The 57,671-nt window shown below is 43.6% G+C and carries 49 protein-coding genes and 4 pseudogenes (1 of these 53 running past the window's edge); 22 read left to right on the top strand and 31 right to left on the bottom strand.

Features of this window, described 5'->3' with window-relative positions; all coding sequences use genetic code 11:
* Positions 1-1,057, top strand: partial view of a glutamate-5-semialdehyde dehydrogenase gene (locus F6K57_RS05970; protein ID WP_075902548.1) — the 3' portion only. Its footprint begins 212 nt before the window's first position; 1,057 of the gene's 1,269 nt are visible here — the last part of the coding sequence; its start codon lies beyond the left edge, outside the window; it ends in the stop codon at positions 1,055-1,057.
* Here F6K57_RS05970 and F6K57_RS05965 read toward each other — a convergent pair.
* The 3 genes and pseudogenes from F6K57_RS05965 to F6K57_RS05955 all read right to left on the bottom strand — a co-directional run.
* Positions 1,054-1,758: pseudogene (locus tag F6K57_RS05965) on the bottom strand (CO2 hydration protein); the annotation flags it as partial. The gene F6K57_RS05970 and the pseudogene F6K57_RS05965 overlap by 4 nt on opposite strands.
* A 77-nt stretch (positions 1,759-1,835) precedes the next feature.
* A pseudogene (locus F6K57_RS05960) lies at positions 1,836-2,084 on the bottom strand (1,4-alpha-glucan branching enzyme); the annotation flags it as partial.
* A gap of 740 nt (positions 2,085-2,824) precedes the next feature.
* Positions 2,825-3,631 carry a hypothetical protein gene (locus tag F6K57_RS05955; RefSeq protein WP_293047227.1) on the bottom strand — a complete coding sequence of 269 codons (807 nt, stop codon included), beginning with the start codon at positions 3,629-3,631 and terminating at the stop codon, positions 2,825-2,827.
* A gap of 470 nt (positions 3,632-4,101) precedes the next feature.
* Here F6K57_RS05955 and F6K57_RS05950 point away from each other — a divergent pair, with 470 nt between their 5' ends.
* Together F6K57_RS05950 and F6K57_RS05945 are read left to right on the top strand one after the other, a co-directional pair.
* Complete coding sequence (locus tag F6K57_RS05950) at positions 4,102-5,736, top strand: hypothetical protein (protein WP_293065716.1); 1,635 nt, start codon at positions 4,102-4,104, stop codon at positions 5,734-5,736.
* A 170-nt stretch (positions 5,737-5,906) separates the two neighbouring features.
* The gene (locus F6K57_RS05945) at positions 5,907-8,258 is read left to right on the top strand and encodes a tetratricopeptide repeat protein (RefSeq protein WP_293039178.1); all 2,352 of its coding nucleotides are present in this window, start codon (positions 5,907-5,909) and stop codon (positions 8,256-8,258) included.
* 228 nt (positions 8,259-8,486) lie between these two features.
* Here the strand turns inward: F6K57_RS05945 and F6K57_RS05940 are convergent, their stop codons facing one another.
* On the bottom strand, positions 8,487-10,109 hold the full coding sequence (locus F6K57_RS05940) for a cation:proton antiporter (protein WP_293065733.1): 1,623 nt from the start codon (positions 10,107-10,109) through the stop codon (positions 8,487-8,489).
* A 96-nt stretch (positions 10,110-10,205) separates the two neighbouring features.
* Here F6K57_RS05940 and F6K57_RS05935 point away from each other — a divergent pair, with 96 nt between their 5' ends.
* Positions 10,206-11,447, top strand: a complete 1,242-nt coding sequence (locus tag F6K57_RS05935; protein WP_293065713.1) for a tetratricopeptide repeat protein — start codon at positions 10,206-10,208, stop codon at positions 11,445-11,447.
* A gap of 119 nt (positions 11,448-11,566) precedes the next feature.
* Here F6K57_RS05935 and F6K57_RS05930 read toward each other — a convergent pair whose 3' ends face one another.
* Entirely contained in the window at positions 11,567-12,544 is a 978-nt protein-coding gene (locus tag F6K57_RS05930) for a metal ABC transporter substrate-binding protein (RefSeq protein ID WP_293018194.1), read from the bottom strand.
* A gap of 319 nt (positions 12,545-12,863) precedes the next feature.
* On the opposite strand from F6K57_RS05930, the gene F6K57_RS05925 reads away from it, so the two are divergent.
* On the top strand, positions 12,864-13,682 hold the full coding sequence (locus F6K57_RS05925) for a metal ABC transporter ATP-binding protein (protein ID WP_293065710.1): 819 nt from the start codon (positions 12,864-12,866) through the stop codon (positions 13,680-13,682).
* 146 nt (positions 13,683-13,828) lie between these two features.
* Positions 13,829-14,716 (top strand): metal ABC transporter permease, encoded by an 888-nt coding sequence (locus F6K57_RS05920; RefSeq protein WP_293018191.1) that lies wholly within the window; start codon positions 13,829-13,831, stop codon positions 14,714-14,716.
* 270 nt (positions 14,717-14,986) lie between these two features.
* Here the strand turns inward: F6K57_RS05920 and F6K57_RS05915 are convergent, their stop codons facing one another.
* The 14 genes from F6K57_RS05915 to F6K57_RS05850 all read right to left on the bottom strand — a co-directional run bounded on the left by F6K57_RS05915 (position 14,987) and on the right by F6K57_RS05850 (position 30,377).
* Positions 14,987-15,538 carry a calcium-binding protein gene (locus F6K57_RS05915; protein ID WP_293065706.1) on the bottom strand — a complete coding sequence of 184 codons (552 nt, stop codon included), beginning with the start codon at positions 15,536-15,538 and terminating at the stop codon, positions 14,987-14,989.
* A gap of 315 nt (positions 15,539-15,853) precedes the next feature.
* Positions 15,854-17,188 carry a hypothetical protein gene (locus tag F6K57_RS05910; protein ID WP_293065703.1) on the bottom strand — a complete coding sequence of 445 codons (1,335 nt, stop codon included), beginning with the start codon at positions 17,186-17,188 and terminating at the stop codon, positions 15,854-15,856.
* 1,189 nt (positions 17,189-18,377) lie between these two features.
* Positions 18,378-19,529, bottom strand: coding sequence for an AZOBR_p60025 family cell surface glycopolymer formation protein (locus F6K57_RS05905; RefSeq protein ID WP_293065700.1), 1,152 nt, complete (start codon positions 19,527-19,529; stop codon positions 18,378-18,380).
* 392 nt (positions 19,530-19,921) lie between these two features.
* On the bottom strand, positions 19,922-20,872 hold the full coding sequence (locus F6K57_RS05900) for a F0F1 ATP synthase subunit gamma (RefSeq protein ID WP_070392134.1): 951 nt from the start codon (positions 20,870-20,872) through the stop codon (positions 19,922-19,924).
* Positions 20,873-21,209: 337 nt separating this feature from the next.
* Positions 21,210-22,727, bottom strand: coding sequence for a F0F1 ATP synthase subunit alpha (gene atpA / locus F6K57_RS05895; RefSeq protein WP_293018186.1), 1,518 nt, complete (start codon positions 22,725-22,727; stop codon positions 21,210-21,212).
* Positions 22,728-22,924: 197 nt separating this feature from the next.
* Positions 22,925-23,479 carry an ATP synthase F1 subunit delta gene (atpH, locus tag F6K57_RS05890; protein WP_293018185.1) on the bottom strand — a complete coding sequence of 185 codons (555 nt, stop codon included), beginning with the start codon at positions 23,477-23,479 and terminating at the stop codon, positions 22,925-22,927.
* A complete protein-coding gene (locus F6K57_RS05885; RefSeq protein ID WP_075898224.1) occupies positions 23,476-24,009 on the bottom strand; it encodes a F0F1 ATP synthase subunit B in 534 nt (177 codons plus the stop codon). The genes atpH and F6K57_RS05885 overlap by 4 nt, the downstream gene beginning before the upstream one ends.
* 222 nt (positions 24,010-24,231) lie before the next feature.
* Positions 24,232-24,663, bottom strand: coding sequence for a F0F1 ATP synthase subunit B' (locus tag F6K57_RS05880; protein WP_293039151.1), 432 nt, complete (start codon positions 24,661-24,663; stop codon positions 24,232-24,234).
* A 101-nt stretch (positions 24,664-24,764) separates the two neighbouring features.
* A complete protein-coding gene (gene atpE, locus F6K57_RS05875; protein WP_070392129.1) occupies positions 24,765-25,010 on the bottom strand; it encodes an ATP synthase F0 subunit C in 246 nt (81 codons plus the stop codon).
* A gap of 132 nt (positions 25,011-25,142) precedes the next feature.
* The gene (gene atpB / locus F6K57_RS05870; protein ID WP_293018183.1) at positions 25,143-25,892 is read right to left on the bottom strand and encodes a F0F1 ATP synthase subunit A; all 750 of its coding nucleotides are present in this window, start codon (positions 25,890-25,892) and stop codon (positions 25,143-25,145) included.
* A gap of 76 nt (positions 25,893-25,968) precedes the next feature.
* Positions 25,969-26,322: an ATP synthase subunit I gene (locus F6K57_RS05865; RefSeq protein WP_293018260.1), complete on the bottom strand. Its 354-nt coding sequence runs from the start codon at positions 26,320-26,322 to the stop codon at positions 25,969-25,971.
* Positions 26,323-26,468: 146 nt separating this feature from the next.
* On the bottom strand, positions 26,469-26,903 hold the full coding sequence (locus tag F6K57_RS05860) for a hypothetical protein (RefSeq protein WP_293065693.1): 435 nt from the start codon (positions 26,901-26,903) through the stop codon (positions 26,469-26,471).
* Positions 26,900-27,919 carry a hypothetical protein gene (locus F6K57_RS05855; RefSeq protein WP_293065690.1) on the bottom strand — a complete coding sequence of 340 codons (1,020 nt, stop codon included), beginning with the start codon at positions 27,917-27,919 and terminating at the stop codon, positions 26,900-26,902. The genes F6K57_RS05860 and F6K57_RS05855 overlap by 4 nt, the downstream gene beginning before the upstream one ends.
* A gap of 58 nt (positions 27,920-27,977) precedes the next feature.
* The gene (locus F6K57_RS05850; RefSeq protein ID WP_293065687.1) at positions 27,978-30,377 is read right to left on the bottom strand and encodes a hypothetical protein; all 2,400 of its coding nucleotides are present in this window, start codon (positions 30,375-30,377) and stop codon (positions 27,978-27,980) included.
* 159 nt (positions 30,378-30,536) lie between these two features.
* On the opposite strand from F6K57_RS05850, the gene F6K57_RS05845 reads away from it, so the two are divergent.
* On the top strand, positions 30,537-30,791 hold the full coding sequence (locus tag F6K57_RS05845) for a hypothetical protein (RefSeq protein WP_293039139.1): 255 nt from the start codon (positions 30,537-30,539) through the stop codon (positions 30,789-30,791).
* A gap of 168 nt (positions 30,792-30,959) precedes the next feature.
* Here the strand turns inward: F6K57_RS05845 and F6K57_RS05840 are convergent, their stop codons facing one another.
* Positions 30,960-32,660: an MFS transporter gene (locus tag F6K57_RS05840; RefSeq protein WP_293065683.1), complete on the bottom strand. Its 1,701-nt coding sequence runs from the start codon at positions 32,658-32,660 to the stop codon at positions 30,960-30,962.
* A gap of 219 nt (positions 32,661-32,879) precedes the next feature.
* Between F6K57_RS05840 and F6K57_RS05835 the strand changes: the two genes are divergently transcribed.
* From F6K57_RS05835 to F6K57_RS05815, 5 genes are all read left to right on the top strand, one after another.
* A complete protein-coding gene (locus F6K57_RS05835; RefSeq protein ID WP_293065680.1) occupies positions 32,880-33,401 on the top strand; it encodes a phosphoribosyltransferase family protein in 522 nt (173 codons plus the stop codon).
* A gap of 129 nt (positions 33,402-33,530) precedes the next feature.
* Entirely contained in the window at positions 33,531-33,761 is a 231-nt protein-coding gene (locus F6K57_RS05830; RefSeq protein WP_293048004.1) for a hypothetical protein, read from the top strand.
* 90 nt (positions 33,762-33,851) lie between these two features.
* Positions 33,852-34,661: a hypothetical protein gene (locus F6K57_RS05825; RefSeq protein WP_293065677.1), complete on the top strand. Its 810-nt coding sequence runs from the start codon at positions 33,852-33,854 to the stop codon at positions 34,659-34,661.
* 83 nt (positions 34,662-34,744) lie between these two features.
* A complete protein-coding gene (locus tag F6K57_RS05820; RefSeq protein ID WP_293065674.1) occupies positions 34,745-36,556 on the top strand; it encodes a hypothetical protein in 1,812 nt (603 codons plus the stop codon).
* Between the two features lie 266 nt (positions 36,557-36,822).
* On the top strand, positions 36,823-38,325 hold the full coding sequence (locus F6K57_RS05815; protein ID WP_293065672.1) for a DUF1802 family protein: 1,503 nt from the start codon (positions 36,823-36,825) through the stop codon (positions 38,323-38,325).
* On the opposite strand, the gene F6K57_RS05810 is transcribed toward F6K57_RS05815, so the two are convergent.
* Positions 38,326-38,565, bottom strand: coding sequence for a hypothetical protein (locus F6K57_RS05810; protein WP_293065669.1), 240 nt, complete (start codon positions 38,563-38,565; stop codon positions 38,326-38,328). It abuts the gene before it with no gap.
* 117 nt (positions 38,566-38,682) lie between these two features.
* On the opposite strand from F6K57_RS05810, the pseudogene F6K57_RS05805 reads away from it, so the two are divergent.
* The 7 genes and pseudogenes from F6K57_RS05805 to F6K57_RS05775 all read left to right on the top strand — a co-directional run.
* Positions 38,683-38,823: pseudogene (locus tag F6K57_RS05805) on the top strand (element excision factor XisH family protein); the annotation flags it as partial.
* Between the two features lie 192 nt (positions 38,824-39,015).
* Entirely contained in the window at positions 39,016-40,227 is a 1,212-nt protein-coding gene (locus F6K57_RS05800; RefSeq protein WP_293065728.1) for a transposase, read from the top strand.
* 21 nt (positions 40,228-40,248) lie between these two features.
* Positions 40,249-40,549, top strand: a pseudogene (locus F6K57_RS05795) (XisI protein).
* 722 nt (positions 40,550-41,271) lie between these two features.
* A complete protein-coding gene (locus tag F6K57_RS05790) occupies positions 41,272-42,759 on the top strand; it encodes a hypothetical protein (RefSeq protein WP_293018168.1) in 1,488 nt (495 codons plus the stop codon).
* A 282-nt stretch (positions 42,760-43,041) separates the two neighbouring features.
* Positions 43,042-43,287, top strand: a complete 246-nt coding sequence (gene psaC, locus F6K57_RS05785) for a photosystem I iron-sulfur center protein PsaC (protein ID WP_015145320.1) — start codon at positions 43,042-43,044, stop codon at positions 43,285-43,287.
* Positions 43,288-43,426: 139 nt separating this feature from the next.
* Positions 43,427-45,343, top strand: coding sequence for a glutamine--fructose-6-phosphate transaminase (isomerizing) (gene glmS, locus F6K57_RS05780; RefSeq protein ID WP_293018167.1), 1,917 nt, complete (start codon positions 43,427-43,429; stop codon positions 45,341-45,343).
* A gap of 161 nt (positions 45,344-45,504) precedes the next feature.
* Positions 45,505-46,146, top strand: coding sequence for a Uma2 family endonuclease (locus F6K57_RS05775; RefSeq protein WP_293065667.1), 642 nt, complete (start codon positions 45,505-45,507; stop codon positions 46,144-46,146).
* A 78-nt stretch (positions 46,147-46,224) separates the two neighbouring features.
* On the opposite strand, the gene F6K57_RS05770 is transcribed toward F6K57_RS05775, so the two are convergent.
* The 3 genes from F6K57_RS05770 to F6K57_RS05760 all read right to left on the bottom strand — a co-directional run bounded on the left by F6K57_RS05770 (position 46,225) and on the right by F6K57_RS05760 (position 50,101).
* On the bottom strand, positions 46,225-46,860 hold the full coding sequence (locus F6K57_RS05770) for a pentapeptide repeat-containing protein (RefSeq protein WP_293065725.1): 636 nt from the start codon (positions 46,858-46,860) through the stop codon (positions 46,225-46,227).
* Between the two features lie 234 nt (positions 46,861-47,094).
* Positions 47,095-48,447 carry a DICT sensory domain-containing protein gene (locus F6K57_RS05765; protein ID WP_293065664.1) on the bottom strand — a complete coding sequence of 451 codons (1,353 nt, stop codon included), beginning with the start codon at positions 48,445-48,447 and terminating at the stop codon, positions 47,095-47,097.
* 70 nt (positions 48,448-48,517) lie between these two features.
* The gene (locus F6K57_RS05760) at positions 48,518-50,101 is read right to left on the bottom strand and encodes a photosystem II high light acclimation radical SAM protein (protein WP_293065661.1); all 1,584 of its coding nucleotides are present in this window, start codon (positions 50,099-50,101) and stop codon (positions 48,518-48,520) included.
* A gap of 583 nt (positions 50,102-50,684) precedes the next feature.
* Between F6K57_RS05760 and F6K57_RS05755 the strand changes: the two genes are divergently transcribed.
* The gene (locus F6K57_RS05755; RefSeq protein WP_293039462.1) at positions 50,685-51,071 is read left to right on the top strand and encodes a DUF1830 domain-containing protein; all 387 of its coding nucleotides are present in this window, start codon (positions 50,685-50,687) and stop codon (positions 51,069-51,071) included.
* 50 nt (positions 51,072-51,121) lie between these two features.
* On the opposite strand, the gene F6K57_RS05750 is transcribed toward F6K57_RS05755, so the two are convergent.
* Positions 51,122-51,352 (bottom strand): hypothetical protein, encoded by a 231-nt coding sequence (locus F6K57_RS05750; RefSeq protein WP_293065658.1) that lies wholly within the window; start codon positions 51,350-51,352, stop codon positions 51,122-51,124.
* Positions 51,353-51,550: 198 nt separating this feature from the next.
* Here F6K57_RS05750 and F6K57_RS05745 point away from each other — a divergent pair, with 198 nt between their 5' ends.
* Entirely contained in the window at positions 51,551-51,991 is a 441-nt protein-coding gene (locus F6K57_RS05745) for a DUF4079 domain-containing protein (protein ID WP_293018160.1), read from the top strand.
* Between the two features lie 167 nt (positions 51,992-52,158).
* On the opposite strand, the gene gcvT is transcribed toward F6K57_RS05745, so the two are convergent.
* The gene (gene gcvT, locus F6K57_RS05740; protein WP_293065655.1) at positions 52,159-53,316 is read right to left on the bottom strand and encodes a glycine cleavage system aminomethyltransferase GcvT; all 1,158 of its coding nucleotides are present in this window, start codon (positions 53,314-53,316) and stop codon (positions 52,159-52,161) included.
* 310 nt (positions 53,317-53,626) lie between these two features.
* On the opposite strand from gcvT, the gene F6K57_RS05735 reads away from it, so the two are divergent.
* Complete coding sequence (locus F6K57_RS05735; protein ID WP_071103539.1) at positions 53,627-53,878, top strand: hypothetical protein; 252 nt, start codon at positions 53,627-53,629, stop codon at positions 53,876-53,878.
* Positions 53,879-54,183: 305 nt separating this feature from the next.
* On the opposite strand, the gene F6K57_RS05730 is transcribed toward F6K57_RS05735, so the two are convergent.
* The 5 genes from F6K57_RS05730 to F6K57_RS05710 all read right to left on the bottom strand — a co-directional run.
* Positions 54,184-54,951, bottom strand: a complete 768-nt coding sequence (locus tag F6K57_RS05730; RefSeq protein WP_293065652.1) for an SDR family NAD(P)-dependent oxidoreductase — start codon at positions 54,949-54,951, stop codon at positions 54,184-54,186.
* Complete coding sequence (locus tag F6K57_RS05725) at positions 54,942-55,070, bottom strand: hypothetical protein (protein ID WP_293065649.1); 129 nt, start codon at positions 55,068-55,070, stop codon at positions 54,942-54,944. The genes F6K57_RS05730 and F6K57_RS05725 overlap by 10 nt, the downstream gene beginning before the upstream one ends.
* A gap of 57 nt (positions 55,071-55,127) precedes the next feature.
* The gene (locus tag F6K57_RS05720) at positions 55,128-55,742 is read right to left on the bottom strand and encodes a hypothetical protein (RefSeq protein WP_293065646.1); all 615 of its coding nucleotides are present in this window, start codon (positions 55,740-55,742) and stop codon (positions 55,128-55,130) included.
* A gap of 126 nt (positions 55,743-55,868) precedes the next feature.
* On the bottom strand, positions 55,869-56,627 hold the full coding sequence (locus tag F6K57_RS05715; RefSeq protein ID WP_293065643.1) for a nucleotidyltransferase domain-containing protein: 759 nt from the start codon (positions 56,625-56,627) through the stop codon (positions 55,869-55,871).
* A 284-nt stretch (positions 56,628-56,911) separates the two neighbouring features.
* On the bottom strand, positions 56,912-57,671 hold a 760-nt coding region (locus tag F6K57_RS05710), incomplete at its 5' end, for a nucleotidyltransferase domain-containing protein (RefSeq protein WP_293065640.1).

Raw genomic sequence — 57,671 nt, 5'->3', positions numbered from 1 at the left:
AATTTTGGACTGGCTGAAGCTAACACCAGAAAGGCTACAGATGGCGATCGCAATCCTGGAAAGGATTGGAAAGTCATCTGATCCAATCCGGCGGGTGATGAACGCCTCTTACCAAACTGACCAATCTCAGACCTACTGTCAGCTAATGCCGTTGGGAGTGATTGCTCTAATTTATGAGGCATTTCCTGAACTAGGTGCAATTGCCGCAGGCTTTTGTGTCAAAACTGGTAACTCCCTGATTCTCAAAGGCAGTAGCGAAGCCAGTCAGTCTAACCAGGTGATTGCTCAAGCGTTGCAAAATGCTTTGGATGAGGTCGGTTTGCCAACGGGATGTTTGGAACTATTGCCCTCTGGACAGGGAGCTTCGATTCGGGATTTGGTCACTCAAAATCCATATCTGAATTTGGTAATTCCCCACGGACGACCAACCCTACTCAAGCAGGTGATCCAACAATCAACGGCACCGGTTTTGCAATCGGCCATGGGTAACTGCTACCTTTACTGGTCTGCTAATGGTGACGTTGATCTGGTTAGATATATAGTTTTAGATAGCCACGCCAGTCAGCCGGATCCGGTCAATGCTATTGAAAAGATTCTGATTAATCAGAATCAGAAAACCTCTGCCTTAGTTACCCTGTTGAATAACCTGAAGGAAAACGGTTTTGAACTCAGAGGTGATGCCAATCTAGTGGCTAAGTTTCCTGAACAATTGACTTTGGCAGCAGAATCCGAGTGGGGTCAAGCCTACTTGACCAAAACTATTGCGTTGAAAGTGGTAGATTCTATAGAGTCAGGGATTGCTTGGATTAATCAATATAGTAGCGGTCATGCTGACTGCCTGGTGACAGATTCTTATCAGGAAAGCCGTCAGTTTGCCTTAGGTGTAGATAGTGCATCGGTTTACATTAATTCCTCACCAAGATTTTCACGGAATCCGCAACCAGGAGACTCCGTGTTTCTAGGTATGTCTAACCAAAAAGGACATTATCGCGGCATGATTAGCCTGGAGACTCTCACTACCCTTAAACACGTGGTTCAGGGCAATGGACAGTTTTAGGCGTTGGTCATTTGACCATTGGCTGCTCTCAAGCGGGAGGGGATCAATCGATCCATCCAGTATTCCAAATACGCTCGATTTTCGTCAAGTTCACCAGGATCTGTGGTATCCATGGGATGAGGGGCTAGCCCCAAAATCGCAGCTGTAGTAACACAAAACATAGATTTCTGGAAAGTTTGGCATATTCTGACCCGCAAGTCAATTTCACCCCGATGCGATCGCATATAAAAATCGCTGAGATACTTGGGTAGATAATGCCTCATATCCTGCATCAGCAATGTCGGTGGAATTCCAGCACCACCAATCGGCAATGGGTCAGCATACAATGCGCCATAGGTAAATCGGGTTTGATCTGGGGAAATCTGGTAGGCTTGGGCATTCAGAGATACTGTGCCCAGAAAGGGTGTTCCCCGGAAAAAAATTGCCTCTACATAGGGTACTCCTGTATCAGACAAGAAAGTCAAACCAACTGATTCGGGAATAATCTCATACCTTTTATCACCAATCTGAGGGGCATAGGTAATGGGTTTGTTTGCTGCTGCGACTAACCCTGCTTTAATATGGTCTACCACTTGGGGAATCGACTTAATTTCCCCTTCGTCATAGCCCTGAGATAGGGACATGAATATATCACTCATCACCCGCCAGAATTGCCCTAATCCACTGGTATAGGCAAGCATTCGCACTTGTTCGGGCANAAAGCTAACTCCGAGCCATTTACAGGAGTAGTTTTGACATACTCTCAAGACAAAGAGATCGCCAGAGATGTCGTGTTATCATTATTTTGGTGGAACTGACGGAACCAAGGATCCATGCTGAAATAGTCCAGCATATCGTGCATCCAGCCCATGTTCCACTTTAAGTTAAAGCCTAAACCTCCCACATAGGTCGGCCAGGAGACCATTGGCCAAGAGGTAGACTCTTCAGCCACACAGAGAGTACCGGGAAAATAGCTGAAAATCAGGTGGTTGACTTGCCGCAGGAAATCCGCAGCTTCAATGTTTTCCCGTCCGCCATATTCATTCGCGTTGATGCAGTGGCTTCGATGCTTTATCTCGACTATTGCCGCAAAGATGGAGAATGGGTCGCGAACGAATATGAAAGGGACTGATTCCATCTGTTTGTAGTGTCCTTCATTCCAGAAGAGTTGTCTAGTCCTATCACTGACTATGTTAAATACCTATTTTGTCAAGTACAATTTATACAAAATAGCTGCAATTACCCTGCTTCTTACCCTTTGATGATTACGAAGTTATCTGCCATGGGCTAGATGTTGAAACTAATCAAGAATGTTACCACGTTCGTGCCTTTAACACTATTGGTAATAAGACAGAATTAGCCCTAATGGGCGAAACAGTTTTTCACTGTCCTAGGTCAACCAAACCTAAGGATATGGATAAAACATTAGCTGCCTTTAAAGGGATGGGTGGACGTATAAGCTCTCCTTTGATGAGCAGGATTTGCTTGATGTGTTAGCTCCAGACAATCCTCATGCACGTCTAGCTTGCCAGTGTGTTGTGATGGGGGATATTAGTATCACTACTCTCAAGGGGTGAGCGGATGAACAGTTGAGGGGATGAACGGGTCAGGAAAATTCCCTTTCCACACTATTTTTTGTCTAAGCACAAGAACGGAGGGATGGAGTGATCACTCCATCACTCCATCCCTCCATCACTCCTTAAACTAGATCAGGACTTACGCACAGACTCCATGGGTAGGGTGGGCAAAACATTGCCCACCCTACTCCATCACTCCTTAAACTAGATATCATTGTAAAAACTCAGGAGTTGAAAGGGGAGCATCGATTCGACGTTGATTAGGCTTGTCAAGCTTATAAATAATCGGTGGTTCTGGTAGCAGCAGATACCGCTTGCCCCAGCCATGATTAATATCCTCAGGTCTAGGTTCAGGTGGTTTGGTCTGACCGGTGGGTAAGGCAACGGACAGAACTTGACGTGCCTGGACATACCGTTGACCATCAGATGTATTGTTGATCAGGCTGCTTGCTAGGGTTATTCGCTGCTTCTTTAACTCCTCTTCTAGTTCCCAGAGGGACTCTTTGGGGGTGAGGGTGGCTAGGAAGGTTACTTCCTCTGCTGGTTTTAGTGATAAGCCAAGTTTGGACTGATCCATTTGCCAGACTTCTTGAAACTGACCGTCTGGTGCAATTTGCCATAGTTTCAAGTCGGTCTGCCATCTTCCCTTCTTTACATCGACATTTTGATAAGCCAGAATTGAATAGATAAAATTTGCGTCTCTGTTGAAAGAGAGCTGTTGATTAGGGTGCAAATAGCGAATCGCTGCTACCGTGATGGGAATTTCCTCCGGAAGATTCGTGGTTCCTGCTACGGTGTAGATCCCTGGACGGTCTGATTTGGTCACCGTAAGCTGAAAAATTGCTTCGGGAGGTTGACGGAGTAATCGATTAGTTAATTGCCGTCCTGGTAATGGAATCTGGGTGCATCCAGTACTTAATAGTAAGAGTATAAAGATGCTAAATACCCTTTTCAACAAATGGGTCAGATTTTGTTTGACTATTTTTTTTGCCCAAATAAAAATAAAGGTTTTGTGCATAGCCGATACTTGCATAAAAATGTCATTAAATAAAATTTTAACAGGTTAAATTTTATTTTAATCAAATAAAACTGATTAAGGTTTACTCTGGTTAATTTTTATTTATTGATTTAATTTTTTTATGTTATGGTTTCAGGCGGCTATTTCAACCATATCTATTATTTATATGATGAATAATTGGGCGTTAACTATCTCCTAATAAGCAATTATTTATTTTTTTTGTTGTATGAATTTGAGAGTGATATCAAGTCTATTAGCCTTGGTATAATAACATGGATTAATTACCAAACCTTGTGATATAAAATTCACCCTAATACTTTGAACAAAGTAATCAAGCTTCGTAATTATATAACCTACATAATTATCTATACCGAAAAAAAAACGGATAATATTTTATCTGCTGGTAAAACAACGTTTATTCCCTATAAATGTGAACTAAGCACAGTTATATTTAATTGATTGTGGTGCTCATGATAGACATAAATCAAATCCCTATTGCTATTGATCCTAATCAACCAAGTATGAGCGCCTTAAAGCGTTCGGTTGGGCTAAGTTACTTCTTATTATCCATTGCCTCGACTTCCCCCTTAGCCAAATGGGGTTTTATAGCCCCGATCACCCTATCACTTTTGTTAGGTGTTGCTAGTCTGAAAACAGAACCAGCCTATGCTCATTTTTCGGGGCTATGTCTTAGTCTTCCGGATCAAATTGTTTCGGAAAAACCTCTTAGCCCTAAGAGCGAAACCTCGAAACCATCACAGAATAATGTCTGGAGCAACACAGACCAAGACCGGCTGGACAGGTTCAACTCTACAAATTTGTCTGAAAAGGCCCAGGAGGACTGGGCTGTTAAGGATTCATGCACGAGGATGAGGGCTAGGTTTCAAGCAAACCCGAACAGCCAATACTACTCGGTTAGTAGCGGACAAGAATTTGGTTGTGGCTACACAAACGAAAGCTGCCTGAGGGACTTTGATAGGACTGTAGGTTTATCCAAGCAATATGACCCTAAGAACTTCCACCCCAGTGAAGATGATTGGGTATCGATTGAGCCTAAGAAGCTGGCACAAACCAACTTTGAGGAAGCACCAGAGCGTCAATTAATTCCAGAGATTGACCCTAAGGATGATAACCCGTTAGCTCCGACCCTAAACGTACAAGGTGCCTTGGTGAATCAGGAAGACACATCAGCGAGACTACGGCTGCAAGGAACTTATCCCCTTTCTCCCCATGCTTTGTTTGGTGCCACAGTTGACCTCACCACTGGGGAGGGCTTTTCCGACACCGAGGAAACGGGATTAAGTCTCAATGAACTTTACTTTACCACTTCTGTGCCTAGCTATTCTAATCTGCGCTTTGTGGTTGGTCTAATGGATTTGACATCTTATTTTGACCGCAATAGCTTTGCTAAAGATAGTACGACCCATTTCTTTAACCCGGTGTTTCAGACGAATCCTGCTCTGGCAGCAGCAGGTATAGCGTCTCGTCCGGGGGTACTGCTCAACTGGAATCTAACCGACAACCTGGAAGTAAGAGCTGCGGGCTTTTCTTCAGACCGAGACCTGGATGATTTTGCGTTTGATGGGTTTTCTTCAGAGCTAGCTTTCCGGGTAGGTACAGCAATCATTCGGGGGACTTACCTATCGGCTCGGGATGCTCAGAAAGATGGATTCCAGGAAATTTTTTCTTTGAACCGAGGGGATAACGAGTTTGGTCCGAAGTCCTCTGACCGCGAACAAGCTTACGGTATTAACGGAGAACTATATATTCCTGCCCTCAAGATGGGACTGTTTGGGCGCTATGGTTGGTACGAAAATCTTGATTTAGATAAAAGCGGGGATACCTACAGTGTGGGTCTGAACTTCTTAGATTTGTTTATGGATGATGACCGACTAGGGCTTGGCTATGGTCGGCAATTGTCTAATGATGACTTGCGCCGGGACCAAGGTAATAAAGTACCAGATGTTTGGGAATTGTTCTATGACGTGCGTGTTTCACCTAATGTGCGTGCAGGTGTGACTTTGCAAGGACGAGATGAGTTTTCAGATACAATTCTTGGTGTTCGAGTCAGGGCTGATTTTGATGTGAGTGATCTGTGGGATTGAGTGCTGAGTGCTCAGTAATCAGTCCTGAGTAATGAGTAATAGGTTTTTCAAGCTACTCGCTAATAGAATTGCTGACATAGATAGAACATAAACACTGATTCATCCTTGATAGTTCATCCTTGATAGTTTATCCTTCATGCTTGATAGTTTATCCTTCATGCTTTTGACCAATGAATAACGATTCTCTTGGCAAAAAAAATTTATACTGGCAGCGTTGGTGGGTCTTTTTGATGGTTTTTGGGTTAGCAGGAGTATTAATCTTCAGCCCAGTTGAATCGGTGGTACCAGCGCTCCAAGCACAAGTTACTTCTGCTGTACGCCGAGGTTACGATCTGTTAAAGAAAGGATGGGTAGATAATGCGATCGCAACCTTTGAACAAGCTCTAAAAGGCTCTCCCCAATCGAAGGAAGGGAGGTTAGGTCTAGCGATAGCGTATCAGCGAGCAGGGCGAGATGCCGATGCTTGGGCTGCTTATCAACAAGTCCTAGCCATCGACCCAAACAATAAAGAGGCTCTGGAAGCGGTAGGAGAATTGGGAGGTTATCGTGCTGAATGGCAGGCGGATGGGATTGAAGCCCTAACCACTTTATTAAACCTAACTCCTAATGATACTGGTGTTCGTGCTCAGCGGGCTTTACTGCTGGGCTACCAAGGTCGTTTTCCGGAAGCCCTAGCTGATTATGAAATTGTGCTGGAGAGCAATCCTACACCAGAAATCATTGTTGGTGCTGCTCAAATCTATACCTACAGTGGTGACTATCAGCAAGGGCTAGAGCTATTTGATCGTTACCAAGCTAACGGTCAGCCGATTCCGGGAAATGCAGCGGGAGCCTATGCTCTGGCTCTACGGGAAACTGGGAATCCTGCTCAGGCGGTACAGGTATTGGAAGCTCAGCTCAATCAATTTTCCCAATTCTATGGCAATGATAGCTATCTACGGGCTGATTTAGCTCAAGCTTATCAAGCTTCTGGGCAACTGACAGAAGCTTTGTCTGTCTTAGAACCGTTGCGAGGGAGGGATGAGGCGGCTTTACCCTTAGCCCGGGCCCTTTCAGAAATTGGTCGTCGTGAGAGTCGCTCTGACCTAACCGAAGACGCGGTTACTCTCTACCGTCAGGTACTGGCCTCAAAACCAAAGCCATCTGTTGCTTTAGTCAGGGAAGTGGCTGATGTGATGAGTGAGGTACCAAGCCAGTGGGCCTCAGCTCTACAGCTTTATCAGCAGTTGACCGAGGAGCAGTCGAATAACCAAAGCTTGTTGGTGAAGTCGAATAACCAAAGCTTGTTGGTGAAGCAGATTATTCTAGAAGGTAAATTGGGACAGTTATCCGGAACTCAACGGCGACAGCGGTTGCTTGAGATAACCCAAACTCTACCGAGTGAACCAGCTCAGCAGCGAGATTTAGCCCAAGCTTTGTTGCGTCTAGACCCTCCTGAGCCAGAACTGCTGAGTGTTTACCAAGATTTGCTGGCTACAGGGGTAGATGTACCGTTTTTGCATTTCCGTGTTGCTCAGATTTTGATAAAGCAGAATCGACTAGCCCAGGCAACAAGTGCGATTGATAGTTACAGGGCAACGTCTACTGGTGGATCGGACCAGAGTACGGAATTATTGCTAGCAGAGATTGACCGTCGCCAGGGAAATCTTAATGCTAGTATCCAGCGGTATCAGAGAATTATTCAGAGTAATCCAAATAATAATTTGTTCAATGGTGCTTTGCGGGGGTTAGCGGGAATCTATATTGCCCAAGGTGATCCACAGAAAGCTCTGGTTATCTATGACCAGCTGGTATCTCGCGATCCCAATGATTTATTAGCCCAGCTGGGGCGTACTAGTGTGGCATATCAAACTAAAGGTATTGACCAAGAGGAAGCGGAAGGGGTACTCAATCAATGGCTACAGACTCAGCCTTCTATTGATCCACCGCCGGAATTGTTGAGTTTGGTGGGTGCTTTGCCTGCTGACCCAGCACGAGAAACCCTGTACATTACTCTACTAGAGGTCTCACCAGATAATGCTCCTGTACAATTGCGACGACTACAGGTTTTAGCACAGCGAGAGCCTAAGTTAGCTAAAGCTGAAATAGCTGAGTGGATTGCGGATAATCCTGATAATATTGATGCCTATTTTGTGCAGGGAGAATTGGCTATGGGATTGAAGGATTTGCGATTAGCTAGCAACGCTTACGAAGAAATTTTAGAACGGGAGTCTGATAACATTGGTGCCTTACTAGCTTTGGCAGGGATTAGCTTTACTCAACAGCACTATGCTAAGGCAACGGGGTTTTATAAACAGATACTAGAACTGGAGCCAAAGAATTTATCGGCTCGCCAAAATTTGGCTGAATTAAGTGTTGCCCAAGATTTTCCGTTTACAGCCCTCCAACGGTTTGAAGGACTCAACTCGGAAGAGCAAGAGTCTACAGGGACAGCTAATCCTAAGCTCGATAATCGCATCCTGCGGCTGGAGGTAGATATTCTGAAACGGCGAGGTTTTCAGCCTTATTGGGAGCGGTACTAATGTAAGTATTCAGCAGTCAGCCGTCAGCGCTCAGCTTATTTTATTCAAAATCACCGATTGCGCTACGCGCATTAGCTGATAGCTGATAGCTTAAGTACTAATACCCTGTTAATTTAGTTTTTAGGGTTAGGGCAAGATGTTAGATTTTAGGTGTTAGCTTTTAGGTGTTAGGTTTTAGTCCTTATTAAAGCCTAGCACCTGATAGCATTTCGATCACTACAATAGTTGTTATTTGCTAGGATAATTGACTTTGTTTATTTCTACTTCTTCAACCAAAATTACTGGAATTGGACTGGTTTCTAACACTGCCTGAGATACGGAACCGATCCGAACTTGCTGCCAGGGTTGATGTCCCCGTTTTCCGAGCACAATATCTGTTACTTGATGCTCTTGGGCTATGCGAACAATTTCTTCGGGAATCGAACCGGTTACGGTAATAAACTGATGCCGAATATCTAAGAGCAAGCGTTTGGTTTGGTTCTTTAATTGCTTGACTTCTAACTGATTTGATGTGGTGATCACATGTAAAACAATAACTTCCCCATTACTTCGTCTTGCTAAATCTGCTACTTTAGTTAATACGTGGGTGGCTAAACTGGAGGTATCGACAGCGGCTAGTAGCAGAGTATGAGAGGCAACGGTTACTTTGGTGGGGTCTACAGGGTCTTGGGATAAGAGTTTAGGGGCAAAGGTGGGAATTGCCCAAGCCCCTAGGGGTGCGGTAATCAAAATTGAGAGGGCTGCGATCGCTAAAATTGTCTGACCTCCTTCTAGCCCTTGACTCAAGGGAATACCACCAATGGCTGCTTGTACTGTGGCTTTTGCGGAGTTTCCGGGCAACAAAAACAGTTTCTCTCGCCAAGTCCAATTACTGCCCAATGTGGAGAGATACCACCCGACCATCCGACCGATACATAACCCAATGGCTAGGATTAAAATGCCAGGTAACAGGGTTGTTTCTAATACCCGCAGTTGAATACTGGCTCCCATCAAGACAAATAGAATAATCTCTGCTACCACCCACAGATGGTTAAATTCTACTCGCAAGCGTCGTGCTAAGGGAGGGTCTAATTGTATTAGGAAAAATCCCATTGCCATGGTAGCTAAATAGCCAGAAAAGTATGGCATACTTTTAGCTAACACTACCAACAATAAGGCAAGTGCTGCGGTAATTAAGGTATCTTGGACGATAGTTTCGGTCCACTTTTGTTTGGTTATTATAAAAATAATTAACTGAGCAGCGATATATCCAATTAAGACACCAAGGGCGACCTGGATTAGAACTTGCAGGGGCAGGAACTGGAGAGCATTACTGTTGATGGTTCCTTGTGCCAAGAAATTCACCATCAAACTGAAGAGTAGCAATACTAAAACATCGGATAAGGCACTCCCAGTTAGAATCACATCTGGTATCCCTTTAGCTACGCCCCAGCCTAAACTTTTGAGTCGCAGCATTCCTGGCACAATCACGGCGGGGGATTCTGCTCCGACTACACAGCCTAGGAGTAATCCAGTGGGAAAATCGAAATTAAACAGTATCATGGCAGCAACAGCTACTGCGATCGCTTCGGTGATGGCGGGCAAAAAGCCTAACCTTACCGCAACAGTTCCTTGCTCCATGAGTTTCTCAATATCCAATCCTAGTCCTGCCCGCATTAAAATGACCATAACTGCGAAGGTGCGTAGGTCATCAGCAATAACTAGGACTTGTAGTGCGATCGCATCCCCCACTTCTGGTCCGATCAGGATACCCACCACAATCATACCAATCAAAGGAGGTGCTCCCAACCGACGGGCAAGTTGACCCCCAAAAAAGCCCATCAATAAGATCCAAATTGTACTGCCTAACATCCGAAATGTTCGCGCTCGTATATAAAATGTAATTACTTGTCGCTCAATTATGAAAACACAGTTGATTCGGATTGGCAATACTTGATATCAGTTGTTATGAAAATCCAGCCTAACCTTGCTATTACTTTGGCTACTTTACTGCTATCAGTTGAGGGGGCAATTGCTCAACCTAATTCATCATTTCCTAACGCTACACCACCGACTCCACTACTGTCGAACCAACAACGGGAGGAAGTGGAAAGGTTAATTAATGATCATCTAGAGAAAAGTTACACAATTCGCAATCAGATCCAATCGGAAGTTCATCGAACCTTTGACTGGACGATTAACCTGCTTAACCTTTTAATTACAGTACTAATCGCCATTCCTATTGTTACTAGTCTGGCAGTGCTATTGCTACGTCGTAGCATCATCAACCAATTAGTGTCTGAGACGCAAAAGCAATTCCAAGAAGAAGCTGAACAAAAAATAAAAGAGCAAATTGATGCTGAAGTCACTACGGAATTAAAACGACAAGTTGAAGCTTTTAAGCAGGAGCTGGAAACCCTTAAATCTGATTTTGTTTCTCAACTCCAGCATCTAGTTGTGGCTGCTCAACATGAGAAAGAGCAGATTTTTAACGAAATTTCTCGAATTACTCCCTCCATTATCCAAGAAGAATTTGTTGCTCCAGAAGTCCAACAAAAACTAGAAGAGCTAACTAAACAGCTGGAGTCCTTAAAGTCTGCTAATCCCCAGCTCTACTTAACAGTTGATGACTATATCAATCAAGGGCACGCTCTCTGGATTGAAAATCGCTATGAAGATGCGATCGCATCCTATGAAAAAGCGCTTCAGCTCCAGCCAGATTCCGATGTGGCTTGGTCAGGAAAAGGCCAAGCCCTGCAGAGATTAAAGCGATATGAAGAATCCCTCGCTGCCCATGCCGAGGCGATTAAAATTAATCCGAACAACTTTAGGAGTTGGTTTGGACAAGGTTATACTCTCAGATACATGGAACACTATGAAAAAGCACTGATTTCCTATGATCAGGTTATTCAGCTCAACTCAGATTTTCATCATGCTTGGAACCATAGAGCCTATGCCTTGATCAAACTTGGTCGCTATCAAGAAGCCTGGGACAGTTTGGAAAGAGTACGGCAGGTAAAATCAAATTCATCTAATCTTTACTACAACGAAGCTTGTTATTATGCCTTAAACGGTGAGATTGACTCAGCAATTGCCAGTTTAGAACAAGCGATGAGTTTGAATGATAGACTTAAGTCTATCATTAATATTGATGCGGATTTTGACATGATTAAAGACGAGCAACGGTTCCAAGACCTAATTAATCCATAGATCTGACCATGGTATTTATATCTTCGTCTACCTTTGCTAGAATCTAGAGAGCAGGGAGCTAAATTATTAAAAACTAAAACAAGTTTATGGAAAGTAGTAAACTGCATTAGTCAACTACATTAGTCAACTGGATTAAACGTTTGATAGTTCCCTCCTAATGCTTCCACAACTGTGTGAGTATTAGTGATTAACATTTTGATGTAAGTATCAGCTTCACTACCTGGTACACCTAAGGAATCAGAGTATAATTCTTGTGGGGCTAACTTCACCCCAGCTTCCTGGGCCACAGTGTTGATCAAAGCTGGGTTGATCGTGGTTTCAGCAAAAATCGCCGGAACCCCAATTTTTTTGATAGCGTCTGCCAAACCCTTGACAGTCTGAGCACTGGGTTGTTCCTCAGTACTCATGCCAATTAAGCTTCCAGCTACTGGTATCCCATAGGCACTAGCATAATATTGAAAAGCATCATGAGTTGTGACTAGGTAGCGGTGCTTCTGAGGAATAGTTTGAATCTGCTGGAGAATCCAAGCATCAAGCTTTTTTAATTCAGCAGTTAGCTGTGCTGCATTCTTGGTAAATTCTTCCTTGTCCTCTGGTGAGAGTTCAATCAACTGATCCCGAATGGCATTCACCATTGCGATCGCATTTTTAGCATCTCCCCAAACATGAGGATCCGGTTCCTTCTTTCCTTCGTATTCAAAATCCAAGGGTGACACCACTTCCCCAACCGCAAAGCTCTTGATGTTAACCCCAGCAGACTTAATCAGCTTAATTAGTGCTGGTTCCAGATTGTAGCCATTGTATAAAATCAGATTAGCTTGTTCCAACGCAATAGTATCTGCTGGGACTGGCTCATAGACATGGGGATCTGCTCCGGGTTTTAGGATACCCGTCAGTTCAATTTCATCTCCTCCTACTTGTTTCGTCCAGTCGGTAATGATAGTGCTAGTGGTCACTACATTGGGCTTATCATCGCCATCAATACCACTCTGGTTTGTTCCGGTGGTATCACACCCACTGATCCAGACTCCTAAAATGATTACTACTGTCAGCCACCATTGGCGCTTTCTACTGTGAGACTGAATAATTACTCTCAACCGCTTCGCTCCAATTCAAAATTATCAATTCAAAATTCAAAAATACCCCACGAAGGAATTCAGGGGATTGAAACAGCGATCCAGCCCGGTCATGGGGGGAACCCCCATGAGCAACTGGCGTTCCACGGGGCTTTCAAGGTGCGGACCCAGGTGACCCACACAGACCCATGCACCATGAGCAACTGGCCTGGAAACCGCCTCATGAAGGCGCTACATGGCTAACAAAGTGGGTTTGCAGCATAAATCCTATCATATTCTTTTCATTTTTCATGATAAACTATTTTCATATTTGTATCATTTTTTGTTTCCGGAACCCTCTATGCCACATGCTGCCTCGGTTGATCACCTTGCTTCTCCCAAGAGGAAACACCAAGCTGGATATAGCAATCTGTCCCAGACAGGAACCATTACCCTAAGGCAACTGGGTGTACACTACCGCTTAGTAGAAGCACTCAGGGATATCAACTGTGAGATCAAACCAGGACGATTAACCGGAATTATTGGTCCGAATGGTGCAGGGAAAAGTACTTTGATGAAAGCCATGCTGGGGTTAGTTCCCACTGCCACGGGCTTTGCTATGTATCAGGGAAAACCGTTGATAGAAAAGTTAGAAAATGTGGCTTATATGCCACAGCGGACGCAAATTGACTGGACTTATCCCGCCACTGTCTGGGATGTTGTGCTAATGGGTAGAGTCCGGAAAACAGGATGGTTTCGTCGCTTTTCCACGGTATCCCGGCGGATCGCAGCGGATGCCATTGAACAAGTTGGCATGAGTGATTACCGCAATCGTCCGATTGGACAGCTATCGGGAGGACAGCAGCAGCGCGTCTTTCTGGCTAAAGCATTAGCTGAACAAGCAGATATATTCTGTTTTGATGAACCGATGGCTGGTATTGACAAAAAAACTGAAGCTGTAATTTTTACTATCCTCCATCAACTCGCCGATGCCGGAAAAATTGTGCTAGTAGTTCACCATGATTTGGGAGAAGCGATGACTAATTTTGATGATTTGATTTTGTTGAATCGGGAGTTAATTGCTAGTGGCTCTAGGCAAGAGGTATTGAGTGCAGCTAATATGCAACAGGCTTATGGTGGTCAAGTCGTTTTTTGGTTAGATCCAGTTGCTGTAAAGTGAAAGAAGGCAAAAGCCATGCATGCTAAAGCTGATTTATGATAGCACAAAAAAATATTACTATTGCTCTTTTATACTGTTCCCTGTTCCCTGTTCCCTGTTCCCTTTTACCATCAATCTTATGTTAAGATATCACCTAAAAATGCTATATGTTAGAGGTTTTAATTGAGCCGTTGCACTATGGGTTTATGCAGCGATCGCTAATTACTGCGGTATTAGTGGGCATCGTTTGTGCGGCAGTTGGTAGCTACCTCATGGTACAGCGACTGGCGTTACTCGGAGATGCTATCAGTCATTCTGTACTACCGGGATTAGCGATCGCATTTATGATCGGTGCTGACATTTTTGTGGGAGCCTTTATTGCTGGGGTGGTTAGCACTGTCGTGATTACTTGGATCCGGACGCGATCGCAAATTAAAGAAGATGCCGCCATGGGGATTGTGTTTTCCGCTTTCTTTGCCCTAGGCATCACCTTAATTACCGTGATTCAGAAAGATAACAAAATTGACCTTAATCACTTCCTATTCGGTAATATTCTGAGTGTCACCAATGAAGAAGTTATCAATACAGCCATTATCACCGCGATTGTACTATCAATTATTCTCCTGCTGTACAAAGAATTAATGTATTATACCTTTGATCCCTTAGGGGCAAAAGCAGCAGGTTTACCAACCAACTTGCTAAACTTTGGTCTGATGATTTTGATTGCCTTGACCATTGTCGCTAGCCTCAAAGGAGTTGGAGTGATCTTGGTGCTAGCGATGTTAATCACACCAGGAGCAACAGCTTACTTATTAGTCCATCGGTTACACCAGATGATGATTTTGGGTTCAGCCCTTGGGGTAGTAGCTAGTATTACTGGTATGTACCTGAGTTATTTTTTTAATCTGCCTTCTGGACCAGCAATTGTTTTAGTAGCTTTTGGTTTATTTATGCTGGCATTTTTATTTAGTCCCAGTCAGGGAGTTTTAACTCATCCAAATACTCAGTTAGGACAATCACAAATTTGGCAGGAAATTAAGAGGTTGTGGCGTTGATATATGGTATGGGATTGTGGTTCGCGCACGGCCAAAAAGGAAGGCAGTTATGGTGAAGGAAGGGAGTAAGATTTAATCGGAGATGGTTTTTTCTTACTAATTATCTGGACATAATATCATTCATTGGTGAAAATCGCAACAAGGGAAAGAAGAGGAATATCACCTAATTATACTTCGGTGATCTTCCTCTCCTCATCTAACAATAATTCTGCAAAAAAATGATTTTATGCTCCGGCAAGCTTTGCTCTACCGCAGGCTTACAGAAAAACCCTAGTAGACAAACACCTCATTGAAATTGTCGTAGAGAGTACTAGCTTGAGTCGAACTCACCACAGCCAGGAGGTCTCCGCCGCTAAAGATTTCAGCACCATCCTGACCATCAACGATGCTCAGATGATAAGGATTGGCAACATCAAAGGTAGTTAGACCAAGCTGGAAGTTGTTGACGGTATCAAATCCATCCCCGGTGTTGAGGACAATTCGATCCTCACCACCCCCTAGCCACAGGGTGTCGTAACCACTGCCACTATTAATGTAATCATCGCCAGAGCCAGAATAGATGATGTCATCACCAGAACCACCAAAGAGTTGATTATCACCCTCACTGCCGAAGATGGTATCGTTACCGCTACCACCGTAAATCCAATCCTGCTGTGAACTACCGTAGATCAGATCATTACCACTAGCGCCGACAAGGGTATCAATTCCCTCAGCACCAGAGATCGTGTCATTGCCATCGAAACCGTTAATATAATCGTTTTCGACAGTGCCGGACAGGTTATCATTGCCTGCTGTTCCCGTGATAATATTGATAGAATTCATTGATGTTTCCTCCTTAATAAGGAATCCTCAGTTGCTATGTAACCCACACCTCGGTTGTATCTGAAGTTACATCTGAGGTGGTGTATGAGGCTGTATCTAAAAACTGCTGTGTTTTTCAGCCTCCAATAGTTAATCAAACTAAATTTGCCTTTTTTCTACAAAAGGTCCGATTTTTGTAATATTTTTTAACAAAAGCCCTGGGCAGACCAACCCTGATCAAAAATGCGCCTGAGTTCACTCAGACGCACTATGCTAATTAAAAAATGATTTTATACTCGGGTAAGCTTTGCTCCACCGCAGGCTTGCAGAAAAACCCTAGACAAACACCTGATCGAGATTGTCGTTGAGAGTGCTAGCTTGAGTCGAACTCACCACAGCCAAGAGGTTTCCGCCGCTCGAGATTTCGGCACCATTATTACCATCAACGATGCTCAGCTGATTAGGATTGGCAACATCAAAGGTAGTTAGACCAAGCTGGAAGTTATTGATAGTATCAAAGCCATTGCCGGTTTCGAGGACAATTAGATCATCACCACCCCCTAGGAAAAGGGTGTCGTTACCAGTACCACTATTAATGAAATCATTGCCAGAGCCAGAATAGATGATGTCATCACCAGAACCACCAAAGATTTCATTATTACCCTCACTGGCGAAAATGGTATCGTTACCGCTACCACCGCGAATCACATCCAGCTGTGAACCACCGTAGATCAGGTCATTACCATCACCGCCGAGAAGGGTATTAATTCCCTCACTACCAAAGATTGTGTCATTGCCAGCCAAACCCTCAATCTGATCGTTTTCGACAGTGCCGAACAGGGTATCATCGTTTGATGTTCCTGAAATCAGAGTGTCATCAATATCTAAGTTGATGTTGAGATCAATCAAGCCTGTGCTGGACGAAAAGCCATCAACAGCAATTTGGTAGGTTGTACCAGCGGTAACGGTAAATACAACTTGGCTTTGCAAACCAGAGGTATCATCATTACTGGCAATCTCTGTTAAGCTGTTAACTGCTGAACCAGTGTAGACTGCTAGGCTAGTGTCGTAGTTACTCCCAAAAGTATCAATGGTCACGATACCATCAGCGGCAGCTGTCCAAGACCACCAACCAGAATTTAACGGGCTGCTAATGCCTGCATGATCCGGCTCACCTGGCTCCCCAGTGAAACCCAGACTATTGCCTGTAGTACTAACTGATGTACGGTTTAACGATATCCGGTCGGCAAAGTTATCATTAGAAACGATTGATGCTCCCTCATCTAAGTTGATGTTGAGATCAATCAAGCCTGTGTTGGACGAAAAGCCATCAACAGCAATTTGGTAGGTTGTACCAGCGGTAACGGTAAATTGAACTGCGCTTTGAAAACTCATGCCATTATCATCATTACTGGCAATTTCAGTTAAGCTGTTAACTGCTGAACCGGTATAGACTGCTAGGCTAGTGTCGTAGTCACTCCCAAAAGTATCAATGGTCGCGATACCATCAGCGGCAGCTGTCCAAGACCACCAAGCAGAATTTAACGGGCTGCTAACTTCTGCATGATCCGGCTCACCTGGCTCCCCAGTGAAACTCACGTTAGTGCCTGTGGTACTAACTGGTGTACCGTTTAAGGATATCCGGTCGGCAAAGTTATCATTAGAAACCATTGATGTTCCCTCCTTAATTAATTAATTAATCGTAAGTTGCTATGTAATGCACACCTGGGTAGTATCTGAGGTTGTATCTGAAAACTACAGTGGTTTTCAGCCTCTAATGGTTAATCAAGTTAAATTTTCCCTTTTTCTGAAAAAAGGTAAGCATTCAGCTCAGGCCAGGGCTGATATATAGTCAGCGTAGATGCGCCTAGGGCGTTAGCTGATGGCTGAATGTTTGAATTTGAATGTTTGAATTTATAGATTCATAATAAGCGAAAAAATTGCTATTGATTATAAAATCAGCATAATTCTACGTATCGATTAGTTAAAGATGTTGTGAAATAAATTTACTTCACTTAGAGAATTTATAAAAAGCTTTAATTGGATGATAATTCATGTCCTTTAAAGCATTTAAAGCGTTTGGCAATTCGGTCAGGTACAAATTCTTGGGTTTTAGGGAGCAGGGAGCAGGTAAGAGTTCAGAGGGCAAAAGGAAAAAATCCTGTGTACCTGAGGTGAGACCCGTGGCGAATTTAATTATTAATGCTTCGAGCACATATGAGAGTTATTCAAAATGCTGTGGTTGCTGGTTTTTAGGAATCATAAATTAAGACTTATAATTTATGATTAACTACAACTAAATAATTACAAATTACTAATTTTATGAGATATCAAATGTGGGCTATTATCCTTCGATAAATCCTTGCAGCTCTTATTCCAAATCCTGTCCAGAAACTATCTGGTAATCTCAATGGTCTTTTGTAATCTGTCCACAGTGATCACATTGACAGTGGTTATGAAAGCAAAATCTATCCCTTTTGCCTCTTGCCTCTTGCCTTTTGCCTTGTCAACAGCCACGGTTTATGAGACTTATGCAAGAGGTCTAATATATAATTAGAGCGCGATCAAAGAAGCTATATAAGTAAGTTGTTTTTCTTTGTTAGAGTTTTATTTAAACAATTTACGTCAGCTGTCAGCCCTCAGCTTAACATAAACCTGTTTAGGGATAATTTAATGTTGAGAGATTAATGAAAAAAGCATATGCGATACCCGAACGCTACTTGATGTGCCGTAAGCTGTCACTCCTCAGCAGACTTAACTCAGATTCAACTAATGCTTACCTATTTTATTAAAAACCTATTCGCGTAGCGTGGGCATAGCGCATTAGCTGATAGCTGATAGCTTACAAATTTCCGCTGTTTCACGAATGGGCAAGTAAATAGGTGATGCTTGCCAAGCTGGCACCAGCCATGACGATATTTTTTAAATAGCTTAAATAGCGTTTTGAGTAACTGCTGCTGAGTAATAATAAGAAATAGATATCTAGGTATACACGAGAATAATCTAAATAATACCCTAAGATAGTCATGCTAGTCATTGAAAATAGCACAGCATAAATAATGGCACTGATTAGGATAACTTTGTTTTGCCGCAGGGACTGACTGGCTAGCAGTATAGTAACTACAAAAGCTGCTATTAATAAGGCAAATGAGTAAGCTTCAAACAGGTTTTTTACCCCTAGTCCTCCTGTGAGACTATTAATCAGCTTTTGACCTATGCCAAATAGGGGGTAGCCAAAATTTTCACTACCTTCTAGATTCTCTTGAGCCTCTAGATGATAGAAAACATAGATAGCCCACCCAGCTACTGGTATCCAAGCCCATAATAGATGTTGCAGCTGCCGACCTTTGCGTTCCCATATACTGGTTAATAAAATTGCCAACCACATTAATAGCATTGTCTCCCGCGTCAGACAAGCAGCTGCGATCGCTATTGCTGTGTAAATCGGTTTTTCATTGCGATAAAAATAGATAGCTGTTACCAGCAGCAAGCTACTGATTAAATCAGCTGTTGAAAGAGATAAAACCATCCAAACTCCTGGTATAGAAAGAACCAGGAGTGATTGCCAAGTTCTACCACTATATCGTTTGAGATATAAACTACTCACAAATACTATCAGAATAATAGCTAGACAGTTAATTCCAACCATTGCGTAGGGAATTAGCTGGGGATTCCCAAAACCTAATAAATAACCTAGCAGTGGATACAGAATTCTTCTGTAGCGATATTGCGGAGGAGTAATAGCTTCTATTGTCCCTGAGTTTTCTAACCATGGATCGAGGGCAATACTCAGAAACTGTTGACCATCATATCCCTGCTCTCCCTGATAAATCAATACTTGATCACTATTGAGATAAGGAGAAATAGGAAATAGTGACCCAATTCTGAAAAAGCCAGTAATGTTCCCTTCAAATTTTACAAAATAAAAGAAACTTACTATAACTAATACTAAAATAGCAGCCAATATTGTATGCCTAATCTCAATAGGCTGCCGATTCCATAATTGTTTCATGACCTAATATCATTTTCGGTTGAACACTTATAATTAGTAGATAATAGGGAACAGGTAACAGGCAACAGGGAACAGGTAACAGGCGATGATAAGGGAGATTACCTACAAGAAGGAAGCTCAGTTTTTTGATAACTGATTATATAGCTTTTCTTGCATTTATGAGGTACGCTTCTCAACCTCAAAGTCCCCCTTTTTAAGGGGGATTTAGGGGGATCGCTTTGTACCTCATAGCTATAATAATTGCTATAGTAATATGATATAACCCGATATTCCCTTTCTTAACAAACACTATAATTGCTGATAAAATTAGCAAAAATTAAAAATGCGCCTGGTTAATTCCAGACGCAGGTAATCTTTGCAGCTGATGATAAAAAAAATTAAATGAAATGAAATTAACCGAGTGCTTCAGCACCACCCACAACTTCCAGAATTTCCTGGGTAATTGCGGCTTGCCGTGCCTTGTTGTAGGTTAGGGTTAGTTTACCAGTCAGTTCCGAAGCATTATCACTAGCATTACTCATTGCTGTCATCCGACAAGCCAGTTCACTAGCTGCTGACTCTTGTAATGCCCGTAGTAACTGGTTATTTAGATATAAAGGCAACAGGGCATCCAGAATTTGGACAGGGTCTTGTTCAAAGATCATGTCACGGGGGAAAGTCTCGGTACTTGTCCTTGTGACTACCTCCCGCTCCACCTTGAACTCACCACCTTTAGTTGTCAATCTGAAGATCTCATCATCCTGTGATTCTAGTCCCTTAGCTGTTAGGGGTAGCAGGGTTTGAACCGCAGGTCGAGAACTAATCAATGAGACGAATTTGGTGTATATCAACTCCACCCGGTCTACGGTTTCAGACAGAAACAGGGAGAGGAGTTGGTCAGCAATCATAGATGCTTCTGATGCGGTGGGAATCTGTTCTAAACCGGTGTACTTGGCATCAATTGGCTGGTCGCGGCGCTCGAAGTACTGAATAGCTTTTCGTCCAACTAGCACGTATTTGTAGCCAACCCCTTTCTCCTGTAGTTCCTTTGCACGGTTTTCGGCACGCTTGATAACGTTAGTATTGTAACCGCCACATAGTCCTCGATCCCCTGAAACGACGAGCAAGCCTACATTCTTGATTTCCCGTTCTTTTAGTAGGGGCAGATTGGCATCTTCAAACTGCATCCGGTTTTGCAAACCGTAGAGAACTTGTGTTAAGCGGTCAGCAAAGGGACGGGTGGCAGTTACCTGTTGTTGAGCACGACGTACCTTAGCCGCAGCCACAAGGCGCATCGCTTCGGTGATTTTCCGGGTATTTTTGACTGACTTAATGCGATCGCGAATATCTTTTAGATTAGGCATAATCTGTTCAAGGATGAAGGATGAAGGGTTAAATTTGTCTCGGGTTGAAGGTTGTTTGTCAGAATGCAGAATGCGCGAATGTAGAATTAAGAATTAAGAATTAAGAATTCTACATTCTGCATTCGCGCATTCTTAATTCAAAAAGGTTGTTCGCCAAAGGCGTTCGGTGAAGGGTAGGTTGAAGGTTTAAGGTTTAAGGTTGACTGTTTTTTATAGAACCTGCAACCTACTAACCTGCAACCTACTAACCTGCAACCTGCAACCTACTAACCTGCAACCTACTAACCTGCAACCTGCAACGGAAACTAACCTGCAACCGAAACTAATCTTTAACCTGTTAAGCGGAGACTAGGAAGGTCTGTTTGTATTCTGCGATCGCTTCCTTTAGAATGCTTTCGGCTTCATCAGTGAGCTTCTTCTCCTTTTTGATGATCTCAACGTACTCTGGCTTGCTGGTTTTCAAGTACTCCCGCAGTCCCTGAGTAAAAGTTGTCACCTTATCAGTAGGCACATCATCTAGATAGCCATTGAGTCCAGCGTAAACGATTGCCACTTGCTCAAACACAGCTAGGGGGGAATTCTGAGGTTGCTTCAACACTTCCCGTAAACGCTGACCCCGAGCCAACTGAGCTTGGGTAGCGGCATCCAAGTCGGAGGCAAACTGAGCAAAAGCTTGCAAGTCGTCAAACTGGGCTAGTTCTAGCTTCAACTTACCAGCCACTTTCTTCATGGCCTTGGTTTGGGCCGCAGAACCTACCCGTGACACTGAGATACCAGGGTTAATCGCTGGTCTGACACCAGAGTTAAATAGGTCAGAGGAGAGGAAGATTTGACCATCAGTAATAGAAATTACATTAGTCGGGATGTAAGCTGATACGTCACCAGCCTGAGTTTCAATAATAGGCAGTGCGGTCATACTACCACCACCTAGTTCATCATTCAGTTTTGCTGCCCGTTCCAACAACCGGGAGTGGACGTAGAACACATCTCCTGGATAAGCTTCCCGTCCTGGTGGACGGCGCAGCAGTAGGGACATCTGGCGATAGGCTTGAGCTTGCTTAGACAAGTCATCATAAATCACTAGGGTTGCCTTACCGTTGTACATAAAGTACTCGGCAATCGAGGCACCAGTGTAGGGAGCCAAGAACTGTAGAGTAGCTGGGTCATTGGCGTTCGCTGCCACGACCACAGTGTAGTCTAATGCTCCTTTTTCCTGGAGGGTATTCACCACTTGGGCTACAGTAGATGCCTTCTGACCAATAGCAACATAGACACAAATTACATCTTCCTGTTTCTGGTTGATGATTGTGTCTACAGCAATAGCAGTTTTCCCGGTTTGTCGGTCACCGATAATCAACTCCCGCTGACCGCGTCCAACGGGAATCATAGCGTCAATAGCGGTGATTCCCGTTTGCATGGGTTCACAAACTGAACGCCGCGCAATAATCCCTGGGGCCATGGATTCAACCAGACGGGATTCAGTGCTTTGAATGTCCCCCTTACCATCAATGGGACGACCCAAGCCATCAACTACCCGACCAATCAGTGCCTCTCCGACGGGTACCTGAGCAATTTTACCAGTAGCAGTAACCGAGCTACCTTCCTGGATATTTAAACCATCCCCCATCAGCACTGCACCCACATTGTCCTGTTCTAAGTTCTGGGCAATGCCAACGGTGCCATCTTCAAACTCCAGCAGTTCCCCAGCCATGCACTTTTCCAAGCCATAAATCCGGGCAATACCATCACCAACTTGCAAAACCGTTCCAACGTTGGAAACGGCAAAACCTTGGTTATATCCTTGAATTTGCTGCCGAATAATGCTGCTAATTTCGTCTGGTCTAATGCTAATCATGATGTGTTTTTATCGTTAACTAACTAATTGTTTACTGTTAACTATTAACTGTTGACTGTTGACTGTTGACTGTTCAAGGTTATGTCCCAAGGGGTTAATCTTTAACCAACTAACCTACCCTAAAAGGTAAGCCTTAGGGAACCAACTAACTTACCCTACACCGACTCGTCTTGGGCGAACAACGAACGTGACGTACTTCAACTCGTCAGAGCCATACCGATGCGACGGAGTTGTCCTTTTAGACTGGCATCAAATATCTCAGACCCGACTTTAATGATCACACCACCAATTACATCCGGGTCAATTTTTGTATCCAGTTCTACCTGATTGGCTCCCGTGAGGGACTTAACTTTCTCACGAACTGATTCTTGCTGAGCTTCAGAAAGTTCTATTGCTGAACTCACCTCAGCCAAAACAGTTTGATCTAACTCTCTGAGAAGTTCTTGGTACTTCAGGCAAATGCCTTCCAAAAACGCAATGCGCCCACGGTCTACTAGAATCCTCAAAAAATTCATGGTGTAGGGGTGAAGTTGGTCCCCAGCAATTTGTTGCAAGACCCCGATTTTATCCTCAGCTCTGACCACAGGAGAGCCTAAAAACTCCTGCAATTGTGGCGATTCTTTCAAAAGACTCAGCAGAGTATCTACATCCTCACTCAGTTTGCCTTTGAGTTCGTTATCGGACTTAGCCAAATCGAGCAACGCTTCTGCATAAGGTTCGAGTACTTGGCCACTCAAAAAACCACCTTTCATGAGCCACCTCCCAACAGAGCGATGTTGCGGTCAATTAATTGTTGTTGAGCGGAATTATCTAATGTCTCTCTTAGTTGGGAATCAACCTTAGCCATTGCCATGGTAGCAACTCGCTGGCGTAGTTCGGCCATGGCTCGTTCCCTCTCCGAGTTCAAATCCTGAACTGCTGATTCTTTCATCCGTTCAATCTCTTGAGCCGAAGCGGCCAAAATTGCCTCTTTAGCTGCTTTAGCATTAACTTCTGCTGCAGCACGAATGTTTTCTGCCTCGACTTGGGCTTGAGCTAACTTCTGCTGTTGATCTGCTAAGGCTTCGGCTCCTTGTCTTTGACGAGCTTCTACTTCTTTAATCGCCTGTTCAATTTTTGAGCGTCGCTCACTCAAAATGTTTCCCACTAATTTGCTTCCGAAGTAGTAGAGTACTCCCAACAAAATACTCAGGTTGATTAGGTTGGTTTCAAGAATATTAAAGTTTAATCCAAAACCACCTTCTCCATGAGCTTCTGTTGCCAATAATACTAAATTCCCCATCATATCCGTTTACAATTGTTTTGAACGCATAATCTTGCTAAGCTATGACCTGTCCACCTACTCTCAAGATAATTATCTCAAGACAATTATTTCAAGACAATTATCTCAAGACAATTATCTCAAGATAATTAATAGTTTGAAATAGTTTGACAGTACTCCCACATCGCCAATCTCTTAGGAGTTTTAGTAAATATATGGGTCAGGCGGTCAAGACGCCACCATTTATCTTACTAACGCTGGCCCTAACAATTTTTCTAAGATTTGGCGAGATAGATCATCCACCTGTTGTTCGAGGGAAGCCATTGCTTGCTGTTTCTGTTGATCAATTTCTTCTTGAGCTTTTGCTCGTTCAGCCTGAGCTTCTTGTTGGGCTTCAGCGATCGCTTGAGCTGCCATTTTTCTGGCATCTTCTTGAGCAGAAGCGATCACAGCTTGAGACTGCTTCCGGGCTTGACCCAACTGTTCTTCATACTCTTTAGCCATTTCTTCGGCTTTAGACAAGCGTTTTTTGGCATCAGATTCCTGATTCCGGATGTATTCGTCACGCTCATCCAGCGTTTTTGTCAGTGGCTTATAGAATATGGTATTTAATACAACTGTCAAAACCAGAAACTGCAATGCCATCAGAGGCAGAGTAGCATCAAAATCAAACATTTTTTACAAATCCCAAATCGGAATAAAACCGAACAATTCACCTTATCAGACCTACCATGTAGAGACGTTGCCTGCAACGTCTCTACATAAAGTATCAGGTTCTAAGAAAATGGGTTAGCAAACAGCAGTACCAGAGAAATTACCAGACCATAGATAGTCAGGGATTCCATGAATGCCAAGGTTAACAGGAGAGTACCGCGAATTTTTCCTTCAGCTTCCGGCTGACGAGCAATACCTTCTACAGCTTGACCAGCAGCATTTCCTTGACCGATACCAGGGCCGATAGCAGCTAAACCGACAGCGAGAGCAGCAGCGACAACTGAAGCAGCAGCAATGATTGGATCCATGATGATTTTTCTTATCCGTGAGTAAAGAACAAAATAGAGAGCTACTAGTCAGAAGGATTCTCCGAAGGAGTGATCAATTCCAACTATTCCTAATTTAAGGCTACCGTGCCATTCCCATCATAAGGTTATCCCTTAATGTTCTTCGCCTTCGACTTCTATTGCCTCGTGAATGTAGGCAGCTGCCAAGGTAGCGAAGACCAGGGCTTGAATTGCACTGGTAAATAGACCTAGCGCCATAATTGGCAACGGGATAAACAGAGGCACTAGCAGCACCAACACGGCTACTACCAGTTCATCTGCCAGAATATTGCCAAATAAACGGAAGCTTAGGGAGAGGGGTTTGGTGAAGTCTTCTAAAATCTTGATCGGCAAGAGGATTGGTATTGGCTGAATATAGCCAGCGAAGTAACCTAAACCCTTCTTGCTCAAACCAGCGTAAAAATACGCCAACGATGTTAGTAAGGCTAAAGCAACGGTGGTATTGATGTCATTGGTAGGAGCCGCCAGCTCACCGGATGGGAGCTCGATAATACTCCAAGGAATGAGGGCTCCTGACCAGTTTGACACGAAGATAAACAAAAACAGTGTACCGATAAAAGGTACCCAAGGGCGATATTCTTTTTCCCCCAGCTGGTTTTTCGCTAAATCCCTCAAAAATTCTAGGGCGTACTCCATCAAATTTTGGATACCGCCAGGAACCATTTGGACATTTCGAGTTGCCGCAAGGGAAGCTACTACCAGAATAGCAATCACTACCCAGGAGGTGAGAAAAACCTGACCGTGTAATGTTAAATTGCCAATCCGCCAATAAAAGTGTTCACCAACTTCTAAGGAAGCAAGGGGTAAAGAATTCAGAACGTTTAAAGAATTTATCATTTCCATTCTGGAGATTTACCCAGATTTCTGTCAAGGGTGAAACGTCTGTTTATCCTACCAAGAAATCCGACTTAAATAAATCTTACTTAGAGGTAGGATTTAGTAGGCTTTGCAGGATATAGACGATAATTGCGGCTTTGTACGTCAGAAACCCTAAAAATATAGGAAGTATTTGTAATTTTTGCCATTGACTGGCTACTACAATTATCCCAATAAAAACCGCAAACCGAGCCATGCTCGGACGCCTATTTTGTTGGCTTAGCCGCTCTACGTCTTTAGCCAACATTCTCAAGTAAACCATACCAGTACACGCCCCGATCAAATAATTTAAGGCAATGTTGAGGGAGTAAACCAGCCACACACAGATGAAAATAATCCCTGTCGCGACTAGGGTGACCAACAACAGAGTTTGTTTGAGTTGGTAATACTCCTGCATTGACGAACTCGTTGAAGGGGACAAGTAACTTGTTTGCGTGTTTTCCTCCATGGTCAATGGTTTCTCAAGAGGGTCATCTGACAAGTTCACCGGTAGCAGCAAATGCTAGTCCAGTCATCTGGCTTGTTTTCACAAACCAGAGGTAATCATATCATGGGAAAGGTCACAATACTTAACAAATCTGGTAGAAAAATAACTAATTCCTCGGAAGTGCGGTATAAGTAAGGGTTTCGGCTGACAGGGTGATGATAAATGGGGCAAGGGATGGGTGCATGTAACCCATAGGTAGCGACTACACAAACTAAGCTTGCAGACTTAGGCTCACCACATCGATGATTTTCTCTGAGTCCTTGAGGTGCGCACTTGGTGTGTATAGCTCCACCCTTGAGGGGGCAGGGGGCTAGTGCTAGACGGTGATTGACTGACTTTACTCCTAAAACCCTTGATTTTAGATAGGCAGCGGTGGAGCGGTAGCTAAACCCAACATTGGCAATGGTTTTGTTGGGTTTCGCTATTGAGATCCTGATGCGTTCGCGTAGCGGCTCGTACCGAGCATCACGTTTAACGGAAGGATATCTCATTTGGCATCCTTCTTAAGAAGTATCTCGCAACTAGCGAGAGGCAACAAAGGTACAACCCAACAAAAATATTGGTTAAATATTACTGAATTGAATTCAATAAATACCGACATGGTCAGCAAAGCACTAGTATAGATGCCAATTTGTCGCTTCATGGCACTCAGAAATACTAGACTCATTACCAACACCATTGGCAACTTAGCTTTGATACCAATGAAATCAGGATTTGATAATGTAATTAACCCATCTAAGGAAGGAGCATTAACATGTCCGTCTGGATTTCTAGTGGCTGAAAATAGAATCGATTTAAAGAACCCTTCTGCATTCCATAAAATAAATGGTAGTGACGTTATCCCAGGGATAACAAGTATTAATAACAAAGCGATAAAGGTATCCTTGACAGGATTCTCCTCTGATGATTGCCAAGCCCAAATCAGATAAAGTGGTAGTAAAAAGATAGCAATTTGTTTAATCGCTAAAGACAAGCTAAACATCAAGAAAGCTGTGGACTTGTGTTTCGGCAGTAACATCAGGGAAAGAATCAGAAAAAATATGGCTAGGAAATCTAAGTTAGCGTCGATACTCACATAAAGCGTCCATCGGTTCAGTAACCATAATAAAGCAGCAAACCAGCCAAAAATAAATAGGTTATGGTTATACAAATGATATAAAATTAAACCAGCAATCCCGATATTAACCATTAAAAATATCGGTCGCCATAGGGAAATCCAGTCTGAATAGTCTTGGAATCCTAATAATTGAGTTAATGCTGAAAGCCAATAAAAAAGGGGGAAATACGTAGCATACTTCTGATTTTCTCTCATATTTCCCGATAAGACTCTAGCGTAGGGATTTTCCCCCGATAAAATTCGCTTCCCTTCTACCCAGCTATAGTAAATATCGTGTCCCTCAGTGTTATAGTTCCAAACTTGCAAAAGTTTGACATTAATGACAACACCGACAACAGCGATTAAAATTAGACAGATAATTACTAAACTCTTTCTTTTACTCATCATCATTTTAATTCTTGATTATTCGTTAATTAACAATTAACGAATAACCTTCAATGATAAGTATTCAATGGAATTTGAGCTCACGGTTTATTTTCTCAGGACGCCCCATCCCAGCTGTGATGGCATAACTTTGAGCCAACAACTGTAACCAAAGCCGTGGAGAACGCTTTTCAAGCCAGGGCTGTAACCGTCGAACTAGACTGGGAAACCAACCTTTGAGCAACCCGCTGACCAAGGCATTGCTAGTAAAACTTAAGTAACTGCCTACCCAAAGCAAGAAATCCTTAGCACCAGCCATTTCCAAAATCCAGGGGATGAGGGCAGGGTTTCGCCGAGCTGCTTTGAGTGCCAGTCGATTAAAGGTTAACCAACTGAAACGGTCTTTAATAAACGTATCTGGTACCTCCGGTGGTTCATCTGCCAACAACCCAAAAAAGGTATTGAGCATGGCGTTAATCCGTTGGGGTGGTAGATGACGACCTGTTGGTACCATCATCCCCTGGGAAAAGAGCCAGGTCACAGCAATATTACTTTGATAGGCACGAATTTGATTTAAATCCTTAACACTCAAAAGATTGTGCCGCAAGGCAGTGTCCAAGAGATCGGTTAAGCGATAGAGGTTACGCACTAAGGAACCGAAGCCAGTGAACACCAAGGGGGACTGAAGGGAAGCAGCATCACCAATGGCAACCAGTCGGTCAAAGGCCACAATGCGATCGCGACTTCCCACCGTAAAATGTCCGGGAATATACCCAAAGGTTGGCTTCTTCCACACCAACTTTTCTATATCACATCTGCGGTATTCCGGTAAGATAGTAAAGAAATCTTCATACATTTCTAATAAAGAGCCGGGATTCTCAGGATGTATCTGATGGTAATGGAACAAATAAATTGTCAATTCCTCACCTGCACCAGGGAACAACTCCCAAATCAGCTGACGTCCCCGTGAAATATCCCCATGACTATTGAGAACATCACCATAATCGGGATCCCACACCTGAGGCTCTAATCCCTCAATCACAGCCCCCACGGTGGGACAGACACTATTAAACGCCCTACCCCCATTGAGCTGCCAAGCAATTGGTGAAGCCGTTCCCATGGCATCCACCAACAGACGACCACTCACTTGTCGGTTAGATTTAGTCGGTAAGTGTTGCAAGTCCACCACAACTTCCTCTGGGGTGATAGTTGCTTGGATAAACTCTGTCTCATCCCAGATTTCTCCCCCAGCACTCTTTAGCTTTTTCCCACACAGTTGCAAAAACTTAGCAGAATCAATGGCGATATTGAGCACCCTTGGGGTGTGCAAGATGGCTGCTTTCAAGTGGGGTGGGTTGTTGCTATCAAAGAACTTATTGAATCCATCAACGTATTCCCTAGCAATGATCCCTTCAAACTCAGTTGGGGTAAATAAACCCAAATCAATCAGGCTTTGAAACTCATCCCGTGAAATATTCCATTCCCGGTTCATCCGCCCAAAGGTTAACCGCTCAATCAGCAATACCCGATAACCCCGCTGCGCCATTGTTGCAGCATGGATCACTCCCAAGGCACCACCGATGTAGATTACGTCGTACTTAGAGGTTGAAGGTTGAAGGTTAGATGCTTGAAGGTTAGTTGGTTGAAGGTTAGATGGTTGAAGGTTAGATGGTTGAAGGTTAGATGGTTGAAGGTTAGTTGGTTCAAGGTTAGATGGTTGAAGGTTAGATGGTTGAAGGTTAGATGGTTGTTCGCGTAGCGTGGCCTTTTGGCCAAGGTTGTTTTGGGAACCTTCAACCTGCAACTGGCCAACCTTCAACTGTTGGGAACCTTCAACCTGCAACTGGCCAACCTTCAACTGTTGGGAACCTTCAACCTGCAACTGGCCAACCTTCAACTGTTGGGAACCTTCAACCTGCAACTGGCCAACCTTCAACTGTTGGGAACTTTCAACCTTCAACCCCTTAAACACTACCTGCTTGGGCTGCTGGGGGTTACGAACCCCCTCACGCCAGCGCTTTTCCCACCAATAAACTCGATTAAGGTCATATTCTCCTCTAGGCATTTTCCGGAAAAAGTGCACAGTCTGAGGATAATAGGGTGCTAATGCTTCAAAGATGGATTGCTCAGATAACTCTACATCCGGTGGTTCTGGATAGTGGTAGGGGAATTGGTCCCGAAGACTTTGGGTCAGCTGTCTTAGAATTAGGTTTTCGCCGCTCAGGGGCTTTTCGGACCAACGAAAGGCTTTGAGGTAGGTGGTTCGCTGCACGGACCACACAAAAATCGAGATTTCTGGAATCAAAGAAACTACAACTGTAGTCTTGTGATTAGAATTCTCATCAGGAGTAGTCTCCCATTGCAGACGGATACCATCCGGCGTGATTATCTTATCCCCGAGCTTAGGCTGCCATTCCTGTTGCAACCAGTGGCAGACACTCTTTGTGTCTGGTGTAGGGATTTCTACGTACAGAATCTCTTTCATAGGGGTTATGTGATCATAAATGTCATTAAGAGGAGAGACGGAGGTAATCAGTGCTGAAAATACGCTAAGCTTCCAAGTATCGACTTGTTTAATATTCGTAAAAATACTTTACATTGATTTCAGTTTAGTTATAGTCAAGGGTGCCCTTGTTTGTTAGGTATGAATTATCCCATTCCAGCCAGTCCACAAGAAATAGTCGCCCTACGTCAACAACCGGTTGATGAAGAACTGGTGGTAGTGGCGATTGCTGGTGTCATTCACATTGCCCGTCAAGAGGGACAGTCCCTTGACGATTTAACTGCCGAAGTCTTAGCAGAAGACGATTGGCTTGATCACTCACAAAGAGTATTACTCAATGACCTCGTTGTCCAAGCCTGGGAGAGTCTGCCTGAATTGGAATGGCAGGCGTCTTAAACTCAAGCCAAGATGGTGATCGTAATTGCTACGACTCAAGCTATAACGCATCTACCTTTTTGATCATTGATTGCCATTGATTGGCAAATTAACCCCAGGCTGACCCATTCCTATTTTTAGAAAACTACTCCTGAGTCAAACTAGATCTTCAACAGAACCGATCAATTCCTATTCCCCTTGCCTAGTAGCTTGATCACGCTCTCGTAGCTGCAAGAGAATTTGGGCATGAAATTCCTTGGTGATGGGATAGAAGTAAGCGAGTGCTATACCACCAATCAAGAATAGGGTTGGCAATGGTCCAATAGCGATACGGATGGCTAGCAGTGCGGAATCGGGTTGGGTGGGGACTGGTTGCCCAGCAGTAGATGAGATGAATCCTGACCACTCTAGGACAATACCGACTAAAAACAGTCCTAGGGCTAAACCAAGTTTTTGCAGCAAAACCATGAAGCCATAAAATACCCCTTCCCGACGCTGACCTGTGGTCAATTCATCGAGTTCAATCACATCGGGCACCATGGACCAGGGGATCAGATAAGCCACAGAAACGCCAAAACCAGCCATAACAGCTAAACAGTACATTAAGGCCACTTGACCAGGTTGTAGCAAAAATAGACCAACTTGAGCGATAACCCAGATACTAGTGCCCATAAAGTAAGCGGTTTTTTTGCCCAATCGCTCACTGACCATCTTCCAGAAAAACAGCATTAATAAGGCAGTACCTTGAACCGCAAGGGCGACTAAGGGAAAGGTAGACTCGGGCAATCCCATCCAATTGACTACGAAGTAAAGCAGGATAGAACCGATTAACTGGACACCTAACCAGGAACACAGATAAATGCCAATCACATAGAGAAAAGGCTGGTTACTGAATACAATCCGCAGTTGCTCAAAAAAAGATAAGGAGGCTGAAGTGTCAGCTTCAGAGCGCTCTGTGAAAGCAGAGCTATCTTTCAGGTGGGGTTCTGGGGTAGAAAATATCAGAGTTATACCAAAGACGGTAATTAGTAAACCAAGAAGACTGAGAAAGATACCAGTGATATCAGGGTTGCTAGTGGCACCCAATAATTGGGCAGTCACTGGGATAATCCGGGCAATGCCATAGAAAAATGATAGGGGTCCAATTAGGGTGAGCAGAGTTCCTACAGTCTTTTTCTGCTGAGTTCCCAATATAGGCTGTGCACCTCGTTCTTGGATGCGCAGCACACACCACAATATCGGCACCACCGCCAGCAAGGTGGTGACTAACCCTAGCACTAGATATTGCTGACCACTATCACCGGCATAGGCACTAAAAATTAATCCGCCTAGAACTAAGGTTAGGATGCTGCCACCGATGGAAAAGGTAAAGCGAAAGCTGTTGAGGCTAGTGCGTTCGTTGTAGTCTTGGGTGAGTTCTGGAGTTAGGGCGGTGTAGGGTAGGTTAACTGCAGTGTAGGCAATGTTGAACAGAATAGCAATCAGAAGGTAGTAGCTAAACAGCAACCAGTTATTGATAGTATTGTTATGACTGAAGTGGGGGACAATCCACTGTAAGAAAAACAGAACACCAAACGGAATTGCCCCAAAGAGCATCCAGGGAATGCGACGCCCCCAACTAGAACGAGTGCGATCGCTCATAATCCCAACCATGGGATCATTGATGGCATCGGAAACTTTGCCAATCATCAGAATGCTCCCTGCCAAACCCGCTGGTAAACCAGCCACATTGGTTAAAAATGGCAGGAGGTAAAAGACTAAGAGATTGGCGGTCATGGCTGGACCCATATCTCCAGCACCATAAGCTAGTTTGGTGGTAAAGTTAAGCTTTTCGAGTCCACCGGAGACTTGGGCAGGATTACTGGCATCAGAACTAGAAACATCACTCATAACCGATAAGATAATTTAGCTAGGCAATGTGGTGATCGGGATTTTTTTAGCAAAACGAATCACTCATAAGCCATTTCTAACATTAGACTTCTTGTATAAGTAGGGAAATTCCGAACTTGGGAAATTCGGAACAACCGCTGGTAATGGTCGAATAGTTTTCGACTTTTGCTAATGGTCGATTCCCTGAACAATACCTAACCAATATCAATTGCGCGAACTATGTCAGAACTTTATGTCTCCTGGTCAGAGTACTATGAAAAAATCGAACGGCTAGCTGTCAAACTCTATCAAGCCGATTGGGATTTCAACCAGATTGTCTGTATTGCTAAGGGAGGATTACGGGTTGGTGATATCCTCTGCCGCATTTACAATCAGCCCTTAGGGATTCTGTCTGCTGCTTCCTATACCGGAGCAGACAATCGGATCCGAGGACCGATTACGTTTTCGAGCCACCTGGCAATGACAACGGCAAAATTAGGTAATCGGATCCTGTTGGTGGATGATTTAGTGGATTCTGGTATTAGTCTACGAGAGGGGATTAAATGGCTTTATAGTCATTATGGTACAGAAATTGAGGAGATTCGTACTGCTGTGATCTGGTATAAAGGCTGTTCTGGGATTGCTCCTGATTACTATGTGGATTATTTGCCAGATAATCCTTGGATTCATCAGCCTTTTGAACCTTATGAGTCCATGAGTCCAGCTGATTTGGCTCAAACCTATTTAGTTAGAGAAGTGTGATCCGATCAGCACAGAGGGAGCAGAGGAACCAGAGGGGGCACAGAAATAATAGTTGAAAGTAACCTAGGACTGAACAGAAGTGATATAATATCGAGACTCGACTACCTTGCTCTACTCAAGCTAGCAGAATTGGAGATTTTCCCAGTAAATGCGATCGCTTTCTGGGGGGAAAGACTGGATAGTTTTGAAATTCTGATCCTAGAGGCAAGTGAGTACGATTTCGCTTTTCGCAGCACCCCAAGGGGCAATCCCATGGGGAATTGTGATTGCGGAAGTGTGATTGACTTAGCTATGACTCATAGCCCTCAAAATGCAATTTTAGGGCTATACAAAGGCAGAGGCTTAATTTGGCTTGCCTAAGGCTAGGCTAGCCATAAAAATTTATGGCTTCTGACTCAATCGTGCCGAATTGGCATCAGACTATTGGGTAGGCTATCACTGGATAGAGAGGTGACAAGCCATAATCTGATCTACGTAAATACTGGAAAAAAATACCTAGAACAAATGGAAATGTCAACAGTAGAACAAACAGAACAAACGGAAATGTCCACAAACCCTGAACCCGAAAATAAGAAAGAAAATAAGAAAGGGTTACGAGGAACCCCAGCTCAAGCTACAACTCGCCTGCTGCTACACTTGTGGGATCTAGGGGGATCAAAGCAGGAAGTGAAAAGAAAAGACTTAAGTGACACAGTGAAACTGAATAATGAGAGGTCTGGTGATTATACTGACATCTTTAAAACATTGGAAACAGATGGGACGATCAAGAAAACAAAAAAAGCCCGAATCGAGTATGTGTTTTTGACAGAGCAAGGCTTGGAAGTGCTAGACGCTGGCATCAAAAGCGCTGATTTTGAGTTTGATGGTAGTCTGGTCAGAGCCAAGGATGTCAAGGCTGTTCTAAATTGGATTAGAGAGAGAAGCTCAGTGGCTAAGGTCGTTGAGGCAGGCGCTGATGCTGGGAAAACTGGGGAAAATGCGATCGCTTCTTATGAAACCTTTGAGTCGGTGGTCTTGGAGGTGTATGACAAGCTAAATCAGGACTATAACCTTGATGATCTCGTACCGATTTATCGGATTAGACGGGAAATTGGAGATAGTGTCAGTCGTTCCCAGTTTAATGAGTGGTTGTTGGAAATGCAAGCTAACGAGATTTTACAACTCCAAGGTGGTAGCTTACCGGATAGCGATCCATCCAAAATTGAAGATTCCATCACCACAGAACTAAGTGGATTACGCTGCTATGCTAAGCGGCTATAATCCTAGGCTGCCCTGGTTATTGTAATAAATCTCTGTTGACTGTTTGTAGCGTTTCCTCACACCAAAATGACTAACAGTTGCTCATGAATAACAGTTCATCTCCCCTTGAACAACTCCAAAATATCATCAAAAAACAAAACCCTTTTAACAAAGAGCTAGTTGTCAAGAAGCAAAATGTATGGCAAAAAGCATTTCCTGACGTTCCTTCTATCAATGCTCATGCCTCCGACGCTGTTTTTAAGGCAGTTGAACAAGTGCGTACCGGGGAGCGTCACGTTATTGGCATTACCATCAAGGCGGAAAAAGGGTTAGGCAAAACTCATTTGCTCAGTAGGGTTCGCCATCAAATTCTTCAAGCTGAAGGCGGTGCTTGGTTTGTATACATGACTGATTACAATGACCTTAATCGGATCAAGCCGGAATTTTTGAAGACCCTGGCATTAAGTCTTAAGGAGGTTGGTAGCCAGGGGGTGACTCAGTGGCAAGAGTTAGGAACTGCTTTAGCCAATGAGGCGATGCAAAAAAATTACACATCTCAGCAGTTAGTCAATGTATTTCACAATGCCTTGGCTAAAAATCCTAAGCTAATTGATCAACTGACTGATAAAGTTCTTGAAATCAAGACCGACATCGACAATCCGGATCTGATCAGAGCGATTTTATGGACATTATCAAAGCAGCATGCTCCTTATGCTATTAAATGGCTGTCTGGGAAAAGTTTATCTCAGAAAAAAGCTGACGAGATGGATTTACCCAACGATTCGGAAGATGACAAAGACGCTTTTGATATAACTTGTCAAATTTTAGCTCTAATTAGTGATTACAATCCCTTGGTGGTATGTTTTGATCAATTAGATGGTATAGAATGTAATGATATAGGGTTTACCAGAGCACAAGTTATTGCTAGCTTAGCAACAGATTTATACAGTAGCCTTAAACGGGGTGTGCTTCTGACTGCTATGTATCCTGACACTTGGACACATCAAATCAGAGCATTACCTTTGGATGAGGCAGTTGTTGACAGAATAGGCGAGCGAGTAGTTGAGTTGAATTATCTCAACTCTGAGCAGATCATTGATTTAGTTTCCCTATGGTTAAAAGGGTTTTATGCTGAAAATAAACTGACTCCTCCTCAGCGGGTTTATCCCTTTACCGAAGAAACACTGAAAGAATTGGGGAAACAACGACCAACAGCAAGAAGGGTTCTGCAATGGTGTCAAACTAACTGGGGATTACCTAATGGTCAGCAAGTTTCATCCCATAGACCTCCTATAAATCCCGTTAGCTCTGCTTATAATAACGAGATCAAAAATATTGACAATATTGACAATGAAGAGTACATGGAGGATGACTCTCAACTAACTAACGCTATTAAGTTTGCTCTCAAGCAACTCATAGGACAGATAGTGGAAGGAGTCACAATCGAAAAAATTGAAGCTCCCGTTAAACCAAAAAATAAATACCTCGGCGTCAAGATAGTTGGTAAACAAGAAGGTAATACGGTCAAAATCGGACTAGCAGTGATCCAAGCATCTTTTGGAAACAGGGTAACGACTGGGTTATCTCATCTTGGGAATTATAAAAAATATGATCTGACCCGTGGTTGTTTAGTCCGCTCTAAACCGATAAGTCCAAATGCCAAGAAGGCTCAAGAGTCTTTGAATAACCTTAAGGCTCAAGGAGGAAAATCCGTAGCGTTGAAAACAGAGGAGGTTAAGCCTTTAATTGCGATTCGCGCTGTTTATGACAGTCGTGAAGACTATGAGTTGAGTGAAGAGCAGATTAAAGATTTTATCTCTAACACAAAGCTAGCTATAGATAACCGATTACTGCGAGAAATTTTGAGTGCTCCATCGGGACAAATTACTGAAGAGGCAGTGGATGAAGAGGCGTAAAGTTAAAGGATGATTAACTCAATGGATCTATATAGCAAAGGGAATAGGTAAAAGCGGATATGGAAATAGGGAGTAGGGAGTAGGGAAAAGGGAGTAGGGAGTAGGGAAAAGAAAACAAAATTATCACAGTTCCTACACAGATTCTTATAGATGGTTTAGTTTTAACTGCTAGAGTTAACAAGACTTACAAAGTTGACGATGCCAGGCAGGAATGAGATTGATTGATAGGAAGTGATATAGATATCTACTATTGAGTCAGTAAGATAATGAGTCAGCAAGATTTAATTCCAAGAGCTCTCCTTTTACCAGCACCAGATATCGAAGCCTTAATCCAAGGGCGAATGATTGCTGCTATCCCTCAGCTATTTATCAATCCAGGGCGGAAATTTGCCCTATATCCGTCTACACTATCAAGTAGTACACTATCAAGTAATAATCATACATCAAGTAATCCCCTGTCTCTTGAGCACTATTATCGCCCTAGTTTTAGAGAAATAGCCCAAAAAAGTCTAACGGCACTGAATTCTGAGACAGTTTTGATTAAGGCTTGGGCTAGGTGTGAACTTTGCCAACACCTGAATAAAACTGAATCCTTGGAGAGCTTATCACCGTTAACGGTATGGACAGCAGCAGGATTACAAGCAAGACTTGAGAAAAAACAGGGTATTTTCCTGGCTTACTTGCGGGTCTATCAGTTGCCTAAAGTGCTTGAAGTAGCTATAAATAATACTAGTCAGCCCCTTGGGAAGTTTGTTAGTTTAGGTGATAATATTAGGGTTAGTGACGATTGGCCAGTATTAAGCGATCGCATTTTCAGCCAACGGCGACACCAGCTAGAAAATCGACTCCCGCCACTGTATCCGGAATTGGAAGAATTACAGAGTCAAATCGCTAACCTGGCGATTACTAACCCAGCGGCTGAAGCCCTTGACGAAGAGATCAAAAAATTTATAGGCTGGAGTAGCAACAAGCAGTTAACGTCATCTAATCCAGATTTAGCTTGGATAAATACCATAGCAGCATTGGGAAATCGCAGCAAAGAGTTGGATCAAGGTAAAACTAATTATCAAGCTGGAACAGATTTTGAAAATATTGTTCGTGATAGCCTTAAGTTTCTGGGATTTACCATCGACCATGCTCACAAAGGTGGTGCTGGTGGTTTAGATTTATTCTGCTCAAAACCTTATCCTTTGGTGGGTGAGTGCAAGGCTGGGAAAAAAATTCCTAACGATACGGCAGTACAACTGTTGAATTTAGGAACGTTACGTTTAAACAATCAAGAACTACTTAAGAAAACTGCTAAGTTAATTATTGGCCCTGGTGAGCCGACTAAACAACTTATGGATGCAGCTATTGTACATGGTATGGCAATTATTAATCCTGACACTCTTCAGAAGCTGGTGAAACTCCAAAGCCAGTATCCCAATTCCGTTGATTTAATTATACTAAAGAATTACTTGATAGCTGGTCAAGCTGATCAGGAAGTTGAAAAATATATTAATCATATTTCTGAAAAACTGAAATTGCGATCGCATATTGTCCAGCTGGTGAAAAAGCTAATTGACGATAGAGATAATCACACGGTGGGAGTAGAGATGATCTATGGAGCCTATAACTTCTCCAATCCACCCCAGTCCTTGACTCAGCCAGAACTACACGAAATATTGATTGAGCTTTCTTCTCCCTTAACTGGCTACTTGGGGCGAATCAAGGAAACGGATAGTAAAAGTGATTGCTTTTATTTCCTGCGGGACTTGCCCATGGATTAACTAGCAGAGGTACATTTTTAGGGAGCAGGGAGCAGGGAGCAGGGAATAGGGAACAGGGAATAGGGAACAGGCAAGAGGCAAGAGGCAAGAGGCAATAGGCAATAGGCAATAGGCAATAGGCAATAGGCAATAGGCAATAGGCAATAGGCAATAGGCAATAGGCAATAGGCAATAGGCAATAGGCAATAGGCAATAGGCAATAGGCAATAGGCAATAGGTGAAAAATCCTGTGTATCTCATTAGGATATAAAGCAATATCGTAAAAATCTAGCGGTTTGTGTAACGTTTTATTTCAAGATTCAAAGTTTATGCTTGTTACCAATTCCTAAAGCGTGATCAAGTTACGATCGATATCGAAGATTATATCTAGGGATTCGCAATGCAGTTTACTTAGATTTTTTTCAAGATAAAATTGCTCGAATTGCTATTGATAGCAATCAGTTAAATTTGCTAGTTTTTGATGCCAACGGGGAGGAAATCTTGGAATGGATAGATTAGATGAGTATTCCAGATTAATTCGAGAAATTCTAGAGCGTTACGGAAACGCTCCAGGCTGAAAGCCTCGTGTTTTAAAACCGGGGATGAAAGCCAGGCAGCGACTTTAGTCGCCGTGAAAATATATCAGGCAAGACTTGACGGTTTACGCCAACTTTGTTATTATAAAATTGTCTAAATTGATGTCGATTTATGATGATTATTCTAGAGTTAAAAGCCTACGGTAAGCCCATTCAGTATCAAGCTATAGACGAGGCAATTCGGACAGTTAAATTTATCCGAAATAGCTGCCTTCGTTTATGGATAGACAACAAAGGTACAGGGAAGTACGACCTTAGTAAGTATTCTCAAATACTGGCAAAGGAATTCCCTTTTGCTAATGAATTGAACTCTACCGCTCGACAGGCTGCTGCCGAGAGAGCATGGTCATCAATTTCTCGCTTTTTTGAAAACTGTAAGAAAAAAGTTCCAGGGAAGAAAGGTTTTCCCCGTTTTCAAAAACACTGTAGATCGGTTGAATACAAACAGTCAGGTTGGAAGTTGTCCCCTGACAAAAAATCAATCACCTTTAGTGACAAGAAAGGAATCGGTAGACTAAAGCTCAAAGGTACCTGGGACTTGTGGCGCTTTGACAAAAAACAAATAAAACGGGTTCGCATAGTCAAAAGAGCTGATGGGTACTATGTCCAATTCTGTGTTTCAGTAAACATAAAAGAAGAATTGGAACCATCTAGAACAACTATCGGATTAGATGTTGGGTTAAAAGACTTCTACACTGATTCTGATGGTCACTCTGAACCTAATCCCCGCTTTTATAGAAAAGGAGAAAAGCGTCTAAAATTTTATCAACGCCGGGTTTCCCGGAAAAAGAAAGGCTCATCCAACCGTAAGAAAGCCGTCAATAGATTAGGTAGGCATCACCTTAAAGTAAGTAGGCAACGTAAAGAACATGCCAAGAGACTGGCGCGTTGCGTAATCCGGTCTAACGACCTGGTCGCCTATGAAGATTTAAGAGTGAAAAACCTGGTTAAAAATCACTGTCTAGCTAAATCTATTAACGATGCAGGTTGGTATCAATTTAGAAAATGGTTGGAGCACTTTGGCCAAAAATTCGGTAGGGTCACCGTTGCGGTAAATCCTGCTTATACAAGCCAAAACTGCTCAGAGTGCGGCGAAATAGTCAAGAAGTCATTATCGACTAGAACTCACGTGTGCGAATGTGGGTGTGAACTTGATAGAGACCATAACGCTGCAATCAACATCCTAAAAAGAGCCTTGGGTACGGTGGGGCACACCGGAACCTGGATCCATTATCCCAACGCTTCAGGAGAATCGACCTCTACTCTTTCTGGTTCCGGCCTGATTGAGCAAGTTGGCTCGTTGAATGAAGAATCCCCGCGTCTTTAGACCGGGGAGTGTCAAGCTCGGATTAGTTACAGTCACGGCGATATCCAAAGTTATGCCATTGCCGATTCTCTAAACAATCACTTTATGCTGATCGCGTAGCGTGGCCTTTAGGCCAATGGTTGTTGGCTGGGATGGCAAACGTCGAGTCCACGGCTGCATTACCCATGTTCAGATTATTGATGGAAAAATCTGGATTCAACGGGATGGTATCGAAGATGGCATCACAGAAGAACTGGTCGCCGCAGGGGTTCCCAAATCAGATATTGTGCTAGGGTTTCACCCACCAGACGTTCGTCCCCATACTGGTTATGCGTTCGCGTAGCGGCTCGTACCGAGCATCGCGTAGCGTGACCATTCGCGTAGCGTGGCCTTTAGGCCAAGGTCAATCGCGTAGCGTGGCCAGAGGCCAATCGCTTTTTTCACTGGTTATCAGCCACGGGTTATTTCGGACTCTCATATCAATCCCCCTTCGTCTCATTTCAAGCCAAACTTTGCCCTCTCTGTAATCCCTTGCCCTGTCTTTAAAACAGATGAAGGGATTGAAATTTTACTAGTTGACAATTGAATAAATAAAATGCTATTATCAAAGATAAATGACTTAATTTAAGATCTATACTCTTGGAAAATAGCTAATGAAAAATACTGCTAGTTTTTCATAGTAAAACGGTATATAGTAATCAGATTTATCAAAAACTGAAATTGCGATTGGTCTACAGCCACGCTACGGGAACGCATTAGCTCATTGCTCAATGATAGTACATTTGTATTAAAGTGTTGCTCCCTAGCTCCTGTTTTCTAATCAGCATCCATTTTTTGTCTCAAAATTTTTAGCCAGTCAATTTTTATGCATTACTCTTGGGTTAGTAAGTAGTAAGGTAATCTCAACCATCTGCGCCCAAACTTAAGTCAATGCCAAGCCATCGGCACTTTCGAGAGTCTGCATCTTGACCCAAAGTTGCCCCTCAAGACTAAAATCATCTTGAGCGATTGACTTTTTGGCTCCTTGCCCCAATGGTGAAATTGTGAACCCCTTGATGAAGAGCAATGAGTGAATCTGAAAACCCCAATAACCTTCCCCTTCCTGAGTCTACTACCGAAATGGATAACCAGGATACTAAGAAGCCAGATCAGCAGCAGACCGACCATAACCCAAAAATGCTCAGCTTCGCACCAGTACCTGATGATTTCACCATAGTATCTGATGATATAGATAATCTTATTGAACAGTCAATACTAGAACAGACTATAGAATCTCTCCTTACCACCATGGCATCATCAGTTACAGAAGCCGATAATGATGGCACTGATGATACTGATAACACTGATATTGACACTGAGATAGCTGATGTTTCTGAGGAACAGTTAGCCAAGGATGGTGAATGGTTTGCCTTAGCCCAAAAACTGCGCTTGGACAATCATCGCTTACAGCAGCAAGTGACCCAGCTGCAGCAAGCACTCCAGGAAAAACAGCAGGAGTTAAACGGACAAGCTAAGCAATTGCGAGAGTACGACAAACTCCTGTCCACAAAAGATCTGGAACTCAATACAGTTCAAGACCAATTAACCCGTTTGTTCCACACTCTAGAATCATCCCATCAATCCGGTCAACGCCAGCAAATTTTGGTTGAAACCTTATCAGAACAGTTACAAAGCTCTCAGGATCAAGTTGCCAGACTCGAACAGGACTATTCCCAAACCCAGCAGCGCTACAACGAACAATCTCATCAGCTGGTGCAATTGAAAGATACCTGTCGAGAACTTAGAACCCGTCTATACCGACAACAACAGCAAACCTTGCAATTTAAGGTAGCCTTAGAAAAGTGTCTGGAAATGCCTGCCTCTGAGAATTCTGTACTACAACAGCAAGAGAGTCGGAGCATCATTGCTCAGCAATCTCTGCTACAAAAAGCCCAGGCGATTAGACCCTGGTCTGCTGACCCAGAGTTATTTGCAGAAGAATTTATTTTCAGCAGTACTGGTAATTCTTCTGTCCAGTCTCAATCTACCACAGAAGCGTTATCGGTTGACAGCAGCCAACCTAACCAAACTGATCCTATATCCCCAGCAGATGCCTCGGGTCCAGGGCAAACTCAGGTAATCTCCCCTGAAAATGTGACAGCCAAAGAGATAGAAGTAGCACAACAGTTAATTGAGCAAATGTCTGCCCTGGCAGAGGAATTTGGGTTGTCGGAGTTGCCATCAGAGTCGGCTAATGCCAAAGTCGATGGCAGATCAGAACTAGAAACGACTAACTCAGATGAATCTGACCAAACCGTTGAATTGACTAGTGACCTTGAGCAAACCAGTAGGTCAGACCATACTCAGACCTTGGAGCCTGAAGCAAATCCATCGAGTCAGGAATTGCCAGAAGATATCATAGAGGCTGAGTCACAGTCAAATCAGACCAATGACGTATTTCCGTCTCAGGGTAAGTCGCCATCACCAGTACTCTATCCCCTACGTCCCTCCAAAGGGCGCAAATCCTTAGCGTCTATTGAATTACCAAGGTTTCCCCGTTATCGCTCTTCTTGAGGTTGACCCATAGATTAGGCTCGATCACACAATAGTTTCTGATACTGATATATTAAAGAATTTAAAGTTCTGTAACCTCTGGCGCAAGACTATCAAAACCCTGCGGTAAACTAGCCCTTGATCCTTAAAATTCCCTGTCGTTTGCCTGAAACGCCAACAAGCACGAACCTAGGCAAAGATAATCCTGGTGGAATCATCGGGAATATCCCCAATTTTCCCAAGGAGACAGGTCAGCGGTTTTTCCGCAATGTCCGATAAAAAAATGTAGGAGTTCTTAAATCAATGTCTCATAGCGTTAAAATTTACGATACCTGTATTGGTTGCACCCAATGTGTTCGGGCTTGCCCTCTAGATGTATTGGAGATGGTTCCCTGGGATGGCTGTAAAGCTGGTCAGATTGCCTCTTCTCCTCGTACAGAAGACTGTATTGGTTGCAAGCGGTGCGAAACTGCTTGTCCTACTGACTTCTTGAGCATCCGGGTTTACCTGGGAGCTGAAACAACTCGTAGCATGGGCTTGGCTTACTAACCATTAACCTAGCAATCTATCTGATGTTGACGGTTGACTGTTGATGGTCAACCGTTGACGGTTAACCGTCAACACAGGACACTCCACTGTTAGCACGGCTATAGTTTGAGTATTATGGTTACTTACTAAACTCAACACTATGTGTGGAATAGTCGGCTATATCGGTCCGCAAATCGCTACAGAAATTTTAATGGCAGGATTAGAGAAACTCGAATATCGAGGCTATGATTCTGCTGGGATTGCTACAGTCTCGGAAGGGGACGTTCATTGTGTACGTGCTAAGGGAAAATTGCACAATTTGCGGGAAAAACTGGTACAAATCGAAAACCAGGCGCGGATTGGCATTGGACACACGCGCTGGGCAACCCATGGTAAACCGGAAGAGTATAATGCTCACCCCCACATGGATATGGCAATGCGGGTGGCAGTGGTACAAAATGGCATTGTTGAAAACTACCGGGAATTGCGGGAAGAATTGATCCAGCAGGGACATGAATTCCGCTCCGATACCGATACAGAAGTTATTCCCCATCTAATTGCTGAGTGTTTACACCAAAATTCGGCTTCTTCCTCTTCCTTCTTCTCTCCTTTCCTAGAAGCAGTGCGGCAAACCGTGAATCGATTAGAGGGAGCTTTTGCCCTAGCTATCCTTTGTGCTGACTATCCTGATGAATTGATTGGAGTGCGGCAACAGGCTCCTCTGATTATTGGGTTTGGTCAAGGGGAATTTTTCTTTGGCTCGGATACCCCAGCATTGTTACCCCATACCAGGGCAGTATTGAACTTAGACAATGGGGAAATCGCACGGTTAACTCCCCTAGGGGCAGAAGTTTACGACTTTGAGGGTCGTCGGTTGAATAAGTTCCCCCGTACCCTCAGTTGGAATCCCTTTCAAGTGGAAAAGCAAGGATTCCGACACTTTATGCTTAAGGAAATTTATGAGCAACCAGGGGTAGTGCGCAACTGTTTCGAGCGGTATCTCAATAGTAATTGGCATGCTAATCCTACACAGACAGAGGCAGACCTGGCTAATTCCCCAGTTCAGTTAGGCATACCAGAGTCACTGTACGAGGATGTAGAACAGATTCAGATTCTGGCGTGCGGAACCAGTTGGCACGCTAGTTTGGTGGGTAAATATTTGTTGGAGCAGTTGGCAGGAATTCCTACCATGGTGCAGTATGCATCTGAGTTTCGTTATGCACCAGGTCCGTTAACTAAGAATACCCTAACTATTGGGGTAACTCAGTCTGGGGAAACTGCTGATACCTTAGCAGCACTGGAGATGGAAAAACACCGTCGCAGTGGATTAGACCCTCTGTATCAGCCCCGACTGCTGGGAATTACGAATCGACCAGAAAGTTCTTTGGCTCAGTTGGTGCCTGATGTGATTGATACCCAGGCAGGGATTGAAATTGGGGTGGCGGCTACTAAAACCTTTGTGACCCAGTTAGTGGCCTTTTATTGTCTAGCGCTAGATTTAGCAGATCGACGTAATACTCTCGCCCCTGAAAAAATTCAAGCAATTATGGCAGGCTTGCGGCAATTGCCTAATCAGATTGAGCAGGTGCTGGAAAGTCAAGAAAAGTATATTGAAGAATTAGCCCATGACTTTGCGGAAACCCAAGACTTTATCTTTGTAGGACGGGGGATTAATTTTCCGATTGCTTTAGAAGGGGCGCTGAAACTTAAGGAAATTAGCTATATTCATGCTGAAGGCTACCCAGCTGGGGAAATGAAGCATGGTCCGATTGCTCTGCTGGATGCTAAGGTGCCTGTGGTTGCGATCGCAATGCCTGGTACTGTCTATGAGAAGGTAATTTCTAATGCTCAGGAAGCTAAGGCTCGGGATGCTCGGTTGATTGGGGTGACACCGAGCAATGGCAAAGAGGCGATGGATATCTTTGATGATTTGTTGCCTGTACCAGAGGTGGAGGAGTTGCTTTCACCAATTCTGGCGGTGATTCCGTTGCAGTTGTTAGCCTATCACATTGCGGCAAGGCGAGGGTTGGATGTGGATCAGCCCAGGAATTTGGCGAAGTCGGTGACTGTGGAATAGATTTCTTTGTTGACTGCTGAACGGTGTTGCTTAAACCCAGGGACTAGTTAGGATTTGTAAATGCGATCGCATTTTGTGTAGGCATTTTGCGATCGCACTCCGCCCCTCAAATTAATCCAATTAGGACTTACCCATCACGTCGGTACAGTTGAGGAAAAACCATGACCGTTACCATACCCATCAAAGCTATCCAACTCACACCCGGTAGTGCCATTACTATAGATAACCTTAAATGGCAAGACTTTGAAACAATTCTTGACGAACTTGGGGAAAAGCGACGAGTGCGGCTGACCTACTATCAAGGAAATTTAGAAATCATGTCCCCCCTTGCTATTCACGAAAGACCCCACCGGATTATTGCCGATATTGTTAAAGGCATATTAAACCTACAGGGGCGCGACTGGGAAGATTTTGGTTCAACTACCTTTAAACGTCCTGAAATTGCTGGTGTTGAACCGGATACCTGTCTTTATATTCAGAATGCTCCTCAAATGCGAGGCTGTACTCACATTGACTTGGACATTTATCCACCCCCAGACTTAGCTATTGAATCTGATGTTACTTCAAAAACAACTCTTGAGGTTTATGCAGCCATTGGTGTTCCTGAAGTATGGATTTATAGCAAACAACAACTTAAAATTTACATCATCAAAGATGGAAATTATCAAGAAACGTCGCTCAGTCCAACCTTTCCCAATTTATCCTTAACTACACAGATTCCTCAACTCGTAGAACAGGCAATTAATCAAGGAACAAGCAGAATGTTACGGGAATTAAAAAGTCAATTTTTTCAATCGAAATAAGTCTTACTTATTGCTAAGCAATTCCATCACACACCTCCCCAGCTGCCATCCTTTCTATCCGTTACCCACTATTGTCAATTATTCCTCAGGCACACAGGTCCCCACTAAACAAGCTCGATCCAAATTAACACCACTTAAAGAAGCCCCATCCATCTCAGCACAAAGCAAGTTCGCCCCACTGAGATTACTACCAGATAGATTAGCTCCACGGAGATCGGCCTCTTCCAGATTTGCTTCACTTAAGGTTGCCCCTTGTAAATCCGCCTGAGACAAATCAGCTCCCTTCAAATTGGCACCATTAAGATTAGCTCCTCGCAAATCTGCCCCTCGCAAATCCACCCCTTGCAAATTCACCCCCATCAAATTGGCACCACTTAAAAAAGCACCGGTAAAGCAAGCCTGACTCAACTTAGCCCCCATCAAATTAGCGCCGCGCAGATTACCACCCCGCAAGTCCGCACCACTCAAATCCGCCTGCATCAAATTAGCACCAAGCAAATTTGCCCGTAAGTCAGCAGATTCCAGTTTGGCACCGATTAAGTTAGCACCATCGAGACGAGCACCATTTAAATTAGAGCCAGAAAAATTTACCCCCACAAGTGTTGCACCAGCAAGATTAATTTTTTCCAATTGGCTACCGGAAAGATCCTCATCTTCCAAATCTGCTCCTGGCAGTTGCTTTACTTTCCCCGCCCGAATTGCTTCAATTTCCATCAACCAGATAACCTTGAACTGTTCATCCTTCAACCTACCCTACACCAGACCCCTGGGCAAGAACAATCTTGAACTGTTCAACCTTGGCCAAAAGGCCACGCAATCGCGTTCAACCTACCCTACGGGAACGCCAAAGGCGAACAACCTTGATAACCTTCAACCTTGATAACCTTCAACCTTGATAACCTTCAACCTTGATAACCTTCAACCTTGATAACCTTCAACCTTCAACCTTCATCCTTCAACCGTTACTTTTTCCTCAGATAAGGAATCAAGCAACCACATCCCTGAAGCAATTTTAGGCTGATTAGCCTGCAAACTCATACCCTGCTGCATTCCCATCACTATCAGTCCCAGGGTTTCCACCAGTTTAGGGTCAAAGGCTTCCCCTGACAATGCCTGACAGTTTCTTAGAGCTTGAGACAGAGCATCCTCCTCAGATTTATAGGTATTGAGTTGCTGCTGAAAATAAGCCATCAGCCTCAAAATCCTCGATTCCAAGGGAATGTTATCGTAAGCTAAGCCATCCGGTTGTCCTGAACCATCCCAGGATTCGGTTTGGTGGGTAATAATGTTAGCGACAGCCTGCAATCGAGGCATAATCCGTAACACCGATCCCCTCGGAAGAGATTCCTGCTTCTCGATCACCTCTTTCTGAGCAGCTGACTTAGGGGGTAGTTCTATCTTGACCCCCTGCAAGGGAGATAGACGGTGCAAGAGTGCTGCCAGACTTAAACGTTTCAGTTGCCATGCTGGTAAATCCAGCAACTGGCCTATAGTCTCAGACAAGCTTTTTACCTCAGCGCCAGCGTTGGGATTGACAGCATCCGCTTGGTCAATTAGCTGAGCCATACGCAAGAAAGCTTGCATTTCATTAGAAACGAGGTTATCGTCTAACACCTGAACATGGCTCGGGGAGGTATGGGACGGTAACTCTTGTTGACCTTTCTGAAGATAGTTCACGACCCGATTCACCACTGCCCCAATATAGTCTCGTGGCCTGGTGCTGTCGATCATCTGTTGAAGTTGTGCAGTTAAGCTGGCTTGCAAGTCTGGGTTATAGTTACCAATATGAGCGATCGCAAACTCCACTGTCTCCCTGACCAAGTCTGGCTCAAATGTCCAGAATCCGTAGAATTTGCGCTCTCGGTCTTGCTCTGGCAGTCCTTGAGTGCCATAATCCGACTCAGATAATTCTTGACATAACACCATTGCTGTGTATGTCTCAGAAATAATAATCAAGTGCCACTCTTGAGCTACAGGATCGGAGGACTCTAAACTAACTAGGGCAACATTCGACCGCTGGCTGGTGGGATGTTCAGCAAAGCCAGCATCCGGTGCGGCTAGAATTACCACCTGAGATGATTTCAGTGCTATATCGCCATAGCGTTCAGCTTCCTCAAGATACCATTGGCCCCGCTGGAAGGCGGTAATCATTAGTGGAGGACTGTCAGACTCTAGGATAAAGTCTTCTAGGGCATGGCACAGCGACACTAAGGTATTTTTGTAATAAACTCCAAAGCTTAGAGGTTTTTTGGTGCCGCGATAGGCTTGTTCTAGTTTTTGTAAAATTGAACCTGAGCGCATGGTTACTTAAAAATTGTTAATTAAATTTTGTTATTTAAACTTGTTAATTTAATTTTGCCATTATCCCTTTCTAGTTATTTAAACTTACTAGTTTTTTTTCTTGGTGTTTATTTGGTAATATTGGGGCAGTGAGGGCTGCTTCTAATGGAGCCACTCCTAGTCTTTCTTCAAGGATTTTCATCACTTCACGCCCAAAATCATTAGAATTTTGCCGCCAAGCTTCCAGACAAACTTCACCAAAGAAAGACCCTAGGGGTTCGGGATTCCATAGGAGTTTCTTTGCTGTCCAGGGCATCAAACTCATGGGATCATAGTCCCGGTTGAGGATAGTTTTGTCAAAGGCGTACTGTTCTAAATGGGTATGGGGTTGTAGACCAATGAAGAAGATGGCTGGTTCTACTTTATCCCTACCAAATATTTGCTCTAGTTCCCGGTGATAGGCAATAGTCTGACGAATGGTGTCAAAGGTTTCATCGATCACATTGAAAGAATAGTTGACGGAAACTAGGTCATTGAAGCCAGCTGCTTTTAAATCACGACAGTTTTGCAGTACGGTGCGTAGGTTATAGCCCATGCGCATTTTCCGCACCAGTTCCTGAGAACCACTGGTAATCCCGATTTCAAAGTAATTCATCCCGGTTTTTACCATCAGGTCGCATAATTCTGGGGTAAGATTGTCTGCCCGAATGTATGCTGCCCAGTTAATGTCACTCATACCAGAATCAAGGATTTTTTGCAACAGTTCAACCGCATCACCAATGAATTTTTTGGCAGGAATGAACTGAGCATCAGTGAACCAGAACTTGCGGATGCCTCGGTCATAGAGTTGCCGCATTTCTGCTACCACTTCATCTGCCGGGTTAATCCGTACCTGTTTGCCTTCTACAACGGTATAGATACAGTAGCAGCAGTTATGGGGACACCCACGCTTGGTTTGAACTCCAATGTAAAAGTCGTTCTGTTGGAAGTAATAATCAAAGCTCGGCCAGATGCTTTGAATATAGTCGTAGTTGCAAGCAATTTTTTCAATGGCAGTGGGAGACTCATGGATCATGCGATCGCGTGGCTTAGCTTGCCCTACCACATAACAGCGCTGATCATCGAAGTCCTGACCCCGGAGAAGTTTCGTGAGTAAGGTTTCCCCTTCTCCAACGGAAACGATGGTTCCAGTTGGCAGTTTATTTTCCAACTGCTCATAGAATACACTAACTGCTCCACCCCCCACAATCAGGCGAGCGTCTGGGTTATATCGTTTAGCTCGTTTGAGTCCTTGTTTGATTAACCCCAAGTTCCCCCACAGTTCGCCATAGTAAGAGGCAGCTAAACGCAGACCCCCCAGCGCTCCCCGTAATTTCACCAAGGGATTGCCAGCATAGTAAAACTCAAAGGCATTTTGGAGCGGGTTACCACCCCTACCACCCACTGGAGCATAGATTTGAATGTCGCGCCAGGAAAATACCAACAGGGTTGGTTTAAACTGGTCTATCTCAGTATCCAAGGCGCTGCCAAAGTCTAGGGGAGGTACAGTTCCCAAGTCAAAAATGCGCTGTTCTACATCCGGGAACTGTTTATGAACATGGTCAGCTAAATAAACCACCCCGATCGGAAAGATTGGATTACACGGAAGGCGAACATATAGTATTTTCTGTTCCATTGGTAACTGTTTATAGTAATGATTTTTTGTTATTATAAGTTTTTTTTATCAGGAAGGTTAGTTTGGGTTATTCTTGACCAATTCCGTTCGCGTAGCGTGGCCCAAAGGCCAATTAAGCTCAAGATTTCAAGGCAGATCTATACCTAGAGTTATAGCTAGAGTTATAGACAGATTTATCTACCGCCGTTTTCTCTACTTTGAGACTACGGCGGGCAGAACTTACCAAGGGTGGGCAACAATTATGAAATTGGTGTTTACATATCTTAACTTTACCAAAATTAGGGACTTACCTCAAGCGTATGGTAGTTTTGTCTATAGGGATCAAAAATCAGCATAAAGTCATCTAATAGAGTAAAGTCATATAATAGGGTTTCTAGAGTGAGCATTACACCTGAATGATGCTGAATATCGCTAAAACCAGCAAATAATCCTAAATAATCCCAATAATCAGCATATTAACGGTGTTTTGTTGGTGATCGGCTGAGGTAAACTCCAATAATTAGTAGCCATGTTTACAGCTCGCCGGGATCATCAATGCTACCTTGGTGTTTGTAATAAATTAACCTTTAGAGAATTAATAGATATGACACAAGTTTTTGATCCTATTCCTTCAGATAGCCAAGATTCCCTTCTGTGCTGCTATGTGAACGCTACTAGCCAGATCCAGATTGCTAGAATAACTAATATACCTAACTGGTACTTTGAAAGAGTTGTTTTCCCAGGGCAGCGCTTAGTTTTTGAAGCACCGCCACAGGCTCTTCTAGAAATACATACGGGGATGATGGCAAGTTCTATTCTCTCAGATACCATCCCTTGTTACCGCTTATTGGTTAGCCAAAGTGGTAATGCTTATGGCTATGCTGTTTCCGCCCAATCAGCCAAACCTGCTGATATCAAACCACATCCAGAAACAGTTGATAGTCCAAGAGTGTTAGCTGAAAAATTGCCTAGGCTGGTTAGCGCGGTCTAGTTACTATAATCTATACTTTGGGGTTGCTTACAACAGGAGCAACCCCTTTTTCATTGGTTGAAGGTTGAAGGTTGTTTGGTTGAAGGTGGTTTGGTTGAAGGTGGTTTGGTTGAAGGTTGTCTAGTTGAAGGTTGAAGGTTGAAGGTTAAAAGTTGAAAGTTGTTCGCGTAGCGTGGCCTTTTGGCCAAGGTTGTTCGCGTAGCGTGGCCTTTTGGCCAAGGTTGTTCGCGTAGCGTGGCCTTTTGGCCAAGGTTGTTCGCGTAGCGTGGCCTTTTGGCCAAGGTTGTTCTTACCCAGGCGTCCCTTGTCAGGTAGGTTGAAAGTTCAAGCTAAATAGGCTATAGTGCTAGACTTGTAACTTGTCACTTGGTCTGTAACCATAGCAAGGGTAATTCAAAAGTGAACAAGAACAGATCTTGAGATTCTGTTCCATCACCCCATCACCCCATCACCCCATCACCCCATCACCCCATCACCCTGTGAATCTCCCTTCTTTTCTCTGGCTCTGGAAAATTGCTGCTTGGTCAATGGGTTTATCCCTCTTTGCCTATGTACTCCTGGCAATCACCGGCAGCATTGCGTTTTATCAACGTCACTCCGGACGCCCACGACCGACTTGGTTACGCCCTTTGCACTACATCATTGGCTGGATCATGGTCGCTCTAGTCTTAGTTCTGCTGGGGATTGGTTTAGTAGGTACCATCGGCCATTACGGTCATCTAGGTCATTCAGCCCACTTAATAGCTGGATGGTCTGTGGTAGCACTGGTGTTGCTCTCAGCCTTTAGTGCTACCCAAATTAGTCCTCAACAACCCTTAGCAAGGGCTGTTCACGTTGCTACCAACATTGCCTTGCTAGTGGGATTTACCTGGGTTTCCCTGACTGGTTGGGAAGTTGTCCAGAAATATATTAGGCATTAGGCAATCGAAAGTTGAAAGTTGAGAGTTGAAAGTTGAAAGTTGAAAGTTGAAAGTTGAGAGTTGAAAGTTGAAAGTTGAAAGTTGAAAGTTGAAAGTTGAGAGTTGAGAGTTGAAAGTTGAAAGTTGAAAGTTGAAAGTTTAAGGTTATCTGTCAGCCATGGATAGCTTTACTTGGCCGATGGACGATTTTCAGAGCGATAAAAAGGCTTCTTGACCACAACGGCGGGATAGGATTTACCCCGGATTTCTACTTCCAGCTGCTGTCCAACTTTGCCCAACTTTCTGGGAACATAGGCTAGTGCGATCGCATTTCCTAAGGTTGGTGCTAATGTACCACTAGTGACAACTCCTACCACCTCACCATCAGCTAGGACTGGGTAACCATGGCGAGCAATCTGCCTTCCTTGCATCTGGATCCCAACTAGCTTGCGCTGGATCCCTGTTGCTTTTTGTTGCTCTAGCACCGAGCGTCCGATGAAGTCTCCTTTGCTATCAAGATGCACTAGCCAACCTAACCCAGCTTCTAAAGGTGTCGTGGTATCATCAATATCTTGTCCGTACAGTGCCATTGCTGCTTCTAGGCGCAGGGTATCTCTGGCACCTAAACCACAGGGAGTGACACCAGACTCTAAAAGTGTCAGCCACAGCTCTATGCCCACATCTGGGTCTAGCATCAGCTCAAATCCATCTTCCCCCGTGTAGCCGGTTCTAGCCATAAATGCCGGTTTCCCCAACACCGTTGCCTCTAGATGTCCAAAGGCTTTGACTGGTGCTAACGCTTCTTTGACAAATGGCTGAAGATGTGATATCGCCAATGGTCCCTGTACTGCGATCAACACTTTTGATGTTGAGAGGTCTTGTAAGGTAACTAAGTCAGCATCCAGGTGAGCTAACAACCAGTCTTTGTCTTTGGTGCAGGTTGCTCCATTAACAATCATCATCCCCCGCTGCTCCCCAGACTCCTCTTCACCTTGGTAGTAGAAGATAATGTCATCAATGATTCCACCATTGGGATTTAACAACACCGTGTATTGAGCTTGACCCGGTTGCAGGCGGGTTAAATCCGAAGGTACTAGAGACTGCAATTGCTCCCGTAGTTGCTTACCATGAAAAGCAAACTTACCCATGTGGGAGATGTCGAAAATTCCGACAGCAGTTCGTACTGCAGCATGTTCTTTTTTCAATCCACTAAATTGGACTGGCATTTCCCAACCCGCAAAAGCTGTCAAGCGGGCATTTTGTGCTACCACCTGGTCAAATAGGGGAGTGCGAGCCAATTTAGGGGTTTCGGATTGGGACTCTGGAGATGCTGGGGAATTTGCCACGGGTTTTAATAATGGTGTTCAGTTATCAGGTAAGTGTAACATCTATCTGGTATAATCCCATGGGTTCCCGTAGCACAATGTGGAATGGGCATCTTGCCCGTGTAGCACAATGTGGAATGGGCATCTTGCCCGTGTAGCACAATGTGGAATGGGCATCTTGCCCGTGTAGCACAATGTGGAATGGGCATCTTGCCCGTTACAATTTAGCGTTTTATTAACAACAGTTGGTAAACAGTTAGTAAATAAGCCCCCTTTTAAATTGATCACCATTAAGCTACTATATTATCTTGGTAAAGACTATAGCAATCTCATGAACAAGAAACTAATTTGGTATATCAAATCTCAAGCTGGAGTTCTGCTTTTTCCCTTAGGCTTATGCTTATTTGGAGAAGCCGTTTCTAAAAGAATTGAAGGAGAGCCTTGGTTTTGGTTAGGAACCTTAAGCTTAGTTGTGATTAATGCCGGGATTGGTTTGATGATTGAAAGCGGATTGATATCCGGTTTTCCCAGAGATAACGTTGCCAAAGACGACTCAAAAGAGTCAGTCCTAAAGACTGAATAAAGGCTTTATGTAAGCATATGCGCTACGCGCACGCTACGCGAACAGCGGTCAGCGGTCAGTGGTCAGCTTAAAATCAACCTCTTTCGTGACTATTAAACTAATCCTTACCTGTTTTCTTTAAAAGACTTTCCTCAAATTAAACTAATCCTTAGCTGTTTTCTTCAAAAGCTGATAGCTGATAGCTGATAGCTGATAGCTGATAGCTGATAACTGATAGCTGATAACTGATAGCTAATAGCTGATAGCTGATAGCTGATAGCTGATAGCTGATAGCTGATAGCTGATAGCTAAATGCTTACACTAGTTTACCAAGGTAACTGGCTTCCATCCCAGGAGAAAAACTGTCCACTATCCCCTTTATCCAGCTTTTCAATCACCGCCAGTAGTTGATTAACAGTACGCTCTACTGGGAATAACTTATCAGCAGGTACATTTTTTTTAAAGGGTTTAGAAAGGCGCGTATTGGTTGTACCAGGATGTAACGTGACAACGATAGTTTGAGGACTTTTTCTACTGTATTCAATCGCCACCGTTCGCATAAACATATTTAAGGCTGCTTTCGATGCTCGATAGCCATACCATCCTCCCAGTTGGTTATCACCAATACTGCCAATTTTTGCAGAAATGCTAGCAAAAATACTGCGATCGCTATGACGGAATAATGGTAATAAATGTTTAGCCAGCAACACTGCTCCAATACTGTTAACCTGGAAGTAACGCATCAAGTGTTCTGAATTAATCTGTTTCAGGCTTTTTTCTGGTTGTAAGCTGCCGTCATGAAGCAATCCAACACAATTAATCACTAAGTGGAGTTTGTCTATCCCTACACTAATTTGTTTGACAGCTTCAGATACTTGCAACTCGTCGGTGATATCCATCGATAGACAAACTAATCGATTAGGATAGTTGCTTTCAAGGGCAATTAATTCCGAACTAGAATCACGGTTACGATAAGTGCCATAAATCTTGGTAAAGGATTCATCTTGCAGCAATTGTTTGACAAAAGCCAGACCAATACCTCCATTGGAACCGATAATTAAGGCATTGGCATTGTTAATTCTATCTATAGACATTTATTAGCGCTCCCCGTAGGGAGTAGGGAGTAGGGAGTAGGGAGTAGGGAGTAGGGAGTAGGGAGTAGGGAGTAGGGAGTAGGGAGTAGGGGGCAGTGTAAATTAGCCTGAGTTTTCATGATATATTTGGAAATGCTATAGTATTAGATATCAGCTATCCCCTTAATTATAAAACTTTAGCGTTTAAAAGTACCCACTGAAATATCAACACTAACTGGGTCTTCATTATCCACTAAACCATCGCCATTTTCATCCCAAACAGAGGTCGCAAAAAACCCGCAACGAATATCGATTTCCTGCTCAGAAACTCTCAAAAATAGAGACCCCTGTTTGGTCGCGCATTTAAATTCTGCTTTCTGGACTAGCTCTGGAGCATTTCTGCGTAATTGAGGCAATACTTTCTGGCACTGTTGGTCAGAATTAGAGCAAACCAATGGCTTCACAAAAGTATAATCATTCGCTACTAACGGCAAAACCCCTAACCATGTACCAGTGCGATTGCCATTTCCTACGGGTTTATCCCAACAAATAAAGCTGACTCGCTGGGGTTCTTCTTGATTCTGAAAAACCTTTAAACTGAAACTTTTGCTATCACTACACTCCCTTTCCCATTCAGCTATTTGTTCGGGAAAACTATCGCCAAGGTCAGCTAAAACTTCCTGACATTGGCGTTCACCACAATCCCCTGCTACCTGCTGAGGCTGGGTCTTATCTGCTGGGGTTTCACTAGCACAACCAAGCACAAGCAGAGCAAATATCATACTAGAAATTGCTAATTGTTTTACTTTCATTTAAAAATTTATTTATAATTATTATTATAGCATTTTCTAGAAATTTTATTCCTTGCTCCCTGCTCCCTGCTCCCTGCTCCCTGCTCCCTGCTCCCTGCTCCCTGTTCCCTTTGCTATATAGCAATTTCAATGTAAATTTGCCATCCTCAATCTACAGAGCAAATCATTCAAAGCATCCTTAGCTGATGGTGCTTCTGGTAACCAACTAGACTCAGATGCTTCCTCTAATTTACTCTGTAGACGATTATATTCTCCCTCATGAAAATTCAAATTTGTATCTTCCAATACAGACTTTTCTACTCCTGCTAGCTTTCGAGCAATTAAATCTGGAATATAAGGTAACTGGAACACCTCATTCAGCTTAACCAAGTTAGCCTCTATTTCCCCAGTTTTCATTAAATGGATACCAGTCAACAGCACCCGATAGACGTAAAGCAAAGGTTTGACACGACATGGACTCATCTTTTGAAACAGTTTCCATTGAGTTCGGGAAAATCCTAGATAGTGATGGGCATGGTAGCGAGTAATGCATTGTTTTGCGATCGCTTTTAATTCCTCATGCTCCGGTGTAGTGTGAATAACTAGGGGTGAGTACAGCTGCTCTAAGACATAACCATTCTTTTTCAGCAGCATCTCAAAGAACTTTTTGATATCGTGAGTGACTAGATCCAGTTCTATGGAATCCCGAATTTCCGAGACTTCAATCGTTTCCGGTCCCGGGTCCAGTCCTATAACCTTCTGCACTGGCAGAATGTGACTACCACGCAAATCATAATCAGAATCTGGTGAAGGGAAACCATACAAATGGGCTCCACTGAGGGTAGCAAATAACAGTGGATGGGGTTGAGTATAAATTACAGTTAGTAGTTTTTGGTTTAAATTCATATACAGCAGTTTTCAATTGGGTGAGGTACATGTTTTTAGGAAGCAGGGAGTAGGGAGCAGGGAGAAGGGAGCAGGCAAGAGGCAAGAGGCAAGAGGCAAGAGGCAATAGTGAAACAATCCTGTGTAACTCAGGTGCGACCTGTGGTGAATTTAATTCTTAATGGGTCAAGCGCACCTAATAGTTAGGAAAAACGCTGTATAACTATAGCAATCCGTGTAATAATTGTGATAATTTTGGTTTCCTGTTGCCTACTCCCTACTCCCTGTTCCCTGTTCCCTATTCCCTATTCCCTGTTCCCTTTCCTATAAACCATACTTTGACGTGCTTTAATCAAAAACTGATTAGCTGCTTCATAATCCGGACGTTCTGGCAAATTAGTGTTGGCAAAAGCAGCATCAAACTCTTGATGTAAACTCAATCGCCAAGCAGTAACCTCCTGCCATGGCATTTCATCCCGACGGATGGCTAGGAGTTGTTGCCGATACTCCTCAACTTTCACTGGTACAAACCCCTCTTTCAAGACTGTGATCCCTGAGAGCAATAAACGGATTAAGTGCATAGCATGTTTTAATCGAACTGCTCCTTTAGTCCGAAAATCTTGCTCCATTTTCTTAAATTGGGACATCACATACCCATTATAGGTTTGGTAAACCAACTTAGACAGAAAAATATCTCGAATAGCTAGCAATTCCTTGGCTAGGGGAGTGGCTGTTTCCACTAGTGGTGTGTAGAGACATTCCAACACATTTGGATTAGCTTTCAGTGCCAAAATGATAAACTTTTGCAGCTCCCAGTAGCACTCCTGAGTCTCGTGGTTTTCTAACTGTTCCGGAATTCCATACAAAGACCAGTGAACCACAGCTGGTGGCAGGTAAATACCCCGTCTGTCTGTATCAGAGTTTTCATCATCCAGACCAAATGCTCTCGACCCTACTACACAGCGGTAGATAACATGATCATATAAATTTAACTCTGTGAGTAAGTCTTCCGAGAGCTGTAACCCTTCTTTTTGGAAGTGTTTACGAATACTAAATTCATGGCGA

Origin of the sequence: Moorena sp. SIO4A5, from assembly GCF_010672005.1 — a bacterium.
Taxonomy (GTDB): domain Bacteria; phylum Cyanobacteriota; class Cyanobacteriia; order Cyanobacteriales; family Coleofasciculaceae; genus Moorena.
This window is presented reverse-complemented; position numbering and strand designations above follow the sequence as displayed.

Excerpts from the sequence above, each read along its gene's own strand:
- F6K57_RS05955 (WP_293047227.1), bottom strand. The coding sequence starts at position 3,631 with ATGCACAAAACCTTTATTTTTATTTGGGCAAAAAAAATAGTCAAACAA.
- F6K57_RS05950 (WP_293065716.1), top strand. The coding sequence starts at position 4,102 with ATGATAGACATAAATCAAATCCCTATTGCTATTGATCCTAATCAACCA.
- F6K57_RS05945 (WP_293039178.1), top strand. The coding sequence starts at position 5,907 with ATGAATAACGATTCTCTTGGCAAAAAAAATTTATACTGGCAGCGTTGG.
- F6K57_RS05940 (WP_293065733.1), bottom strand. The coding sequence starts at position 10,109 with ATGTTAGGCAGTACAATTTGGATCTTATTGATGGGCTTTTTTGGGGGT.
- F6K57_RS05935 (WP_293065713.1), top strand. The coding sequence starts at position 10,206 with ATGAAAATCCAGCCTAACCTTGCTATTACTTTGGCTACTTTACTGCTA.
- F6K57_RS05925 (WP_293065710.1), top strand. The coding sequence starts at position 12,864 with ATGCCACATGCTGCCTCGGTTGATCACCTTGCTTCTCCCAAGAGGAAA.
- F6K57_RS05920 (WP_293018191.1), top strand. The coding sequence starts at position 13,829 with ATGTTAGAGGTTTTAATTGAGCCGTTGCACTATGGGTTTATGCAGCGA.
- F6K57_RS05915 (WP_293065706.1), bottom strand. The coding sequence starts at position 15,538 with ATGAATTCTATCAATATTATCACGGGAACAGCAGGCAATGATAACCTG.
- F6K57_RS05910 (WP_293065703.1), bottom strand. The coding sequence starts at position 17,188 with ATGGTTTCTAATGATAACTTTGCCGACCGGATATCCTTAAACGGTACA.
- F6K57_RS05905 (WP_293065700.1), bottom strand. The coding sequence starts at position 19,529 with ATGAAACAATTATGGAATCGGCAGCCTATTGAGATTAGGCATACAATA.
- F6K57_RS05900 (WP_070392134.1), bottom strand. The coding sequence starts at position 20,872 with ATGCCTAATCTAAAAGATATTCGCGATCGCATTAAGTCAGTCAAAAAT.
- atpA (WP_293018186.1), bottom strand. The coding sequence starts at position 22,727 with ATGATTAGCATTAGACCAGACGAAATTAGCAGCATTATTCGGCAGCAA.
- atpH (WP_293018185.1), bottom strand. The coding sequence starts at position 23,479 with ATGAAAGGTGGTTTTTTGAGTGGCCAAGTACTCGAACCTTATGCAGAA.
- F6K57_RS05885 (WP_075898224.1), bottom strand. The coding sequence starts at position 24,009 with ATGGGGAATTTAGTATTATTGGCAACAGAAGCTCATGGAGAAGGTGGT.
- F6K57_RS05880 (WP_293039151.1), bottom strand. The coding sequence starts at position 24,663 with ATGTTTGATTTTGATGCTACTCTGCCTCTGATGGCATTGCAGTTTCTG.
- atpE (WP_070392129.1), bottom strand. The coding sequence starts at position 25,010 with ATGGATCCAATCATTGCTGCTGCTTCAGTTGTCGCTGCTGCTCTCGCT.
- atpB (WP_293018183.1), bottom strand. The coding sequence starts at position 25,892 with ATGGAAATGATAAATTCTTTAAACGTTCTGAATTCTTTACCCCTTGCT.
- F6K57_RS05865 (WP_293018260.1), bottom strand. The coding sequence starts at position 26,322 with ATGCAGGAGTATTACCAACTCAAACAAACTCTGTTGTTGGTCACCCTA.
- F6K57_RS05860 (WP_293065693.1), bottom strand. The coding sequence starts at position 26,903 with ATGAGATATCCTTCCGTTAAACGTGATGCTCGGTACGAGCCGCTACGC.
- F6K57_RS05855 (WP_293065690.1), bottom strand. The coding sequence starts at position 27,919 with ATGATGATGAGTAAAAGAAAGAGTTTAGTAATTATCTGTCTAATTTTA.
- F6K57_RS05850 (WP_293065687.1), bottom strand. The coding sequence starts at position 30,377 with ATGAAAGAGATTCTGTACGTAGAAATCCCTACACCAGACACAAAGAGT.
- F6K57_RS05845 (WP_293039139.1), top strand. The coding sequence starts at position 30,537 with ATGAATTATCCCATTCCAGCCAGTCCACAAGAAATAGTCGCCCTACGT.
- F6K57_RS05840 (WP_293065683.1), bottom strand. The coding sequence starts at position 32,660 with ATGAGTGATGTTTCTAGTTCTGATGCCAGTAATCCTGCCCAAGTCTCC.
- F6K57_RS05835 (WP_293065680.1), top strand. The coding sequence starts at position 32,880 with ATGTCAGAACTTTATGTCTCCTGGTCAGAGTACTATGAAAAAATCGAA.
- F6K57_RS05820 (WP_293065674.1), top strand. The coding sequence starts at position 34,745 with ATGAATAACAGTTCATCTCCCCTTGAACAACTCCAAAATATCATCAAA.
- F6K57_RS05815 (WP_293065672.1), top strand. The coding sequence starts at position 36,823 with ATGAGTCAGCAAGATTTAATTCCAAGAGCTCTCCTTTTACCAGCACCA.
- F6K57_RS05810 (WP_293065669.1), bottom strand. The coding sequence starts at position 38,565 with ATGAGATACACAGGATTTTTCACCTATTGCCTATTGCCTATTGCCTAT.
- F6K57_RS05800 (WP_293065728.1), top strand. The coding sequence starts at position 39,016 with ATGATTATTCTAGAGTTAAAAGCCTACGGTAAGCCCATTCAGTATCAA.
- F6K57_RS05790 (WP_293018168.1), top strand. The coding sequence starts at position 41,272 with ATGAGTGAATCTGAAAACCCCAATAACCTTCCCCTTCCTGAGTCTACT.
- psaC (WP_015145320.1), top strand. The coding sequence starts at position 43,042 with ATGTCTCATAGCGTTAAAATTTACGATACCTGTATTGGTTGCACCCAA.
- glmS (WP_293018167.1), top strand. The coding sequence starts at position 43,427 with ATGTGTGGAATAGTCGGCTATATCGGTCCGCAAATCGCTACAGAAATT.
- F6K57_RS05775 (WP_293065667.1), top strand. The coding sequence starts at position 45,505 with ATGACCGTTACCATACCCATCAAAGCTATCCAACTCACACCCGGTAGT.
- F6K57_RS05770 (WP_293065725.1), bottom strand. The coding sequence starts at position 46,860 with ATGGAAATTGAAGCAATTCGGGCGGGGAAAGTAAAGCAACTGCCAGGA.
- F6K57_RS05765 (WP_293065664.1), bottom strand. The coding sequence starts at position 48,447 with ATGCGCTCAGGTTCAATTTTACAAAAACTAGAACAAGCCTATCGCGGC.
- F6K57_RS05760 (WP_293065661.1), bottom strand. The coding sequence starts at position 50,101 with ATGGAACAGAAAATACTATATGTTCGCCTTCCGTGTAATCCAATCTTT.
- F6K57_RS05755 (WP_293039462.1), top strand. The coding sequence starts at position 50,685 with ATGACACAAGTTTTTGATCCTATTCCTTCAGATAGCCAAGATTCCCTT.
- F6K57_RS05735 (WP_071103539.1), top strand. The coding sequence starts at position 53,627 with ATGAACAAGAAACTAATTTGGTATATCAAATCTCAAGCTGGAGTTCTG.
- F6K57_RS05730 (WP_293065652.1), bottom strand. The coding sequence starts at position 54,951 with ATGTCTATAGATAGAATTAACAATGCCAATGCCTTAATTATCGGTTCC.
- F6K57_RS05725 (WP_293065649.1), bottom strand. The coding sequence starts at position 55,070 with ATGAAAACTCAGGCTAATTTACACTGCCCCCTACTCCCTACTCCCTAC.
- F6K57_RS05720 (WP_293065646.1), bottom strand. The coding sequence starts at position 55,742 with ATGAAAGTAAAACAATTAGCAATTTCTAGTATGATATTTGCTCTGCTT.
- F6K57_RS05715 (WP_293065643.1), bottom strand. The coding sequence starts at position 56,627 with ATGAATTTAAACCAAAAACTACTAACTGTAATTTATACTCAACCCCAT.